Consider the following 57,671-nt stretch of genomic DNA (forward strand, 5'->3'; position numbering starts at 1 on the left):
CCGACGGAGGATCCCCTGGTCAGAGCGCATTCGGGGAGCTGGGCGATACGGTGACGAAGATCCCGTACGGGCATGTCGGGGCGTTCTGGATCATGGCTGATACGTCCGGTCGCCGGTAAGGAGTGTTCTGTTTCCGGCGCATGACTCAGGTCACAGGGCGATCACACATCGTTCTGTCACCTATCCGTGCGCCCGAACGCGCGATTACATTCCCCGCACACCGCACCGTTTGGCGGTGTCCTGCGAGGAAAGGCCAACTTCCTCCGCAGACAAGATCGTTCGGGCGGCTCCAAGGGGTTCGTAGTGCTGAACAAGAACATCGTCAAGCTGGGCATACCGCTGGCAGTGGGCGCGCTCGCGCTCACCGGATGCGCCAACGATTCCGGCAGCAGCGGCGACACCGTCAAGATCGCCTTCCAGGGTCCGCTCTCCGGTGACAACGTCGCGCTCGGTCAGAACATGGAGCGTGGCATCCAGCTGGCCATCGAGCAGGCCAACGCCAAGGGCGACCTCGGCGTCAAGCTCGAGTACTTCCCGGTCGACGACCAGGGTCTGCCGGAGAAGGCCACGGCCGCTGCGCAGAAGGCGATCGACGACACGGACGTTGTCGCGCTGGTGGGTCCGGCGTTCTCCGGCGCCACCAACTCGGCGGCTCCGCTGCTCGGTGACGCGGGCCTGACGGCCATCTCCCCGTCGGCCACCAACCCGGGCCTGACCGAGCAGGGCTTCAAGACCTTCCTGCGCGGTGTGCCCAACGACAACGCGCAGGGCGCCGGTATGGCGGACTACTACGCGAAGAAGCTGAAGGCCAAGAAGGTCTACCTGCTCGACGACAAGTCGGACTACGGCGTGGGCCTGGCGCAGGTCGCCAACGACAAGCTCACGGCTGCCGGTGTCGAGGTCGTCAAGAAGTCGGTTCCGGCGAAGACCCCGGACTACAGCGCCACGGCGAAGGACGTCGTCAACTCCAAGGCCGACGCGCTGATCTACGCGGGCTACTACCAGGACGCGGCGCCGTTCGCGAAGAAGCTGGCGGAGGCCGGTTACAAGGGTGCCGCGATCTCCGGCGACGGCACGAACGACATGAAGTTCGTCGAGCTGGCGGGTGACGCGTCGGAGAACTGGTTCCTCACCTGCCCGTGCACCGACGCCACGGTGGAGGCGAGCACCAAGCAGTTCACCGAGGACTACAAGAAGAAGTTCAACGTCGCCCCGGGCACCTACTCGGCGGAGGCGTACGACCTCACCAACTACGTCATCCAGGAAGTCAAGCGCCTGGGCGACAAGGCGGACCGTGCGAGCATCTACGACGCGCTGGCGAAGGGTTCCTACAAGGGCCTGACGAAGGAGTTCTCCTTCGACGGCAAGGGTGAGCTGAAGATCTCGAACATCTACCTGTACCAGGTCAAGGGCGGCAAGATCGCCTACCAGGGGTCCATCCAGGAGCTGGCCGGTAGCTGATTTCGGCCGCCGGGCCGCGTCCAGTCCCGCCAGGACGCGGCCCGGCGTCGTCCCTGCACACGTGGCGCGGGTCCCACAGTCGTGTGCCGATCGCACCGCAGACCCCGCCCGCTCAGCTCCCACAAGGAAGTACGTTTGATGTCCCTTGTTGAATTCTGGGACTATCTGGTCCTAGGGGTGGTGCTCGGCTCCATCTACGCCGTCATCGCCATCGGTTACACACTCGTCTACGGTGTCCTCCAACTGATCAACTTCGCGCACAGCGAGGTGTTCATGCTGGGTGCCTACGGCGGTCTCATCGCCCTGACCGTGGTCGCGCCGGGGAACGCTCCCTCGGGTCTCGCATCGGTCGGATACGTGGTACTCGGTCTCGCGGCCGGCGCCGCCTTCGGTGCTCTCACCGCGTACGGCCTGGAGAAAGTGGCCTATCGGCCGCTGCGCCGCAGAGGCTCTCCACGGCTCATCTTCCTGATCACCGCGATCGGTGCGTCGTTCTTCCTGTACAACCTCGCGGGCAAGCTCTTCGGCCGTGACCCGCTGCCGATGCCGGAGGCCTACGAGAACAAGAAGGTTCTCACGGTATTCGGCGCCGATCTCAACGTGACGCAGTTGCTGCTGCTCGCATCCGCCGTGGTCATGATGGTCGGCCTCGACATGGTGGTGAACCGCACCAAGCTCGGATCCGGTATCCGGGCGGTGTCCCAGGACGCCGAGGTCGCCGGCCTGATGGGTGTGGACATCGACAAGGTCGTCTCGCGCACCTTCGTCATCGGTGGTCTGCTCGGTGGCGCCGCGGGATTCCTGTACGGCACGTTCACGCAGGTCAAATTCGACATGGGCTTCATCCCCGGCATCACCGCGTTCGCCGCGGCGGTCGTCGGCGGCATCGGCAACATCCGCGGTGCCATGCTCGGCGGACTGATGCTGGGCATCGTGGAGACGCTGACGGTGCCGGCCTTCGGAGGCGAGTGGCGCCACGTCGGCGCGTTCGTCGTACTGATCGCCGTGCTGATGTTCCGTCCGACCGGCATTCTCGGTGAGCGTGTGGGGAGGACGGCATGAGCACGAACACGACCGTGAAGTCGCCGTCCACGGCGGCGAAGCTGCGCAGGACCGCGTGGTACCAGCAGCCCCGGTACACGCGGCTGGGCGCGCTGATCGCGCTGGCCCTGGTGCTCACCCTCATGGTGGGCGAGCAGGGCAACACCCGTGACCTCTTCTACTCCGTGCGCACGAGTCTCACCGGGGTCAACCTGTGGATCTGCCTGGGCGGCGCACTGGTCATCTGGCTCGTGCGGGAGTTCGGCTCGCGGCAGGTCTCCGGCGCGGTCGGCGGCATCAGGTCCGTGCACAACCTGGGCCCGTGGAAGCGGGCGCAGGAGGCGTTCCGTACCCAGCCGAGGGTCAAGTGGACCGTGATGATCGCGCTGCTGCTCGCAGCGCTCTTCATCCCCGGCCAGCTGACCGGGTACTGGCAGACCGTGCTGATCGACCAGATCGCCACGTACGCGCTGCTGGCCATCGGCCTCAACGTGGTGATCGGCTGGGCCGGCCTGCTGGACCTGGGCTTCGTCGCCTTCTTCGCGGTCGGTGCCTACAGCGCGGCGTTCTGGACGGGCAGTCTCCCGGTGGAGCCGCCCATCGTGCTGAACAACTTCCTGATCATTCCGGTGGCCGTGGTCACGTGTCTGATCGCGGGTGTGCTGCTCGGGGCGCCGACACTGCGACTGCGCGGTGACTACCTGGCCATCGTGACGCTGGGCTTCCACGAGATCGTGTACCTGGTGGCGAAGAACGCCGACGGGGTCACGGGTGGTCCCGCCGGTGCGCGCCAGGTGCCGAAGTTCTCGGCCTTCGGATACGAGTGGGGCCTGGAGAAGATGCCGTACTGGTATCTCCTGGTCACTCTGATCGTCGTTCTGATCATCGTCTTCGTGCGGCTGGAGCATTCGCGGGTGGGCCGAGCCTGGACCGCGATCCGTGAGGACGAGGTCGCTGCTGCCGCGAACGGCGTCGACACGGTCCGCTTCAAGCTGATGGCCTTCGCCATCGGTGCGTCGACGTCCGGTGTCGCCGGTGTCGTCTACGCGAGCAAGGTCGGGTACTTCAACCCGGAGAACTTCATCATCCTCAACTCCATCCTGGTGCTGTCGTACGTCATCTTCGGCGGCATGGGATCGATCCCGGGCGTGCTGCTGGGTGCGGCGATCCTGGTGTGGCTGCCGGAGGTGCTCCGCGACTTCGTGGACCCGGCGGACCGGTACATGTATCTGGGCGCACTGCTGGTGGTCATGATGATCTACCGCCCGCAGGGTGTGTGGCCTTCCCGCCGACGGCAACGGGAGCTGAAACTGACGCAGGAAGGCATCGGCGACGCCGATGCGATGACGGAGCCGGCGGGAGGTGCGGTCCGATGACCACGGATGTGACGAAGGGCGTGGCCGCCGGGGCCGACGGCTCGGCGGCCGGTCAGGACAACGTTCTGGAGGCCTCCGGTGTGACGCTGAGGTTCGGCGGTCTGACCTGCCTGAACAGCGTCGAGCTGGGGATGCGCCGCGGCGAGGTCCTCGCCGTGATCGGCCCGAACGGCGCCGGCAAGACGTCGCTGTTCAACTCGCTGACGGGCGTCTACAAGCCGCAGGAGGGACGGATCTCGTTCCGTCCCAAGGACGGTGGCGAGAAGCAGCTGCTCGGCAGCAAGCCGCACCTGGTGAACCGGCTGGGACTGGCGCGTACGTTCCAGAACATCCGGCTGTTCTCCGCGCTGACGGCACTGGAGAACGTGAAGATCGCGGCGGAGACCCGGCAGCGGGTGGGCCCGGTCTCGATCATGCTCGGTCTCCCGAACGCCCGCCGGGCGGAGCGGGAGAGCGACGAGCGGGCCCACCGGCTGCTGAAGTTCGTCGGCCTGGAGAGCAAGCTCAACGAGATCGCCGGCAGCCTGTCCTACGGTGACCAGCGCAGCCTGGAGATCGCGAGGGCACTGGCCACCGATCCGCAGGTGCTGCTCCTCGACGAGCCGGCCGCGGGCACGAACCCGACGGAGAAGCTGGAGCTGGAGCAGCTGATCCGCCGTATCAACGCCGAACTGGGCGTCAGCGTGCTGCTGATCGAGCACGACATGCGCCTGGTGATGTCGGTGGCGGACCGGGTGATGGTCCTCAACTTCGGCAAGAAGATCGCCGAGGGGACACCGAGTGAGGTGCAGCAGCATCCGGCGGTGATCGAGGCCTATCTCGGTGCCGAGGCCGCGGCCGAGGCGGAGCCGGTTCAAGCGGTGATCGCCGAGCAGCGGCGCCCGGTGGACGGGGACGAGAGCACCGCCGCACCCGCGGGCGATGATGCGGAGGGTCCCGGTTCGGAGGGCGGCTCCGATGCGGATGGCGCATCCGGTTCGGACGAGACGCCGTCGGATGAGGGGCCGTCGTCGGACGACACGACGCCGGACGGTTCCGCGTCGGACGACACGACGCCGGACGGTTCCGCGTCGGACGACACGACGCCGGACGGTTCCGCGTCGGACGAGGAGAGCGGCAAGTGACCACGACCGAACTCGAGAAGGACGCCGGCGGAGCCGGCGCCGTGACGGACAACCTCCTCGAACTCAAGGGCGTCCGGGTCTTCTACGGCGCCATCGAGGCCATCAAGGGCATCGACCTGACCGTCCGCAAGGGTGAGATCGTCGCCCTGCTCGGCGGCAACGGCGCGGGGAAGACCACCACGCTGCGCACGATCTCGGGCATGCTCCGGCCGCGCCACGGCGAGGTCCTGCTGCACGACGAGCGCATCGACGGCATCAAGTCCCATGAACTGGTCCGGTTCGGTGTGGGACACGTGCCGGAGGGCCGCAGGGTCTTCGCACGGATGACCGTGCGGGAGAACCTGGAGATGGGCGCCTATCGGTTCAAGTCGGTCGACTCGGCCGAGATGGATCGGGTGTTCACCCTCTTCCCGCGGCTGGCGGAGCGGCGCTCGCAGCTCGCCGGGACCCTGTCGGGTGGTGAGCAGCAGATGCTCGCCATCGGACGGGCCCTGATGGGCAAGCCCGAGCTGCTGCTGCTCGACGAACCGTCGATGGGCCTGGCTCCACTGATCGTGCAGCAGATCTTCGACATCGTCGAGGAGATCAACAAGCAGGGCACGACGGTGCTGCTGGTGGAGCAGAACGCCACCCAGGCGCTCGCCCTGGCCAACCGCGGCTACGTCCTGGAGACGGGTGAGATCGCCATGTCGGGTCCCTCGGCGGACCTGCTGGCGGACTCCCGGATCCGTGAGGCGTACCTCGGTGAGGGCGCGGCCTGACTTCCGCAGAGCCGGCAAGGGCCGGGGAGCGTTCGCTCCCCGGCCCTTGCCGTCGTGCCGGCCGCCGTTCTGCGGGCGGTGTGCCGGGGTGCCGCCGTGCTCAGTCCCGGGGAGCCTCGCGCAGCAGGCAGGTCAGCCGGGCCGTGCAGACCCGCTTGTCCTGCTCGTCGGTGATCACGATCTCGTAGGTGGCGGTGGAGCGGCCCCGGTGCACCGGCGTCGCCACGCCCGTGACCTGCCCGGAGCGCACACCCCGGTGGTGCGTGCAGTTGAGGTCCACACCGACGGCGATCTTCGAGCTGCCGCCGTGCAGCATCGACCCGACCGACCCGAGGGTCTCGGCCAGCACCGCGGACGCCCCACCGTGCAGCAGGCCGTACGGCTGGGTGTTGCCCTCCACCGGCATCGTCCCGACGACGCGCTCCGCGGAGGCTTCGACGATCTGCACACCCATCCGGTTGCCGAGGGACCCCGCCGAGAACAGCGAGGGCAGGTCGACACCGAGCGCGGCGTACTCGTCGATGACCTCCTGCGGGAACTTCACCGTCGTCTGCTCACCCATGGGCCGGCTCCGATCGTCGTGCGTCTGTGGTGTCCTGGGGCTCCGTCGCCTGAGCGAACGCTCAGTCGGTCGGTGATTGTTCCAGACGCACGATCACGGACTTGCTGGCGGGGGTGTTGCTGGTGTCCGCGGTGGCGTCCAGCGGCACCAGGACGTTGGTCTCCGGGTAGTACGCGGCGGCGCAGCCCAGGGCGGTCGGGTAGTGGACCACACGGAAGCCGGGGGCCCGCCGCTCCGCCCCGTCCGTCCACTCGCTGACGAGATCGGCGTACGCGCCGTCCGCGAGTCCCAGCTCCGCCGCGTCCTCCGGGTGGACGAGGACGACACGGCGGCCGTTCCTGACACCGCGGTACCGGTCGTCGAGCCCGTAGATCGTGGTGTTGTACTGGTCGTGGGAGCGCAGGGTCTGCAGCAGCAACCGGCCCTTGGGGACCTCCGGGTACTCCACCGGCGCCGCCGTGAAGTTGGCCCGCCCCGTCGCCGTGGGGAAGCGGCGCTCGTCGCGCGGGGCGTGGGGCAGGGTGAAGCCGCCGGGGCGGGCGATCCTCGCGTTGAAGTCCTCGAAGTCGGGCACCACCCGGGAGATCCGGTCCCGGATCGTGGCGTAGTCCTCCTCGAACTCCTCCCACGGGGTTCTCGACCCCGGGCCGAGTACCGCCCGGGCCAGCCGGGCCACGATCGCCGGCTCGGACAGCAGGTGCTCACTCGCCGGCGGCAGGTTGCCGCGGGACGCGTGCACCATGCCCATGGAGTCCTCGACCGTCACGAACTGGCGGCCGCTCCTCTGCTCGTCCCTGTCGGTCCGTCCGAGCGTGGGCAGGATCAGCGCCCGCGTCCCGGTCACCGCGTGCGAGCGGTTGAGCTTCGTCGACACGTGCACGGTGAGCCGGGCGCGGCGCATCGCCGCCTCGGTGACGTCCGTGTCGGGCGTGGCGGCCACGAAGTTGCCGCCCATGGCGAAGAACACCTTCGCCTCGCCGTCCCGCAGCGCTCTGATGGCCCGGACCGTGTCCAGGCCGTGGTGCCGCGGCGGGGCGAAGCCGAACTCCTTCTCCAGGGCGTCGAGGAAGGCGTCCGAAGGGCGCTCGAAGATGCCCATCGTGCGGTCGCCCTGGACGTTGGAATGCCCGCGCACCGGGCACACGCCCGCGCCGGGACGGCCGACGCAGCCGCGCAGCAGCAGCAGGTTGACGATCTCGCGGATGGTCGCGACGGCGTGCTTGTGCTGGGTCAAGCCCATCGCCCAGCAGACGATCGTCCGCTCCGAGGCGAGGACCATGCTCGCCGCCCGCTCGATGTCCGCGCGGTCGAGGCCGGTCGCGGCCAGCGTCTCGTCCCAGTCGGCGGCGCGCGCCGCGGCGGCGAACTCCTCGTAACCGTGCGTGTGCTCCCGGACGAACGCCTCGTCGACTCCGCCGGGCGCCTGAAGGACCAGCTTGTTCAGGAGCCGGAAGAGGGCCTGGTCGCCGCCGATGCGGATCTGGAGGAAGAGGTCGGTGAGCTGGACGCCCTTGAGCATGCCCCGCGCCGTCTGCGGGTTCCTGAACCGCTCCAGCCCGGCCTCCGGCAGCGGGTTCACCGAGATGATCCTCGCTCCGGACCGCTTGGCCTCCTCCAGCGCGGACAGCATCCGCGGGTGGTTCGTCCCCGGGTTCTGCCCGGCGACGACGATCAGGTCCGCCCGGTGCAGATCCTCCAGGGAGACGCTGCCCTTGCCCACGCCCAGCGTCTCGGTCAGCGCCGAGCCCGAGGACTCGTGGCACATGTTGGAGCAGTCCGGCAGGTTGTTGGTGCCGAACTCGCGGGCGAAGAGCTGCAGCAGGAAGGCGGCCTCGTTGCTGGTGCGGCCCGAGGTGTAGAAGAGGGCCTCGTCGGGGGAGCCGAGCGCACCCAGTTCCTCGGCGACGATGGCGAAGGCCCGCTCCCAGGGCACCGCCTCGTAGCGGTCGGCGCCCTCCGCCAGGTACACGGGCTGGGTGATGCGGCCCTGCTGGCCCAGCCAGTAACCGCTGCGGGAGGCCAGGTCGGACACCGGGTGGGCGGCGAAGAAGTCCGGCGTGACCCGGCGCAGCGTCGCCTCCTCCGCCACCGCCTTCGCGCCGTTCTCGCAGAACTCCGCCACATGGCGGCGCTCGCCCTCGGGCCAGGCGCAGCCGGGGCAGTCGAAGCCGTCCTTCTGGTTCACCCTGAGGAGGGTGCGCGCGGTGCGCGACAGCCCCATCTGCCGCTGCGCGACCCTGAGTGTGTGCCCGATCGCCGGGAGCCCGGCCGCGGCGTGCCGGGGCGCCTCGACCCGGGGTGCGTCCTGCACCGGGTCGTCTTCGGGCGGCTTGGTGGCCATCGTGCTCTCCTTCGAGCGCGGACGGGAGGACGAGCTGAACGCCACTGATCCTGTCACGCGTGCGCGGTGGCCGGACCCCGGCGGCCGTGGGCGGCTTTGTCGGTGGTCCGTGGCAGGATCGTGTCCGTGGCTGAGACAGCATCGAGGAAGACCTCAGAGGAAACCCGTCCCCGCCTGCTCCTCATGGACGGGCACTCGCTGGCATACCGGGCGTTCTTCGCGCTGCCCGCGGAGAACTTCACGACCGCGAGCGGCCAGACGACGAACGCGGTCTACGGCTTCGCGTCGATGCTGGCGAACACGCTCCGCGACGAGGCACCCACGCACTTCGCCGTGGCCTTCGACGTGTCCCGCAAGACCTGGCGCTCCCAGGACTTCCCCGAGTACAAGGCAAACCGCTCCTCGACGCCGGACGAGTTCAAGGGCCAGGTCGAGCTGATCGGCGAGCTGCTCGACACGATGAACGCGGTCCGGTTCGCCGTGGACGGCTTCGAGGCCGACGACATCATCGCGACCCTCGCCACCCGCGCCGAGGCCGCCGGCTTCGAGGTCCTGATCGTCACCGGCGACCGGGACTCCTTCCAGCTCGTCTCCGACCACGTCACCGTGCTGTACCCGACCAAGGGCGTCTCCGAGCTGACCCGCTTCACCCCGGAGAAGGTCCAGGAGAAGTACGGGCTGACCCCCTCCCAGTACCCGGACTTCGCCGCCCTCCGCGGCGACCCGTCCGACAACCTCCCGGGCATCCCCGGCGTCGGCGAGAAGACGGCCACGAAGTGGATCAACCAGTTCGGCTCGTTCGCGGAGCTCGTGGAGCGCGCCGACGAGGTGAAGGGCAAGGTCGGCCAGTCGCTCCGGGACCATCTGGAGGCCGTCAAGCTCAACCGTCACCTGACGGAACTGGTCCGTGACGTGGAGCTGCCGAAGTCCGTCGGCGACCTCGAGCGCGCGCCCTACGACCGGACCGCGCTGAAGGGCTTCCTGGAGGTCCTGGAGATCCGCAACCCGAGCCTGCGCGAGCGGCTGCTCGCCGTCGACCCGGGCGCCGCCGAGGACGAGCCCCCGGCCCCGGCGGCCGGTGTGGAGCTCGACGGCAGCGTGCTCGGCGCGGGCGAACTGGCCCCCTGGCTGGAGCGGCACGGCGCCCAGCCGCTCGGTGTCGCCACGGTCGCCGCCTGGGCGCTGGGCGTGGGCAGCGTCAGCGAGATCGCCCTCGCGGCCGCCGGGGGAGCGGCGGCCTGGTTCGACACGACCCAGCTCGACGAGGCCGACGAGCGTGCCTTCGCCTCCTGGATCTCCGACCCCGATCGCCCCAAGGTCATGCACGGCGCCAAGGAGGCACTTCGGGTCTTCCCCGAGCACGGCTGGGACATCCGGGGCATCACGATGGACACGGCCTTGGCCGCCTACCTGGTGAAGCCCGGGCGCCGGTCCTTCGCGCTGGACGCCCTCTCCGTCGAGTACCTCCACCGCGAGCTGGCACCCGCCGCCGCCGACGGGCAGCTGGCCTTCGGTGCGGAGGACGAGCAGGCCGAGGCCGACGCGCTGATGGCGCAGGCCCGCGCCGTCCTCGACCTGGGCGAGACCTTCGGCGGCAGGCTCGGTGAGGTCGGTGCCGGCGAGCTGCTGCACGACATGGAACTGCCCACGTCACTGCTGCTGGCCAGGATGGAGAGGCACGGCATCTCCGCCGACCGGGCCCATCTCGAGGCCATGGAGCAGCAGTTCGCGGGAGCCGTGCAGCAGGCGGTGAAGGAGGCCCATGCCTCCGTGGGCCACGAGTTCAACCTCGGCTCGCCCAAGCAGCTCCAGGAGGTCTTCTTCGGGGAGCTCAACCTCCCCAAGACCAAGAAGACCAAGACCGGTTACACGACCGACGCCGACGCGCTGGCCTGGCTCGCGAACCAGACCGACCACGAGCTGCCCGTCATCATGCTCCGCCACCGCGAGCAGGCCCGGCTGCGCTCCACCGTCGAGGGCCTGATCAAGACCATCGCCGCGGACGGCCGGATCCACACCACCTTCAGCCAGACCGTCGCCGCGACCGGACGGCTCTCCTCCACCGACCCGAACCTGCAGAACGTGCCGGTGCGCACGGACGAGGGCCGGGCGATCCGCCGCGGCTTCGTCGTCGGCGAGGGCTTCGAGTCCCTGATGACCGCCGACTACAGTCAGATCGAACTGCGCGTCATGGCCCATCTCTCGGAGGACGAGGGCCTGATCGAGGCGTTCACCTCGGGCGAGGACCTGCACACGACCGTGGCCTCCCAGGTCTTCGGCGTCGAAGGGTCCGCGGTCGACGCGGAGATGCGCCGCAAGATCAAGGCGATGTCGTACGGACTGGCCTACGGCCTGTCCGCCTTCGGCCTCAGCCAGCAGCTGAACATCGAGGCGGCCGAGGCGCGGGCCCTGATGGACACCTACTTCGAGCGGTTCGGCGGCGTCCGCGACTATCTGCGCCGTGTCGTGGACGAGGCACGCGCCACGGGCTACACGGCGACGATGTTCGGCCGCCGTCGCTACCTCCCGGACCTCAACAGCGACAACCGCCAGCGCCGTGAGGCGGCCGAGCGCATGGCGCTGAACGCGCCGATCCAGGGCACGGCGGCGGACATCGTCAAGATGGCGATGCTGCGGGTGGACGCGGCGCTGCGGGAGGCGGGTCTCGCCTCGCGGATGCTGCTCCAGGTCCACGACGAAATCGTTCTGGAGATCGCCCCGGGCGAGCGCGAGCGGGTCGAGGAACTCGTCCGCCGCGAGATGTCCGCGGCAGCGGAACTGCGCGCACCCCTCGACGTCTCCGTGGGCGTGGGCCCGGACTGGGAGTCCGCCGCGCACTGACGCCGCCGGGAGCGGGCGTCCCGGGCCGGTACGGGCGTGATGGGGCCCGCCGGACGGTGCACGTCCGTTCGGCGGCCGCCGCGCCCGCGTGCGTCCGTGAGGCGGTTCGCGTCCGCGGGGCGGTCCGACGGTCGTTTGGCGGGACCCGTTCATCCCCGCGCCCGCACGCCCGCGCGGGCGCGACGCCCGCGTTCGTCCGTGAGGGGGTGGGTGCCCGCTGGGTGGTCCGACGGTCGTTCGGTGGGGTCGATGGGCGATGGCGTGAGGGACACGGCGGCCGCCGCGCCCGCGTGCGTCCGTGAGGCGGTTCGCGTCCGCGGGGCGGTCCGACGGTCGCCCGGCGGGATCCGTCATCCCCGCGCCCGCACGCCCGCGCGGGTGCGAGGCCCGCGTTCGTCCGTGAGGGGGTGGGTGCCCGCTGGGTGGTCCGACGGTCGTTCGGTGGGGTCGATGGGCGATGGCGTGAGGGACACGGCGTGTGCCCGGCCCGGATGTCCGCGGCGGTGGGCGCCCGCACGCCCCTGCGGGGTGCGAGGCCCGCGTGCGTCCGTGAGGCGGTTCGCGTCCGCGGGGCGGTCCGACGGTCGTTCGGGGCCGGCGTCCGTTCGGCGACCGCGCGCCGGCCGCTGCCCGTACCGGCCGGCGCGCCCCGTGGCCGGCGTCTCCGCGTTCGGGCCTCCCGGCTCCGACGCGGGATCCCGAAGGGCGGCACCCGTCAGGACACGCCCGCGGGCTCCCGGGAGGGCGCCGCGTCCTGGCTCGCGCCGCGGCGTGACCGCAGCCGGACCGCCGCGCCGTACAGCACGACCCCCGCGGCGAGCCCCGCCCCCGCCCCGAAGCACGCGGTCGGGATGATGTCGAGCGGCGTGTCGACCCGGCCCCAGTACGCGTACCAGCGCACGCAGCGGTGCACGGTTCCCGCGAGGACGCACAGCGTCAGCAGCGCCACGGCGGCCCATCGTCCGCGCCGGCCCAGCGACGGCACGGGTACCGGCCCGGTGCTCCCCGAGGTGCGCTTCCACGCGGACCCCGCGAACCAGCCCATCGCCACCAGCGCCACGATCGAACTCCCGTACTGGATGTACGTGTAGAGGGGGAATCCCGCGACGGATTCGGCCAGCACCGGCAGCGCCCGCGTGCCCCAGCGGTCGAAGTGCGTGAACGCGTCCCAGACGACGTGCGTCGCAGCGCCGATCGCCGCCGAGACCCAGAACCACAGCGCCAGCGACGCCCGCGTCCGGTCTTGCGGGGCGTGGCCGCGCACCACGGCATGGGCGCGTGCCTGCAGGTGCTGCGGTAGCAGGGCCAGCAGCGGTTCACGCACCATCAGCCAAAGACCCACCAGCCCCGCCGCGATGACGACGTCGACCGTGAGCACCCCCAGCGGGCCGTGCGTCACTTCGCCGAACCGCATCGCATCCGGCAGGGCGCTCGCTGCGAAGTAGGTCATGTCGGGCGCGAACGAGCCCGCGACCAGTGCCGACGCGACCAGCGGTCCCCGGGCCGCACCGTTCCGGCGGATGCCGGGCAGGACCGCCGCGGCGTGGCTGAGTGTGAATGGCATGGTGCCGTCCCCCGTGAGACCGTGTCCGAGCGATGCGGCCCAGTATGCGGGAACCCGGCCGGGCGCCGTGCGTGCCGGATGCCCGCATGCCGTCCGTGGACGCGGGGTCAGCACCGGGCGCCGACGGCCGGGGTGACTGTTACGCGGCGCCGGGAGTTGCCGTAATGTCGCACCGGACGTTGCGCGGGGAGCGCGAACGGCCGCTCATGGGGAGGGATCAGGGGTATGGCAGCGCAATTCGGCCGTCGGCTGCGCAAGGGGGCCACCACGACAGCGGTGGCGGCGGTCGCGGTGGCCGCACTCTCCGCGTCGCAGGCGCCGGGTGTCGCGCCCACCGCCACAGGCGGCGACGCGCAGGCCTCCGGGTCCACCCCGTCGTCGGGCTCCTCGGCGACCGGGAACTCCCCCTACTTCACGGACCTGCCACCGCTGAACAGCCCCAACAAGCCGGGCGCGTCGCCCCATCTTCCGGTCGTCGGCCCGGCGGAGGCCGGTATCCCGGCCACGGTGCTGGCCGCGTACAAGCAGGCCGAGCAGGCCGTCGCCGCCAGCGACCCCGGCTGCAGGATCCCCTGGCAGCTGCTGGCCGCGATCGGCAAGGTCGAGTCCGGGCAGGCGCGCGGCGGCCGGGTCGACGCCAACGGCACGACCTTCTCCCCGATACTCGGCCCGGTGCTGAACGGTGTCGGGTTCGCCAACATCTCCGACACCGACAACGGCGCCTACGACGGCGACCGCACCCACGACCGTGCCGTCGGCCCCATGCAGTTCATCCCGTCCACCTGGGCCACCTGGGGCCAGGACGCCAACAGCGACGGCCGCAAGGATCCGAACAACATCTACGACGCGGCCCTCGCCGCCGCGAAGTACCTCTGCGCCGGCGGCCGAGACCTGTCCGTCAAGGAGGACCTCGACAAGGCGATCCTGAGCTACAACCGCTCCCGGGAGTACCTCCGGACGGTTCTGTCCTGGTTCGAGTACTACAAGCGCGGCACGCACGAGGTCCCCGACGGCTCGGGAGTGCTGCCGGTCGGTCGCAGCAAGAGCGGCTCCACCGGGACGGTCGCCACGTCGCCCGCGCCGGGTGCCACCCCCGGAACCTCGCCGTCCCCCTCGAACCCCGGCGGTTCGACCGGGAGCCCCAAGCCGTCCCCGGACCCGTCGAAGCCGGACACCGGCACGCCGTCCCCGGGTCCGTCGACGCCGAGCACCCCGAGCCCGAGCCCGACGCCCACCCCGATTCCGACCCCGATTCCGACGCCTCCGCCCGCCGTGACGGTGTTCGCCATCGAGAACGCGGGCGACGGTCGTCCCACGGCCGTCGCCGGCGAGGACTTCGCCGTCCTGCCCAAGGTCCGGGCGAAGAGCCGCTCGGGCCAGTCGGTCGTCGGAGCCGACCTAGTCTTCGAGATCGTCGGCGCGACCGACGCCCGGTTCTCCGGCAACCGCACCACCGCGGTCGTGCGCACCGGCGAGGGCGGCGTCGCCGTCGCACCCGCGCTGAAAGCCGGTGAGGAGGCCGGCGACTTCACCATCCGCGTCACCGTCGCCGGACGAGCCGTGCCCCGGCTCGACTGCACCGCGACCGTTACCGCCCGCCAGGCCGACGCGCTCGTCCGCACCGGCGACAAGGAGCCGACCGCCGCGCCGTCCTCGGAGTTCGCCGACGCGGTCGAGGTCAAGGCCACGTTCAAGGGCGAGGCGGCCGCGGGTGTGGCGGTCACGGCCACGATGGTCACCTCGGCCGACGACCCGGCCGAGAACACCGGGGGACCGTACTTCAAGGACGCCGAGGAGAAGCCCGTCCGCACCCTCACCGGGCTGAAGACCGGCGCCGACGGTCTGCTGGTGCTGCCGCAGATCTTCTCGGACGAGCAGTCCGGCACGTTCCTGCTGCGTCTGACGACCGAGGGCGGCGCCACGCTGACCGTCGAACTGAAGGTCGCCGCCCCCGAGGCCCCGCCCGTCTGACCTGCCCCGCCCCGGACCACCGCCCCTTTCGCGCGTATCCCGCGCGGAGGGGCGGTGCCGTGTGCGGTGCGACGTGTTCTCATCTCGACGCCCCGTTGCTACGGTGCCACCGCCCGCTGTTCTGACGCATCATCAGATCGCGTACCCGGGAGGCCGACCATGCGCGCCCTCGTCGCCGCCGCCGTCGGGCTGGCCCCGGTGCTGCTCGTCGTGCTGCTCATCGCCGTGCTCGACGTATCGCCCGGGGAGACCTCGCCCAGACCGCTCCTCACCACCGTCCCCGGCCCCAAGAAGTAGCGGGAGGAGCAGCGCCGTGCGCCGCCGAGCCAGTCTCGTGCTCCTGTCCTTCGCCGTCTTCTTCGCGGCGCTGGCGCCGGTGCTGCGCTGGTACGCCTTCCCCCGGCTCGCGAAGATCCCGCCGAGCCAGTACCAGGAGATGGTGCTCGAGGCGAGGCCCGCGACCCTGCTGCAGTACGACACCATGCAGCCGGAGCAGGTGGAGAAGGTCACCATCGTGCAGACCCTCAAGGGCAACGTGGAGGAGTCGGAGCGGATCGAGCGCGACGCGGGCCGGGACGTGGTCGTCTGGGACTCGCTCTCCTACGTCCAGGGGCCGGACGGGAAAGCGGTCTCCCAGATCCCCGAGCGGTACATCTTCGACGCCCACACCCAGGCCCCCGTGCACGCCACGGGGGAGAGCGTCGACGGGGACCCGGTCCGCCGCGAGGGCATCGAGTTCAAGTGGCCCTTCCTCACCGAGAAGCGGGACTACGCGTACTTCGACGCCCAGACCAGGACCTCGGCCCCCATCCACTACCGGGGGACCCGCACCTTCCGCGGCCTGGAGGTCTACTACTTCGAGCAGACGGTCCCGTGGACCAAGGTGCCGTACCCGAAAATGATGCCGATACCCGGAATCGACGCGACGACGCTGGAGAAGCAGACCGGCACCACGCGCTGGTACACCACCAAGCGCATGTTCTGGGTCGAACCCGTCACGGGGGCGCCCGTCAACGGCGAGGAGATCCACACCGAGGAACTGCGCGGGGGATCGCTCCTCGGCGGCCGCGACAAGGTGACCGCCTTCTCCGGCCACGTCAAGATGCGCGAGGACTACGTGGACCACACCGTCGCCCTGGTGTCGTCCAACCGCGGCCTCGTGCTCCTCCTGGTCTCCCGCCTGCCGTGGACGTTCCTGACCCTCGGCACAGGCCTCCTCGCGCTCTCCCTCCTGCTTGAAGCGCGTTCGCGCCGGCCGGACGGCGGCTCCGCGTCCGCACCCGGGCCCGAACCGGCCCGGGCGTGACAGGCCCGGGCCCCACCCCGTGGCCGCGTCCGCCGGTCAGCGTCGGCGCTTCACACCGCGCGTGGGCTCCGCCGTCCCCGGATCCTCCGGCCAGGGATGCTTCGGATAGCGCCCGCGCAGCTCCGCGCGCACCGCCCGGTACCCGTCGCGCCAGAACGACGCCAGGTCCGCGGTCACCGCCGCGGGGCGGCCCGCCGGGGAGAGGAGATGGACGAGTACGGGCACCCCGGCGAGGCGAGGCGTCTCCTGGAGCCCGAACAGCTCCTGGAGCTTCACGGCCAGCACGGGCTGCTCGCCCGAGTAGTCCACCCGGATCCGCGAGCCGCTCGGCACCTCGATCCGCTCCGGGGCCAGTTCGTCGAGGCGTGCGGCCTCGCCCGCCGCCCACGGGAGCAGCCGCCGCAGGCACTCCCCGGCGTCGATCCTCGCCAGATCGGCCCGGCGCCGGGCCCGGGACAGCTCCGGTTCCAGCCACTCGCCGGCGCGATCCAGCAGGGACGTGTCCGACACGTCGGGCCAGGGCGTACCCAGCACCCGGTGGAGGAAACCGAGCCGCTGCCGCAGCGCCGCGGCGTCCCGCGACCAGGAAAGCAGCCCCGGACCCTCGCGCCGGAGCCCCTCCAGAAGCGCGTCCCGCACCAGACCGGGCCCCGGCTCCGGAAGCGGGCGCACCGACAGTTCCACCGCGCCCAGCCGGTCCACCCGCCGGGCCACGACGTCGCCGTCCTCCCAGCGCACCTCCTCGCCCAGGGCGGCCAGATGCCCGGCGGCGGTGCGCGCGGTCGCCTCGTCCACGACGGCGGCGAGCCGCACCCGTGCGGACGCCGCCTGCGCCTGCCGGTCGGCCACCGCCACCGCCAGCCAGGGAGCACTCCGCAGCGGTGACCCCTCGCCGAGCTCCGCGCCGGTGCCGGAGACCATCAGGTACGACGTGCCGCCGCGCGCCCGCGCCAGCCGCTCGGGGAACGCCAGCGCGGTCACGAACCCCGCGACCGCGTCGTCGGAGGCGGCCGCCGGACGGCCCGGGGCGCTCCCGGTGCCGCCGAGCGAGCGGGCCAGCCGGTCCGCCTCCGCACGCCAGCGCGCACCGTACGCGTCACCGCCCCGCCTGGCCGTGCGCCAGGCGGCCGCCAGGTCGTCCCCGTACTCACGCGGGGGCTCCTCGCTCAGCAGCGCGACGACCTCCGCGGCACGGCGGGAACCCACCTCGGGCGCGCCGTCGACCAGGGCCCGCGCGAGACGCGGGTGGAGGCCGAGACGTGCCATGCGCCGTCCCCGGTCCGTCGCCCGGCCCGACGGGCCGACCGCACCCACGGCGCCGAGGACCGAGCGGGCCGCGGCCATCGCACCCGCGGGCGGCGGATCCAGCAGGGCGAGCCCGGAGGCGTCCGGATCACCCCAGCACGCCGCCTGCAGGGCGAACGCCGTCAGGTCCGCCACCTTGATCTCCGGCGCGGGGAAGCGGGGCAGCCCGGCGTCCTCCGCCTCGGCCCAGCAGCGGTAGACCGTGCCGGGCGCCTCCCGCCCCGCCCGGCCCGCCCGTTGCCGGGCCGCAGCCCGGGAGGCACGTACGGTCGTCAGCGAGCCGAGGCCGCGCGCGTGGTCGGTGCGCGGCTCCCGCGCCAGTCCCGAGTCCACGACGACCCGCACGCCCGGGACGGTCAGCGACGACTCGGCGACCGACGTCGCCAGCACGACCCTGCGGCGCCGCCCGGGGGAGAGCACCGCGTCCTGCACGGCCGCCGGCGCCCGCCCGTGCACCTGCAGCACCTCGGCCCCCGCGCCGTCTCCGAGCAGCCCGGCGACCCGCGCGATCTCCCCCACCCCCGGCAGGAAGCAGAGCACGTCCCCGCCCCGCTCGGCGAGGGCCCTGCGGACCACCGACGCCACGTGCGCGAGCAGTGCCGGATCGACCCGCATGCCGTGCGGCGGACGCACCGGCCGCCCCGGCGGCGCCCACACCACGTCGACGGGATGGGCGACGCCCTCGGCCTCGACCACCGGCGCGCCGCCGAGGAGCCGGGCCCAGCCCTCCGCGTCCGTCGTGGCCGACGCAGCCAGCAGCCGCAGTTCCGGCCGCAGCGTCTCGCGTACGTCCAGCAGGAACGCGGCCACCGTGTCCGCGTCCAGATGCCGCTCGTGGCACTCGTCGAGGACGACGGTGCCGACCCCGGCGAGCTCCTGGTCGCGCTGGAGCCGCTGGAGCAGCACACCCGTGGTGACGACCTCGATCGCGGTGTCCGGCCCCACGACCCGCTCCCCGCGCACCGTGAAGCCGACCCGGCCGCCCACCCTCTCGCCCAGCAGCCACGCCATCCGCCGGGCGGCCGCGCGTGCCGCGATCCGCCGCGGCTCGGCGACCACGACCCGGCCGCGGGTGCCCGTGCCGCCGCTCTCCAGGAGCCCGGCGAGCGCGATCGGCACCAGCGTCGTCTTGCCCGTGCCGGGCGGGGCGCACAGCACCGCGGCGCCGTGCGCGTCGAGGGCGCGCTCCAGCACGGGCAGGGCGCCGCGCACGGGAAGCCCGGCCAGGGCGTCCTCGCGGATCACGTCACCCGTCCTCCGCCCGGGGACCCGTCCCGCTCCGCTCGCAGACGAAGACCGCCGTCCCCGGGATCAGGTTCCCGCGCAACGGGGACCAGCCGGCCCACTCCTGGCCGTTCCACGCGGGCCACTCCGGCTCGACCAGGTCGACCAGCCGGAAGCCGCCCGCCACCACGTCGCGGACCCGGTCCCCGATCGTCCGGTGGTGCTCCACGTAGACGGCCCTTCCCTCCTCGTCCTGCTCCACGTACGGGGTGCGGTCGAAGTACGAGGCGGCGACGCTCAGCCCCTCGGGGCCGGGCTCGTCGGGGAACGCCCAGCGGATCGGGTGCGTGACCGAGAAGACCCACCGCCCGCCCGGCCGCAGCACCCGGCGCACCTCCCGGAACACGCCCACCGGGTCGGCCACGAACGGCACGGCCCCGTACGCGGAGCACGCCAGGTCGAAGGAGCCGTCGGCGAAGGGCAGCGCGCCTGCGTCCGCCTCGACGAGCGGGAAGCCGGTGCCGAGCCGGAGGGCGTGCTGGAGCTGGCGGTGCGAGAGGTCCAGTGCCACCGGCCGCGCACCCTGGGCCAGCAGCCAGCGGGAGCACTGCGCCGCGCCGGCGCCGATCTCCAGCACGTCGGCGCCCCGCAGGGCCTCCGCCGGGCCGAGCAGCCGGGCCTGCTCCTCGTCCAGCCCCTCGGGCCCCCAGACGAAGCGGTCGTCCCCGAGGAAGGAGCCGTGTTCGGACTGGTACTCGTCGGCGTTGCGGTCCCACCAGCCGCGGTTCGCCCGGCTGCTCTCCGCGCCGCAGGCGTCACGCCTGGTCGCCTCCGGTTCGTACTCTTGGATCATCTCGCCCGTCGTTGTACGTTGCTGGTACCTCGCCCGGAAGGGCCGGGACGGGCCTGCGGCCGTGTCGCGGGGGAGCGAGGCGCGGCCATCATGGCCTCGGCAAACCTTAGTTGTGCCGGGTATGCGGTGTTCCGCCCCGGGTGGGGGCCTTCGCGCATTGACCGTGCCCTGCCGCCCCCGTATGCTAAAGGTTGCGCTGCGGGCTTGCGCGCCTCAGACGGAGCAGGCCGCGCTTGCATCTGTTGTATGTCCCCTCGGTTCTCGAGGCGCCATTCCCCTCGGGTTGGCGCTTCCTTGGCTGTCCGGCTTCTTCAGCTGCGATACGGGCTCACGGCGTAGCAGTACCTACGACTTCAATGTCCGTACCGGAGCCCTTTCCCACATGACGAGCAGCACCGAGACCACCGCCACCACCCCGCAGGTTGCGGTCAACGACATCGGTAACGAGGAAGCCTTCCTCGCCGCGATCGACGAGACGATCAAGTACTTCAACGACGGCGACATCGTCGACGGCGTCATCGTGAAGGTCGACCGGGACGAGGTCCTGCTCGACATCGGTTACAAGACCGAAGGTGTCATCCCGAGCCGCGAGCTCTCGATCAAGCACGACGTCGACCCGAACGAGGTCGTCGCCGTCGGTGACGAGATCGAGGCCCTGGTCCTCCAGAAGGAGGACAAGGAAGGCCGCCTGATCCTCTCGAAGAAGCGCGCCCAGTACGAGCGTGCCTGGGGCACCATCGAGAAGATCAAGGAAGAGGACGGCATCGTCACCGGTACCGTCATCGAGGTCGTCAAGGGTGGTCTCATCCTCGACATCGGCCTCCGTGGCTTCCTCCCGGCCTCCCTGGTCGAGATGCGCCGCGTCCGCGACCTCCAGCCGTACGTCGGCAAGGAGCTCGAGGCCAAGATCATCGAGCTGGACAAGAACCGCAACAACGTGGTCCTGTCCCGCCGTGCCTGGCTGGAGCAGACCCAGTCCGAGGTCCGCCAGACGTTCCTCACCACCCTGCAGAAGGGCCAGGTCCGCTCCGGCGTCGTCTCCTCGATCGTCAACTTCGGTGCCTTCGTGGACCTGGGCGGCGTCGACGGTCTGGTGCACGTCTCCGAGCTGTCCTGGAAGCACATCGACCACCCGTCCGAGGTCGTCGAGGTCGGCCAGGAGGTCACCGTCGAGGTTCTCGACGTCGACATGGACCGCGAGCGTGTCTCCCTGTCGCTGAAGGCGACGCAGGAGGACCCGTGGCAGCAGTTCGCCCGCACCCACCAGATCGGCCAGGTCGTCCCGGGCAAGGTCACGAAGCTGGTGCCGTTCGGTGCGTTCGTCCGCGTGGACGAGGGCATCGAGGGCCTGGTCCACATCTCCGAGCTGGCCGAGCGCCACGTGGAGATTCCGGAGCAGGTCGTCCAGGTCAACGACGAGATCTTCGTCAAGGTCATCGACATCGACCTCGAGCGTCGCCGGATCTCGCTGTCCCTGAAGCAGGCCAACGAGTCCTTCGGTGCCGACCCGGCGTCGGTCGAGTTCGACCCGACCCTGTACGGCATGGCCGCGTCCTACGACGACCAGGGCAACTACATCTACCCCGAGGGCTTCGACCCCGAGACCAACGACTGGCTCGAGGGCTACGAGAAGCAGCGCGAGGAGTGGGAGCACCAGTACGCCGAGGCGCAGCAGCGCTTCGAGCAGCACCAGGCGCAGGTCATCAAGTCCCGCGAGGCCGACGAGGCCGCCGCTGCCGAGGGCGGCCAGGCCGCTCCGGCCGCCGCGCCGCAGGGCGGTTCGTACTCCTCGGAGTCGGACGACAACTCCGGCGCCCTGGCGTCGGACGAGGCCCTCGCCGCGCTCCGCGAGAAGCTGGCCGGCGGCCAGAGCTGAGAAGCTCCCTGTCAGCCACCAGGCGACCGGCACGGAGGCCCGCCCCTTTTCGGGGGGCGGGCCTCCGTCGTTGCCCCGAACGCGCCGCGGCCCGCCCCTCCTGGAACTCCGAAGCGGACCGACACCGGGCGGGAATGATCGCGCCGACCGCGAGGTTGACACCGGAGACACGGAGAAGGGGCGGTAACGGTGCGAGATCCGCAGAGTCTGTACGAGTGGGAGCCGAAGGGCCTGGCGGTCGTCGACGTGGCACTGGCGCAGGAGTCGGCCGGACTCGTCATGCTGTACCACTTCGACGGGTACATCGACGCGGGCGAGACGGGCGAGCAGATCGTCGACACCCTGCTCGGGTCACTGCCCCACCAGGTGGTGGCCCGCTTCGACCACGACCGGCTCGTCGACTACCGCGCCCGCCGTCCGTTGCTGACCTTCCGCCGCGACCGCTGGACCGGTTTCGAGACCCCGTCCTTGGAGGTCCGCCTGGTCCAGGACGCCACCGGCGCCCCGTTCCTGCTGCTGTCCGGTCCCGAGCCGGACGTCGAGTGGGAACGGTTCGCCGCGGCCGTGCGGCAGATCGTCGAGCGGCTCGGCGTACGTCTCTCCGTCAACTTCCACGGCATCCCCATGGGCGTACCCCACACCCGTCCCGTCGGCATCACCCCGCACGGCAACCGCACGGACCTCATGCCCGGTCACCGCAGCCCCTTCGACGAGGCCCAGGTGCCCGGAAGCGCGGAGTCCCTCGTCGAGTACCGGCTGGCGCAGTGGGGCCACGACGTCCTCGGCGTCGCCGCCCACGTTCCGCACTATGTGGCCCGCTCCGCGTACCCGGACGCCGCGCTGACCGCCCTCGAGGCGATCACCGCCGCGACCGGTCTGGTCCTCCCCGCCGCCGCGCACACCCTGCGCACCCAGGCCCAGCGCATCCAGACCGAGATCGAACGCCAGATCGGCGAGGGTGACGAGGAGTTGACGTCCCTGGTGCGGGGGCTCGAGCACCAGTACGACGCGATCGCCGGCGCCGACACGCGTGGCAGCCTGGTCGCCGAGCCGGTGGAGTTGCCGTCCGCGGACGAGATCGGCAGGCAGTTCGAACGGTTCCTCGCCGAACGCGAAGGCGACTCCTAGTGCCGCGTCGGGCGGGGTTCGCCCGTGGCGACGGGGCAGAGCTCGGCTGACGGCACCGGGCCCCGGCCGATCGTCCCGCCCGGTACCCGCGTACGGGCTCTCCCGCAGCCCCTGGCGGACCGGCGCGCCGCGTCGGACGCGGTGCATCGCAAGGCCGAGAGCCGCCCTCATACCGGGTGTACTCGGGTGATTCGACAACACGTCGAGGCGCCGTGGCTGCCGTCGTCCGCCTGCCGGGGATCGCGGGACAGCCCTTAAGCTTCGGCCCATGCTGAAGGTGGGTCTGACCGGCGGAATCGGCGCCGGCAAAAGCGAAGTGTCCCGGCTCCTCGCGTCGTACGGCGCGGTACTGATCGACGCGGACGAGATCGCCCGGGAGGTCGTCGAACCCGGCACGCCCGGACTGGCGGCCGTCGTCGGGGCGTTCGGCCCCGGCGTCCTCACACCCGAGGGCACCCTCGACCGGCCACGGCTCGGCGCGATCGTCTTCGCGGACGCCGAACGGCTCGCTCGGCTCAACGCCATCGTGCACCCGCTCGTCGGGGCGCGGTCGGCCGAGCTGGAGGCCGCGGCCGGCCCCGACGCGGTCGTCGTCCACGACGTCCCGCTGCTCACGGAGAACGGCCTCGCCCCCCTGTACGACCTGGTCGTCGTCGTGGACGCCGCCCCCGAGACCCAGCTGGACCGGCTCGTACGGCAGCGCGGTATGACCGAGTCGGACGCGCGCGCCCGGATGGCCGCGCAGGCGACGCGCGAGCAGCGCAGGGCCGTCGCCGATGTGGTCATCGACAACGACGGGCCGCTGGAGGCGCTGGAGCCCCAGGTCCGCCGGGTGTGGGCGGAGCTGAGCGAGCGGGCGCGGCGCTAGGGCGTGTGTCAAGAGTCCCGTCTGGGCGGGGCCTCTGGCACGCACCCTCGCGGCGTTGTCGGTCGTCGGCGCAGCCCGCTGCGCTCTCCTCCCTCCGCCTTGCGATCTTCCCCTCGGCCCGGTGGGCCTGGGGAGGCCCCACCCCCTCGGCCCGGAGGGCCTGGGGAGACCCCACCCCCTCGACCGGAGGGCCTGGGGAGACCCCACCCCCTCGGCCGGGAGGGCCAGGGGAGACACCATGCACCAGAGGCCCCCGCCCCCGCCCTGCGGGCGGACGGCGCTGCTTTCGACACACGCCCCGGACGTATTCGGTCAATGACCGTGGCCGACGGTTCGGCCCGGCCCCAGGACGGGGCCGTCGGAGCGGGCCGTCGGGGCCGTGGCGTGGGTGACGGGACGGGGCCGCCCGGCACCCGCACCGCTTTGTGCCCGGCCACGGGAATCCCCCGCGGCCGGGAATGTTGAACACATGAGGGGGAGGGAAGGATGCGAGCGTGCCCGAGACCAACCCGGAGACCCACGTCATCGACTTCCGCGCGGCCGAGCAACTGCTCGCCTCGCGGGACCCGCGCGGGGCGATCAAGCTCCTCGACTCGGTCATCGCCGCCCACCCGGAGAGCAGGGCGGCCCGTCTGCTGCGGGCACGCGCCTACTTCGCGTCCGCCCAACTGCGCGCGGCCGAGCGCGAGTTCCAGCACATAGTCGACCACGAACCCGACAACGCCTTCGCCCACTTCGCGCTGGCCCGCACCTTCCAGCGCGCCGGCCGCCCGGACCAGGCACAACGGCACTTCCGCCTCGCCGCCGCACTCGATCCCAAGCCCGAGTATCTGGAAGCCGCACGCTTCGACACCTGAGACCGAGGAGGCGGACACGGCGCACGGCGAGAACCCGGAGGGAGCGCCGACACCTGGGGCGGAGCACCGGGACCCGGGACGGCGCGCCGACACCTGGGGCGGAGCACGGCACCCGGGGCCGGAGCACCGGGATCTGCGACCGAGCTCCTGGACGCCGGGCGCCGCGCCGCCCGAGCCCGGAAGGCCCTCACCCGTTCGAGATCCCTCAGCCGAGACCTGCGTCACCCGTCCACAACCTTCCGGGACAGAACACCTAACGCCGCCGCCGGTTGTCCCCGTGGTCCGGCTCGTAGGGCGGGATGCCGCGACCGGGCTGGTAGTGCGGCCCCTGGTGCAGCCGGTGCACCACGATCATCAGGTCGGTCATGACGACCAGGGTCAGCACCGCGCAGGCGATCGCCCACCCCGGGCGTTCGGCGAGCGCGAAGAGCGCCGTCCCCGCGACCGCCCACAGCAGTCCCCAGACACCCAGCCAGAAGCGCATCCGCAGCGGACTGCGCGCCGTGGCCGGCTCGTTTCCTGTACGCATCGGCATCGCCTCTTCCCCTCCAGGATCCACCCGGACCGCGCGGGACGGGCCGGGCGGGCGCCGGATTCCTCCGGGGCCGCCCCCGCGGGGCCCCGGGAGAACGGCCGGGGACCGGTCACGGGCCGGCGATGAGTTCGCGGGGTGTTCCCGGTCTGAACTCCGTGCGGGCGCCACGAGGTGCCCGCACGGACCGCCTGCACGGCACACCCCGCAGAGGAGAACTCCATGTCCGCTCCCGCCCCGCGCACCCCCGCTCCCGTCGGTCCGGCCGGCGCGCCCGCCACGGACCACGGCTCCGGAACCGGCCGCCGGGCGCATCTGACGGCCCTGACGCTGCAGGTGCTGCTCGCCCTGTTCCTCGGCGGTGCCGGCGCCCTCCCCAAACTGATCGGGCACTCCTCGGCCGCGGAGTCCTTCGACAGGATCGGATTCGGGGACTGGTTCATGTACGCCGTGGGCGCGCTCGAACTGGCCGGCGCGGTGGCGCTGCTGATCCCCGTCCTCTCCGGGGCCGCGGCGCTGGCGCTGATCGGCCTGATGGCCGGGGCCTTCGTCACCCAGGTGACCGTCTTCGACGGGCAGTACGCCTTCACGCCCGTGCTGGTGGCGCTGCCGCTCGCGGTCGTCGCCCGAGTCCGCCGGCACCGCAACGCCGAACTCGTCGCGCTCCTCCTCCGGCGCCGGTGAGGCGGGCCCGCGCCCGGCGGCCCGGCGCCTGCTCAGTGGACCCAGCGGTAGCTGAGCCAGGGCTGGGTGCCGGGGGCGATGTTGTTGAACAGCGTCGTCGCGATGTACGTCGTGCCGCCGCCCGTGCAGTCCGGTGTCCGGTATGCGATGAGATCGATCAGCGTCGCGTTCTCGATACGCACCGCGCCGGCCGGCAGGAGCTTGTGGCAGCCGGTGACCACGGGATTGGACACCGTGACGACGCGGTCCTCACCGGCCTCGTAGTTCACGGTGCCCACGGCCGTCCGGCCCAGGCCGGAACAGCCCGCGAGGGCGGTGGTCAGAAGCACTGCCCCGGCGACGATGCCGGGGCGCCGGTGATCGGCCATGACTGGTCCCCGTCTGTGATTGCGGACTCCTGCTCAGACCCTGCCGGACGTCCTCGGGGGTCCGCACGCCGGATGCGCCCGCTCAGGGGACATCCCACCCCGCACGGCGCTCGACCACCGCACCGGACAGGAATACCGTTGAAGCACAGACCGAACCTCCCGGACGTGTGAGACTGCAGGGGGTGCCGTGATGGTTGAGGATCTCGTGGCGGTCGGTGTCACAGCGGGTGTCGCGTGCGCCGCCTACGTCATGGCCGCGGCCAAGGTCGTCAAACAGTACGAGCGGGGCGTGGTCTTCCGCCTGGGCCGCCTGCGCGACCGGGTCCGCGGCCCCGGATTCACCATGATCATCCCGATCGTGGACCGGCTGCACAAGGTCAACATGCAGATCGTGACGATGCCCGTACCCGCGCAGGAGGGCATCACCAGGGACAACGTCACGGTCAGGGTCGACGCCGTCGTCTACTTCAAGGTGGTCGACGCGCCCGACGCACTCGTGAAGGTCGAGGACTACCGCTTCGCCGTCTCCCAGATGGCACAGACGTCGCTGCGCTCGATCATCGGCAAGAGCGAACTGGACGACCTCCTCTCCAACCGCGAGAAACTCAACCAGGGCCTCGAACTCATGATCGACAGTCCGGCGCTCGGCTGGGGCGTGAGCGTCGACCGCGTCGAGATCAAGGACGTGTCGCTGCCGGAGACGATGAAGCGCTCCATGGCGCGCCAGGCGGAGGCCGACCGCGAGCGCCGGGCACGCGTCATCAACGCGGACGCGGAACTCCAGGCCTCGAAGAAACTGGCCGAAGCGGCCCACCAGATGTCCGAGACCCCGGCGGCACTGCAGCTGCGCCTGCTCCAGACCGTGATGGCGGTCGCCGCCGAGAAGAACTCCACCCTGGTCCTCCCCATCCCCGTCGAACTGCTGCGCTTCCTGGAACGCGGTCCCGGCCCCGACCGGGACGCCGAGCACCACCACGAGGCACACGCGGTGAAGCCCCCGCTGAACGCGCCGGCGACCAACTCGACGGCGCTGCCCGCCATGCCGGACCTCCCGCTACCGGTCGTCCCGGAGAGCCCGGCCGCCCTCAGCGACCAGGCACACGGCGGCCACGAGTCCCTGGACGACGGAAGGAGATGAGACGGAAGGAGACGGGACACCGCCGGCCCGGCGGCAGCGGGCCCACCCCGCGCACCCGCCCCGCGGACCCCGAACGGCACCCGGCCGCCCGCACGCCCGGGTCCGCTGTCAGACCCGCCCCGTAAGGTCGTTCACCCATGGCGCGGTCCACGTCGCGCCGCCCGTACGACCGAGCGGAACGGAGGCGACCGGGCATGCTGCACACCCTTGCCGCCGTCTTCCGTCCGGCGGCCCTGCCCCGCGACGGACGGGTCGCCTTCTGGAGCCCCGACGGGGAGCCGCTGCCCGACGGCGCCACCGCGGGAGACACCCCCGCCGTCCCCGGCGAGATCACCGTCGTCCGCAGACACGGCGCCGGGATCCGCCGCCGCACCGTCCCCGCACTGCTGCTGCCCGTCGCCGACGCCGTGCCGCTCCTCGCCGGCACCCGGCACGACACCGCCGCCCACCCCGCCACGGCCTGCTGGGGCGCCGCCGCCCTGCACGCCCTGCACCTCGTCGCCCGCGGCAGACTGCTTCCCGGCCTCACACCCACCGACCACGACGCCTGGCGCGCCGGGCCACTGGACGCCGACGACATCGCCCAGCTCCGGGCCATCGCCGCCGCCATGCCGCCCGAGGCGCACGCCACCCCCCTCCCCGGGCTGCGGCCACTCCGGCTGACCGAGCCCGAAGCCCTGGTCAGAGCATTCCTCGACGCGGTCGCGGACAGCCTGCCCCGCACCCCCGCCGCCGAGCACGCCGCCGGCGGGCCGTTCGCCGCCACGGCACCGCAGCATCTGCCGCACGCACGCGAGTGGGCGGCACAGGCCGCGGCCGGCATGGACGCCGGTGTCCGGATCTCCCTCCGCCTCGACCTGACCGCCTACGAACTCTTCGACACGTCCGAGGAGAGCCGGGACGGCCGGCAGGCCGCGGCAGCCCTCGTCCAGGTGCACAGCCTCGCCGACCCGACACTCGTCGTCGACGCCGCACGGCTGTGGGCGGGGGAGGGCGACGATCACTTCGGCCCCCGCGCCCGCGTCGACGCCGTGCTGGCCCTGCGCCGCGCAGCCCGCGTCTGGCCCCCACTCGGCCGGCTCCTGGAGCGCGACGTGCCCGACGTCCTGCCCGTCACCGAGGACGAGCTGTACGAGCTGCTGGGCCCGGCGGCCCCCCGACTCGCCGACGCCGGGATCGCCGTGCACTGGCCCAGGGAACTCGCCAGGACCCTCAGTGCCACCGCGGTCGTCCGCGCGACCGCACCCGGCTCCGCCACCGACGGCACGCCGTTCTTCGACAGCGGGCGGCTCCTGCGGTTCGACTGGCGGCTCGCGCTCGACGGCGACCCCCTCACCGAGCAGGAGATGGACACCCTCGCCGAATCCCACCGGCCCATCGTCCGGCTGCGCGACCAGTGGGTGGTCGTCGACCCCGACCTCGTACGCAAGGCCCGCAAACGGGAACTCGGCCTGATGGAACCGGTCGACGCCCTGGCCGCCGCCCTCACCGGCACCGCCGAGGTCGACGGCGAGAGGGTCGAGGCCGTCCCCGAGGGCGCGCTGGCCGCCCTGAGGGACCGGCTCACCCACGGGCCCGCCCCCCTGGCCCAGCCCACCGCCCTCGCCGCCACCCTGCGGGAGTACCAACTGCGCGGACTCGCCTGGCTCGATCTGATGACCTCACTGGGCCTCGGCGGCTGCCTCGCCGACGACATGGGCCTCGGCAAGACCGTCACCGTCATCGCGCTCCACCTCCACCGCGCCGAGCACCGGGCCCGCACGGCCCCCACACTCGTCGTCTGCCCCGCCTCCCTGCTCGGCAACTGGCAGCGGGAGATCACCCGCTTCGCACCCGGAGTGCCCGTCCGCCGCTTCCACGGCCAGCAACGCAGTCTCGACACCGGCCCCGGCGGCTTCGTCCTCACCACCTACGGCACGATGCGCGCCAGCGCCTCGGACATCGCCGCCCGGGACTGGGACATGGTCGTCGCCGACGAGGCCCAGCACGTCAAGAACCCCTTCTCCGCGACCGCCAAGGCCCTGCGCACCATTCCCGCCCCGGCCCGCGTCGCCCTCACCGGCACCCCCGTCGAGAACAACCTCTCCGAGCTGTGGTCCCTCCTCGACTGGACCACACCGGGACTGCTCGGGCCACTGAAGGCCTTCCGCGCCCGCCACGCCCGCGCCGTCGAGAACAACGAGCACAACGCCAACGAGGAGGCGGTCGAACGTCTCACCCGGCTCGTCCGCCCCTTCCTGCTGCGGCGGAAGAAGAGCGACCCCGGGATCGTGCCCGAACTCCCTCCGAAGACCGAGTCCGACCACCCCGTCCCCCTCACCCGGGAACAGGCGTCGCTCTACGAGGCGGTCGTCCGGGAGACCATGGCCCGGATCGAGACCGCCGAAGGCATCGCCCGCCGCGGCCTCGTCATGAAACTGCTCACTTCGCTCAAGCAGATCTGCAACCACCCGGCGCAGTTCCTGAAGGAGGACCGGCCCCGCCTCACGGCCCGGTCCGGAAAACTCGCACTGCTGGACGAACTGCTCGACACGATCCTGGCCGAGGACGGGTCCGTGCTGGTCTTCACCCAGTACGTGGCCATGGCCCGGCTCATCACGGACCATCTGGCCTCCCGGGCGATCCCGTCCCAGCTGCTGCACGGCGCCACCCCCGTACCGGAGCGGGAGCGAATGGTGGACCGCTTCCAGTCCGGCGAGATCCCCGTCTTCGTCCTCTCCCTCAAGGCGGCGGGCACCGGACTCAACCTCACCCGGGCCGGCCACGTCGTCCACTACGACCGCTGGTGGAACCCGGCGGTGGAGGACCAGGCCACCGACCGCGCCCACCGCATCGGACAGACCCAGCCCGTCCAGGTCCACCGGCTGATCACCGAAGGCACGGTCGAGGACCGCATCGCCGAACTCCTCCAGTCCAAGCGGGCGCTGGCGGACGCCGTCCTCGGCTCCGGCGAGGCCGCCCTGACCGAACTCACCGACCGCGAACTGGCCGACCTCGTCTCCCTCAGGAGGCCGTCATGACCCCGGCCCCGTCCCGCCGCACGCAGGCGCGCCCGCACCGCACCGGCGGGCCCGCCCGGGAGACCCCGCACCACCCGGACGACCGGCGGCGCACGTTCCCCGCCCTCGCCGCCCGGCCCGGGAAGGACGGCATCGCCGCCTCCTGGTGGGGCAACGCCTGGGTGGACGCCCTGGAGGAAACCGCCCTCGACCCGGCCCGTCTCACCCGCGGCCGGGCATACGCCGGACGCGGCCACGTCGACGCGATCACCGTGACCCCCGGACGAGTCGTCGCCTACGTCCATGGCTCCCGGCCGCGCCCCTACCGCGCCGAGATCCGGCTGCGCACCCTCGGCGACGACGACTGGGAGCGGCTGCTGGACACCGCGGCGGCCCGCCCGGACCACATCGCGGCCCTCCTCGACAAGGACGTCCCGCACGCCCTCGCGTCCGCCGCCGACCTGCTGCCCGCGCCCGGCGACCTCATCCCCGACTGCTCCTGCCCCGACGACGGATTCCCCTGCAAACACGCCGCGGCACTCTGCTACCAGACCGCCGGGATCCTCGACGAGGACCCCTTCGTGCTCTTCCTCATGCGCGGCCGCGGCGAGCAGGAGATCCTCGCCGAGCTCACCCGGCGCAACGCCGCCCGCTCGGCGGCCGAACACGGCGGCGCCCGGCGCCGCGCCGCCCCCACCGGACACCCCGCCGACGAAGGCGACGGCACCGCCCCGGCCCTCGCCACGGTGCGCGCCCGCGACGCCCTCGCGCCGCGCACCCGCCCCCCGCTCCCGCCCCCGCTGCCCGCACCACCGCGGCCCGGCCGCCCGCCCGTGTACCCCCAGGCCGCCGGTGCACCCGACCCCCTCGCCCTCGACCTCCTCGCCGGCGAGGCCGCGGCCCGCGCCCACACCACCCTGCGCACCGGCAGGGACCCGGTCGGCGGACTCAGCCTCTGGCAGGACGCGGTCCGGCTCGCCGCCGCCCACCCCGGATCGGGGCTCACCGCGTCCACCCGCGCGCTGTACACCGCGCTGGCCCGCGCCGACGGCCGCACCCCCACCGACCTGGCGCGCGCCGTGGCCGCCTGGCGCCAGGGCGGGCTCGCGGGACTCGCGGTCCTGGACGAGGAATGGGATCCGCCCGCCGGCCCCTTCGACCGGGCCCGCCCCGCCCTCGCCGCCGCGGACTTCCCGCACTTCCGTCCCCGGCGCAATCGCCTCTCCACCCCCTCGCTCCAACTTCGCCTCGGCCGCGACGGATTGTGGTACGGATACGAGTCGGACCCGGGCCGCGACGACTGGTGGCCCCGGGGCACACCGGACGAGGACCCGGTGGGCGCCCTCACGACCCTGCTGGGCCGTTGACCACCGGCCGCACCGGGCCCGGCCGCACCGGGCCCGGCCGCGCCGATCGGCCCACCGAGCGCCCACACCGGCGCCGAGTCCAGGACCGCGACGCCGGGAGCCGAACACATCGACGGTGCCGGACAGTTCTGCCCCACCCCACCCGAAGGGGTGAAACGCGTCGCGGCCATAACCCGGTCGGCTCCATGGCGTTATCTCCGGTGCGGGTGAGCACCCGTGTTCATCCACCGGAAGGCAGAAATCCATGAGGCACATTCGCCGAACAGGTCTGGTCGCAGCGATGGTCACCGGCGGCGCGCTGGCCGCCGCCGGGGCCGCCCACGCCGACTCGGGCGCGCAGGGGAGCGCGGCCGGATCACCGGGCCTGATCTCCGGCAACACGGTGCAGATCCCGGTCCATGTGCCGGTGAACGTGTGCGGCAACACCGTGAACGTGATCGGTCTGCTGAACCCGGCGGTCGGCAACAGCTGCGAGAACGCAGGAAACGACGGCGGAGACGACGGCGCGGCAGACGGTGGAGCGGTCGCCGGGACGACCGCGAACGACTCCCCCGGAGTCCTCTCCGGAAACGCGCTCCAGCTGCCCGTAGACGTCCCCGTGAACGTCACCGGCAACTCCGTGAACGTCGTCGGCATCGGCAACGCCGCGGTCGGCAACTCCTCCTCGAACTCCGCCAACCCGCCGGCCCCGCCCCGGCAGGTGACGCCGCCGAAGACGGTCACACCGTCGGAGGTCCGCCCCGCCACGCGCGACCTGGAGCCCCAGCAGGGCCCGGTCCACCTGGCCGAGACCGGCACACCGGCGTCTCTGGGCCTCACCCTCCCGGCAGGCGCCGCCCTGGTCGTGGGCGGAGCCGTGCTGTTCCGCCGGTCCCGCGCCAGGGCGTAGACACGCAGGCGCCCGCGTCGTACACGGGGCCTGTGCTGCTTCTGCCGCCCGGTCCGGAGCCGTCCGGGCCCGGCCCCGCGGCGCCACCCTTCCCCCCGGCCACGTTCCGCCCCTGCGGTACCCCGTGACCATCGCTCCGGACGTCACGCCGTCACGCCGGAGGCGTGCGCCAGGCCGTGAGCGCCGTGTCGACGGCCGCAGCGACCCGTCGGCGTGCCTCGCGGCGAGGGACACCACGCATCAGCAGCCCGTCGTACGGCGTGTCCCGGTGGCGTACCGAAGCCCGCACCGCCGCCGTGACCGCGCCCTCGTCCAGGGCGCGGCCGGCCGCGGTACGCCCCACCCGCCCGCTGCCCCGCACCGAGGTGTGCGCCGCCACGTCCAGCGCGCGGTCCAGCGGGCAGGACGGAAAGAGCCGCAGGATCTCCGCGGTGAGTCGGGCGGTGAATCGGACGTCCTCCGCCGCCCGCCGGGCCGCGTCCCGCTCCCGTCGGCGTGCCCGCGCCTCCGCGTCGGCCAGGCACGCCGCCTCCGCACGCGCCAGTGCCGCCTCCTCCACCAGCAGGCCCTGCCGTTCGTACCGGGTGCGCTGTCTGTTGTGCCGTACGACGACGGCCCACAGGGAACTCGCCTCGCGAGCCCGCCGGGTCAGCGCCGCGTCACCGCGCGCCAGGAAGACCAGATGGCCCAGGTCCGCGCAGTCGAGACAGCGCGGGGCGTTGAACTCCAGCACCAGCCGCTCCAGCGGACCCCGCCGGCATTCAGCGCAATGCCGCCGCTTCAGCGGCTCGACGACGACGAGCGGATCCACCGGTCCCTCGCCCCCTCCCCGCGGAACGCCTCACGAACGGGAAATGACGGCTGACAGAAGACGGTCGTCCAATAATCGTTCGGGAAAAGGACATTGGTCTTGCTAGATTCCCGCACGTGGCGAAACTCAATCAGATCATCGCAGTGGAGAAGGGCGTCAAGTCCAAGGCGCACCAGGACCTGACGACGGCTCACCACGGCCTCCAGAAGCCGGCCCTGCTCGCCGGAATCGCCCGCACCTACCAGCCCAAGGACGAGGAGGGCGAGCAGCTTCCGCCCGAGTCGACGCTGGTGCAGGTCAAGGCCGAGGACGTGCTGCGCGACACCGCGAGGACGCTGACCCGGTTGTTCGACGTGACCGCCACCAAGGACTGGGCGAACTGCGCGGCCCGCGCGGACGTCACCGTCGACGGGCGGGTCCTGGTCGCCGGCGTACCCGTCGCGTACCTCCTCTTCCTGGAGAAGCAGCTCACGGACATCAACACCTTCGTGCGCAGGCTCCCGGTGCTGGACGCGGCGGAGTCCTGGACCCAGGACCCGTCCACCGACTCCTGGAAGACCGAGCCGGTCAAGACGGTCCGTACGAAGAAGGTGCCCCGCAACCATGTGAAGGCGGAGGCGACCGAGAAGCACCCCGCGCAGGTCGAGGTGTACTACGAGGACATCCCGGTGGGGTACTGGACCACCGTGAAGTTCTCCGGTGCCCTGCCCGCCCGCCGGGTCAACGAGCTGCTGGACCGGGTGGAGAAGCTCCAGCAGGCGGTGAAGTTCGCCCGTGAGGAGGCGAACGGCGCGGAGGTCACCGACCAGCGGGTCGGCGACGCCGTGTTCGGCTACCTCTTCGGGTAGCCCAGGTACTCCCCGGCCACCACGCACCACGGCCGGGGTGCGCGAGGAGCGCAAAGCTGAAGCTGAAGCTGGTCGTGAACCGCGCGGCCGGCAGGAGACCGGCCGCGATGAATCTCAGACTCTCGCTCCAGACTCAGCATTCGCCGCTCATCGCCGGATCGACCGGGCCCGGGCCCTGGTGCGTCGAGATGCCGGTTCAAGTCCGGCCCGCGGAGCTCGGTCCGCGGTGGTCCAAAGGAAGGACGCGGCGCAATGACGACTGACCCGGGCCCTCAAGCGTGCCGGCGTGTGAATGTGAGCGGCATCAACAGGGCCCGGAGGCCGGCTACGCCTCCGGGCCCGCTCCCGTTCACCAGCGCCTTCCGCCCGTGCCGGGCGGCACGGTCCGGCTCGCCCGGCGCGCTGTGAGCCACCCCGGCTGTGTGGGCGCTCCGGCGCGCGCCGCGTCGCCCGGCTCACACGCCCCGGCGGCCGGCGGCCTCTCGCCTACTGGCGGTATCCGCTCAGGAAGCGCCCGATCCGGCTGATGGCGGCATCCAGGTCGTCCGCGTGCGGCAGGGTCAGGATGCGGAAGTGGTCCGGGCGCGGCCAGTTGAAGCCGGTGCCCTGCACCACCTGGATCTTCTCCCGTAGCAGCAGGTCCAGCACGAACCTCTCGTCGTCGTGGATGGGGTGCACCTCGGGGTCGATGCGGGGGAAGGCGTACAGCGCCCCCCTGGGCTTCACGCACGAGATGCCGGGGATCTCGTTCAGCCGTTCCCACGCACGGTCGCGCTGCTCGCGCAGCCGTCCGCCCGGCGCGGTGAGCTCGTGGATCGACTGGCGTCCGCCGAGCGCGGCCTGGATGGCGTACTGTGCGGGCGCGTTGGGGCACAGCCGCATCGACGCGAGCATCGTGAGCCCCTCCAGATAGCTGCGCGCGTGCTGCTTGGGGCCGGTGACGACCAGCCAGCCGGAGCGGAAGCCCGCCACCCGGTAGGTCTTGGACAGTCCGCTGAAGGTGAGGACGACCAGGTCCGGGGCGAGTGCGGCCGCGGTGTGGTGGACGGCGCCGTCGTAGACGATCTGGTCGTAGATCTCGTCGGCGAAGACCATCAGCTGATGGCGGCGCGCCAGGTCCAGGATGCCCTCGACGATCTCGCGCGGATACACCGCTCCGGTGGGGTTGTTGGGGTTGATGATCACGACGGCCCGGGTCCGGTCGGTGATCTTCGACGCCATGTCGTCCAGGTCCGGGTACCAGTCGGACCCCTCGTCGCAGAGGTAGTGCACGGGCTTCCCGCCGGAGAGGGTCGTGACGGCGGTCCACAGCGGGAAGTCGGGTGCGGGGACGAGCACTTCGTCGCCGTCCTCCAGCAGCGCCTGCACCGCCATGGACACGAGTTCCGAGACGCCGTTGCCGAGGAACACGTCGTCGACGGAGACGTCCGTGAGCCCGAGCGCCTGGTAGCGCTGGGCGACGGCGCGCCGGGCGGAGAGTATGCCGCGCGAGTCCGTGTAGCCGTGGGCCTTCGGCAGCATCCGGATCATGTCCTGGACGATCTCCTCCGGCGCCTCGAAGCCGAAGAGCGCGGGGTTGCCGGTGTTGAGCCGCAGCACACTGTGGCCGGCCTCCTCCAGCGCGTTGGCGTGCTCGATCACCGGGCCGCGGATCTCGTAGCAGACCTCGCTGAGCTTGCTCGACTGCCGGAACTCCATGCGGAGGCCTCCCCAGGACTGACGCGGACGGTGGTACCCGCTGTCACTTGGTTTTACCAAGTGACAGCTTGGAAAGTCCAACAACGGGTCTAGACTGCCCTGCATGCCCCGTCCTCCGCGCCGCCGAAGCTACGACCAGTACTGCGCCGTCGCCCGCGCCCTCGACTCCGTCGGCGACCGCTGGACACTGCTGATCGTGAGGGAACTGCTGGCGGGCCCCCGCCGGTACACCGATCTCCATGCCGATCTGCCCGGAGTCAGCACGGACGTCCTCGCCTCCCGGCTCAAGGACATGGAGCGCGACGGGCTGACGACCCGCCGCCGGCTGCCCGCCCCCGTCTCCGCGTACGTGTACGAACTGACCGAACGCGGAAGGTTGTTGCTCCCCCTGGTCGGAGCCCTGGCCGAATGGGGTGCGCCCGCACTCGACGGCCCCCGCCCGACGGACGCGGTACGGGCCCACTGGTTCGCCGTCCCGCTGCTGCGCCGGCTGGAGGTGGCGGGAATGACCGGCACCGTCGAAGTCCACCTCCCGGAGGGGGAGTTCCATCTGAGGCTCGCTCCGGACGGATCCGGGGAGTCCGGTTACGGGGACGGTCCGGCCCCCGCCGGGGTCCCGGCCACCCGGCTGGAGCTGGACGGCGGCACCTGCCTCGCCGTCAGCCGGGGCGACCTCGGCGTCGCGGAGGGCGTACGGGACGGACGCATCCGCGTCTCCGGCGGCGGGGCCGCGGCGGCCGCGCTCGCTGAAGGGCTCGACGGGGAGCCGCCGGGCACCGGCCGGGACACGGGCATACTCGTCGACGCGTCCTGCGGCCGGTCGCGGGGTGCCGCGGAGCAGGGCGACGGCCGGGAGCGATGACGGACGGGTGCGACTGGAACCGATCACCTGGGAGCGGCTGACCGAGGCCGTCGCCGACCGGATCGCCGAGAGGCGGGCCGAGGACGGCAGCCCGTGGCTGCGCGTCGCCGTCGACGGCGCCCCCGCCGCCGGCACGGCGGGTGCGGCCGAGGCCCTCGCCGAGGCTCTGCGGCTGCGCGGACGTGCGGTGCGGGTGGTGGGCACGGGCGGGTTCCTGCGGCCCGCCTCGCTGCGGTTCGAGCTCGGGCGCGAGGATCCCGACAGCTTCTACGACGGCTGGTTCGACGTCGGGGCGCTCTGGCGCGAGGTGTTCGGGCCGCTGGAGCCGGGCGGTTCGGGACGGGTGCTCCCGGACCTCCGGGACCCGCTCACCGACCGTGCGACACGCAGCCCCCGCGCCGAACTGCCGCCGGGCGGCGTGCTGGTGCTCCACGGCCCGCTGCTCCTCGGGCACTGGTTCCCCTTCGACCTGACCGTCCACCTGCGTCTCTCGCCCGGAGCCCTGCGCCGCCGCACCGACGCCGGCGAGCTGTGGACGCTGCCCGCCTTCGAGCGCTACGAGCACGACGTCTCGCCGTCGGTGTCCGCCGAGGTGGTGGTCCGTGCCGACGACCCGCGCCACCCCGCGTGGAACGCGCCGTGGGAAGGCCGCGACGAGAACGAACGGTGAGTGCGACTGGTGCACTCGCGGTGCGCGCTCCGGGTGACGGGCACGGCCGGCCCGGCGGCGCGCGGGCGGTCCGGGAGTCTCCGGCCGGCGCGGTGAGGTGTCCGGGGAGGTGCTCGGGGACGTGGACTACGGCCGCGTACCCGTGCTCCCCGGCGGCCGGCCCCCGCACACCGTGACCGCGTGGGCCCCGGCGCGGCACCCCGCCGACGCCGCGGCGACCGGGGACGCGCCTGAGAGCAGGGCGGCCAGGAAGGCGCCCGTGAAGGCGTCGCCCGCGCCCGTGGAGTCGACCGCAGTCGCCGGAACAGGGGCGACCCGGGCCGTCACCGCGCCCGACTCCGCGACGAGCGCGCCGCCCGCGCCGAGCGTGACGACGGCCAGCGGGACGCGGCGGCTCAGTTCGGCCGCGGCGTCGGCGGGATCGGAGAGGCCGGTGAGGAGCCTGGCCTCGTCCGCGTTGGGGAGCAGCACCGCGGCGCCCGCCGCCGTCGCGAGGAAGCGGTCCACGCCCAGAGTGGCGATGAACCCGGCGGAGGCCGGGTCGACGCTCACCGGAACGCCCCGTTCGAGCGCGTCCGCGAGAGCCAGTCGGGCCAGCTCCCGGCTGGGTTCGGAGAAGAAGAGGTACCCGGAGAGGTGGAGTCCGGCCACTCCGTCCAGCAGCCCCGCCGACCAGTCGGCGGGGCACAGCCGCAGCGCCGCTCCACTGTCGGTGAGGAAGGTCCGCTCGGCCTTCGCGTCGACCAGCGCGACGATCGTGGCCGTCGGTGCCTCCTCGTCGGGGATCAGCGTCGGGCGGACTCCGGAGTCCCGCAGCAGTGTGCCGTGCCACTCCGCGCCTCCTGCGCCGACCCGCCCGAGCAGCCGTACGTCCGCGCAGCCCGAGTAGGCCGCCCAGCAGGCGGCGTTGGCGCCGGCACCGCCCGGCAGCGTCCGTATCTCCGCCGCGGTGTCTGTCCCGTACGTGAGCGGCTCGGTGTGGCGGGCCACCACGTCCGTGGCCACGTCTCCGACGACCAGCAGCGCTCCTCCGGCCGCACCGGGCCACGCCGTCTCCTCTCGGCCCGCTGCCGCTTTCACAGCGCGGCCGCGATCCGTGCCGCCAGCCGTACGTTGCCGCGTACCGCCGCCAGATTTGCCTCCAGCGAGGCGCCGCCCGTCCGCTTCATCAGGAAGTCCAGCAGGAACGGCGTGACCGCCTGGCCGCCGATGCCCCGCTCCCGGCATTCGTCGAGCGCCTCCGCGAGCACACGGTCGTGCAGCGCCGGGTCCAGCTGCTCGTCCTCCGGCACCGGCCGCGCCACGATCAGTGCCGTGTCCGGCCCGCCGAGCGCTTCCTGTGCGCGCATCACGTCCGCCACCTCCTCCGGGGTACGGACCGTCCAGTCGACCGGCAGGCCGGAGGAGGACAGATAGAACCCGGGGAAGTGCCCGGTGCCGTAGCCGATCACGCCGACCCCGAGGGTCTCCAGGCGCTGCAGCGTCGCCGGGACGTCGAGGATCGACTTGACCCCGGCGCAGACGACCGTGATCCCGGTCCTGGCGAGCAGCCGCAGGTCCGCCGACTCGTCCTGGGTGACCGACCACTCCCGGTGCACCCCGCCGAGCCCGCCGGTCGCGAAGACCCGGATCCCGGCGCGTGCCGCGAGGAACGCCGTGGCGGACACGGTCGTCGCCCCGCTGGCCCCGGCGGCGAGGGCGGGGGCCAGATCGCGGTGCCCGAACTTGCGCACCCCCCTGTCCGTGGCGATGCGCTCCAACTCGTCCTTGCCCAGGCCGACATGGGCCCTGCCGTCCAGTACGGCGATCGTTGCCGGCACCGCGCCGGCGCCTCTGACCAGTGTCTCCAGCTCCTCGGCGACGGCCAGATTGCGCGGCCGCGGCAGTCCGTGGGCGATGATCGTGGATTCCAGGGCGACGACGGGCCGGCGCGCGTCGAGCGCCTCCCGTACTTCTTCGGACAGCATCAGTGTGGTCTCGGGCATGTCCACATCCCTGGCACGGCAGCGGTGTGCCCAAACGTTTCGGCAGTCGCGCCGTCACGGCCCGGCCGACATGGTGCGCGTGCTCGTGCCTCGCCCCGTCCGGCGTGCCCGTTCCGTTCCTCGCCGCCGCCCCACCGGGACCCTCCGGCTCGGCAGCCGTCCGCCGCCGGACCACCAGCCTCGGCCCACCCCTCCCGGACCACCGGCCCCGCCCCTTCCCGGCCACCACCGGTGCCGCGGTCACTGGTCCCGAGGGTCCGCGACCACTGGTGCCGCGGTCACCGCTGCCGACGCCCGCGCACCGCGCCCGGGCACGGGGCTCGTGCACCGCCTGGGGCAGTGGCCCGTCCACCGCCTGGAACGGCGGCTCGTGCACTGTCTGGGTCGGCGGCTCGTGCACTGCCTGGAACGGCGGCCCGTGCACCGCCCCGAACGGCGGCTCGTGCACTGCCCGGGCACGGGGCTCGTGCACTGTCTGGGTCGGCGGCCCGCACACCGCCCCGAACAGCGGCCCGTGCACCGCCCCGAACGGCGACTCGTGCACCGCCCGGGCACGGGGGGCCCGAGCGGTGCTCCGCGTCTCAGCCGCAGTCGCGCGGCTTCGGCAGCCTTGGCAGCCGGTCCGCACGCACGACCTGGATCACCGACCGCGCACCCGGCCCCTTCGTCTGGTCCTTGTTGTAGGCGACGGCCAGCGCGCCCGCTCTGGCCTGGGCGTAGCCGTACTGCGGGGTGATCCGCGTGTACGCGGAGGTCCGCAGGTCCAGGGCGTAGGCGGCCTCGGGCGTACGCCACGTGATCAGTTCACCGCTGATGCGCAGCTGGTCGAGCCCCTCGGCAGCGGGGGCACCGGAGAGCCGCGCCACCGGTGACGACTGCCCCTGCCGCCAGACCACCAGCCTCGGCTCACCCCCGTCCTTCCCCTCCTCGATCCAGGCCCAGGTGGCGCCGTCCGAGGCCGGAGACCTCAGATCGCGCAGTGCGGCGAGGGGCCCCGGCAGTCCGGCGGGGCGCAGGGTGGCGAACGACAGCGCGGACAACTGCGTCGACCGGCCGTCCGCGCTCGCCTCCCGCCAGGCCAGCAGCCCGCCCGCGGCGAACGGGGCGTCCAGCACACCGGAGTGCAGGGCGCGCGGCGAGGGCGCCCGGTTCCCGGAGCCGGGCCTGCGGACCGGACTGCTGAAGATCGTGGCCCGGCCCTTGCCCGTGCCCTGCGCCCAGAAGACCGAACCGTTCCGGACGACGGGCTGGGGGAGTGGGCCGGGGAGGGTTGACCGCGCGAGCCTGCGCATCCCGCCCTGGGCGTCCTGCACGTATAGCGACCACGGACTGTCGAGCGTGCGGCCCTCCAGGACCGCGAACGCCGTCCACCGCCCGTCCGCCGAGACGTCGGCCGCGAGGAGCTGGTGTTCGACGGGATCGGTGAACGTCAGCAGGGTGCGCGGTGCCTCGGCGTCCTCGACGACGGCCGCCCGGCGGCTCCGCCCGTCGGAAAGCTGGACGACGGTCCACCTGGCCCGGGGCCCGACCTCGGTGAGGACCGCACGCTGGCCCGCCGGCGCACGGAACTCGCCTGCAGCGAGCGCGGACCGCCAGCTCTCGGGCAGGGGCGCCTCGCATGCCGCCCGGACGACGGTGGCCGGCGGGGAAGCCGTCCGAGCGGAGCCGGACGGGAGCGCGTGCGCCGGTTCCGACGAGGAGGGAGCCGAGGGAACCCGAGAGGCGGTGTCCGTCGGGGCCGACTCGTGGGCCGGCGAGCACCCCAGGCCCGCGAGCACGAGCAGGGCCGAGCCGAGCAGCGCCGGGACCCGTGGTGCGCCGGAGCGGTGCCATCGTTCCGGTGGTGCCGGTGGTGCGCCGGCGCGGCCCCACCGGCCGCACCGCCGGTCCGGACGGTCCGGCGCCCCGCCCGCCGGACGGGGCCGGCCGGCCGGGAAGTCCCGGCCGGAGGGCTTACCAGACGTAGCCACGGCCACCCATGATCGTCGTGATGGTGTCCGCGGAGATCCGGGCGGACTTCGGGACTCCGCCGGCCCACGAGATCACGCTGGTGCTCACCCCGCCGACCGGGTCCAGGTAGCGGACCTGCCGCGCGTCCGTGTCGCTGTTGTAGCCGTCGATGGCGACCCAGTGGAAGATCTCGATGTTCGGGTGCCCGGCCAGGTGCGGACCGCCCGGTACCTCCCAGGCGTTGCCTGCGATCGCGTAGTCGTAGTCCGTGTTGTGGACGATGTGCTCCCGGAAGTCCGCCACATCGGCCGACGTCGGGCTGTACGGCAGCGACCTCGGCACGTAGTTGGCGCCGGGGAGACGGTGGTTGAGGGCGTCGGCCATCGGATAGCCGGTCGGCTCCTCGACGTCGATGCCGACCCCGTACCAGGCCGTGCCGCTGGTGTCGGTCTCCAGGAGGTCCGCCGCGCTCTGCTGGGAGCGCCCGCCGACCTCGTCGTGCGCGGACTGGGCGATGACGAGGGCGGCCGGGCCGCACCAGTACGACCTTCGCTGGGACTGGTGCAGCCCGCCGGAGACGATGTAGCCGGCTCGCTTGGCGCGGGGGGCGGGCCGCCCGAACCACGCGGCGGCCTCCGCCTCCTTCCGGGCGGTGACGCGGCGCTGCTCGGCGGTGAGTCGCTGCGGCCCGAGGGTGTCCAGGGCCTGCTTGTAGAAGGCGCCTGGCGCCCTCCGGGACCCGGATCCGGGCAGGAGGCCCGGGAACGGGTCGGTGTCGTGCCCCGCCGTCGCGCGGGCGTCGGCCGGCTCCGCGGCGGCGGCCGGCCCGGTCGCGGTGAGGGCGGAGAGGAGGCACACGGCCGTGAGGAGGGCGAGGCAACGCCCTGTGCGCACTGCTGACATCGGTGGTCGCTTCCTGTACGAGGGGGGACTCGGGCAAGCGCTGCCGTGGGTGTCGCACGACTCTTGCGCGTGGGCAGCTGGGGGCGTACCTCGACGGTGCCCCGTGCCCCTGTGCCTCTCGGGGCGGCTCGCCGCGTGCCGCGGATCTTTCGCCCGCTAAGGTGAGCCGCCATGACGACCTTTGATCACTCAGTTGCCGGGCCCTCTTCTCCTTCGTTCGTCGTGCACATCCCGGACGCGGAGCTGGAGCCCGAGCCCCTCGACCCGGCGCAGATCGTCTCGGGGAACCCGGTGGTGACGGGCAAGGTGCTGTGGGAGTCCGAGGACGGGAAGCAGGTGCGAGGCCTCTGGCAGATCACGCCCGGCGTGGTCACCGACACGGAGGCGAACGAACTGTTCGTCGTCGTGAGCGGGCGCGCCACGGTCGAGGTCGAGGGCGGTGCCACGCTGGAGATCGGGCCGGGCGACGCCTGTGTGCTGCGCGAGGGCGACCGTACGACGTGGACCGTCCACGAGACGCTGCGCAAGGCCTACCACATCAGCCAGTGACGGCGTCGGCGGGCGGTCAGTCCCCGGCCGCCGCGCCGTTGCGGGTGACGGCGCGGCGGACGGCGAGGGCCGCGAGTGGCAGTAGCAGACACGCGCCGACGAGGTTGAGCAGGCCGTAGCCTCCCTGCGCCACGATCAGCCCCGCCATGACACCGCCGATGCCCGCTGCCGCGTTCATGGTCAGGTCCGACAGGCCCTGGACCGCCGCCCGGGCGGGGCCCGGCACGGAGTCGGTGAGCAGAGCGGAGCCGGAGACCAGGCCCGCCGACCAGCCGAGGCCGAGCAGGAACAGACCCGCCGCGGTACGGCCGTGGCTCGCTCCCGCCGTGCCCGCGAGCAGTGCGGCGCACGACAGCAGGCCCACGGCGAGTCCGATCACCGACAGCCTGCCGAAGCGGTCGGACAGTACGCCCATCACCGGCGAGAAGGCGTACATACCGGCGATGTGGCCGCTGATGACCAGGCCGATCAGCTGGATACCCGCGCCGTGGTGGCTCAGCGCGACGGGGGTCATCGACATGATCGACACCATCGCGGTGTGCGAGACGGCGACCGTGACGAGCGCCAGCCTGGCTCCGGCGGACTCCCGTACGGCACGGACTCCCGCACGCAGCGACCGCTCCTCCTTGTCCCCTTCCTCCGACGGCGCGAGCGCACGGGCCGTCAGCAGCGGATCGGGCCGCAGCAGCACGGCGACGACCACCGCCGCGATCAGGAAGACCCCGGCCGCCCAGACGAACGGCCCGGCGGTCTCCGGTATCCCCGACCCGGAGACACTCCGGCCCGCCGGTGCGGCGATGTTCGGTCCCAGGACCGCCCCGATGGTGGTCGCCCACACCACCAGGGAGATGGCGCGGGCGCGTCGAGCCGGCTCCGCCAGGTCCGCTGCGGCGAAGCGCGCCTGGAGGTTCGCCGAGGAGGCGGCCCCGAAGGCGGCCATGCCCAGCAGGAGGAGCGGGAAGTTGCCGAGCACCGACGCGAGTACCACCACACCGGCGCCCACGGCCCCGATCACATAGGCCAGTACCAGCCCGGGACGCCGCCCACGGGCGGTCATCAGCGAGGCGAGCGGAACGGACAGCAGCGCCGTGCCGGCAACCGTCGCGGTGGGGGCGAGGCCCGACAGCGCCTCCGACCCGCTGACCTGCTGGGCCAGTACGGCGGCCAGCGCGATGCCGGTCGCGACCCCGAGACCGCCGAGGATCTGGCTCGCGATCAGCACGGGAGTGATCCGGCGGCGCAGGGCGGGCAGGTCCGGGGAGCCGGCGGCTATGGGCACGTCGTGAGAGGTACTGGTCACTGCCGCAGTGTGCCAGTGACATCGGCTCCACGGCACCCCGGCCGTCGCGCCGCGGTGGGCCGCCGCACGCCGTCCGCGCGGTCCGGTCCGGTCAGAAGAGCGGCTGCGGCAGCACTCCCTCCAGTGCCAGCAGCTTCCGCTTGGTCTCGAGGCCGCCGCCGAAACCGCCCAGGCCACCGTCGCTCTCCACCACGCGGTGGCACGGCACCACCAGGGGCAGGGGATTGGACCCCATCGCAGCGCCCACCGCCTGGGCGGCACCGGGCCGGCCCGCCCGCTCGGCCAGCTCCCCATACCCCACGACCGTGCCGTACGGCACGGTCTCCGCGAGCTCGTGCAGCACCCGGCGGTTGAAGCCGGACGTCAGCGACCAGTCCAGCGGCAGCCCGAACTCCGAGCGCCGCCCCGTGAAGTACTCCGCGAGCCGGCGTATCGGCTCGGCCAGCAGCCCCGAGCCCCGGACGTCCTCGACCCCCCGGCGGCCCAGGCGCTCCGCGAGCCGGCCGACCGCTCCGGCCCGCACCGGCTCCCGGGCGTGGAAGGCGATGCTCACCAGTCCGTCCTCGGTCGCGGCGAGCAGCAGCGGCCCGATGCCCGAGTCCACGACGGTCCACTCGAAGCTCTTCATGCGGACCACCGTACGGCCGGGCACCGACAGCCGACCCGGCCCGTGGGAACGCCGGACCGGGCTCCCGGGCCGGTATCGGATCGCCGACGGGCCGGGTGTGCGCACCGGTCCGCCACGGGCGGGCGCCCGGCGCGCGTGTCGGTGCTCCGACGAGGACGTCTCCGCCGAGTCCGAGTCCGAGTCCGCCCAGGCCACCGGGGCCGGCTGAGTCGGGCCGGGCTGAGCCGGGCTGAGCCGGGCTGAGCCGGTCAACGTTTCAACGGGCTCCCGGACCGATCACTTACGGTCGCAGGATGGCCACAAGATGAACGGAACCCTCGCGCTGCGACTCCCGGCCCACGCTTTCGTCGCGGATAAATCTCCGTCCCGAGGTTTGCTTGCCGGGGCGCTCGCCATACGCTCGCCCAGGACGGCCTTCTCGACGGGACGCACGAGGACACCTGGCGACACATGGGGCGAAGGGCATAACGCGATGCAGGGCACAGTGGACGGTTTCAGCCATGGGCTCGTCACGCCCGTGGCCGCGTACCTCATGGCGTGCCTGGGGGGTGTGCTCGGGCTGCGCTGCACGACCAGGGCACTGCGGAGCGGGGGCGCCGTGCGGCCGGGCTGGCTGGCGCTCGGTGCCGTCTCCATCGGTTCCGGGATCTGGACGATGCACTTCGTCGCCATGACGGGCTTCGCCGTGGACGGGGTTCCGATCGGCTACGACCCCGTGATCACCTTCGCCAGCCTCGGCGTCGCCGTCGTGATGACCGCGATCGGGACGTTCGTCGTCGGCCATCGCGGCGCGAACACGATGGCCCTGGTCACCGGCGGCATGATCACGGGCCTCGGTATCGCGACCGTGCACTACCTGGGCATGGCGGGCATGCAGCTCAGTGGCCGGTTCGAGTACGACACCCCGACCGTGGCGCTGTCGGTGGTGATCGCCGTCGTGGCGGCGACGGCCGCGCTGTGGGCGGCGGTTTCGGTCCGCGGTCTCCTGCCGAGCCTCGGCGCCGGACTGGTGATGGGGGTGGCGGTCAGCGGGATGCACTACACCGGTATGGCCGCCGTCACCGTCCATGTGGACGGCGCCGCCTCGCCGTCGGTCGAGGGCGACAGTCCGCTCACGCTTCTCGCCCCGATGCTGGTGGGGCCCGTGGTGTTCCTGGTCCTGGCGGCGGTGATCGTCATGTCCGACCCCGCGCTCCTCACGGGCGACCCGGACGTACGGCACGCTCCTGTCCTGGGGCGTGCCGCCGCCGTGGGCGTGCCCGCGCAGCGCCGCCCCCCTCACGCCGAGCCGGCGAACTGGGCGGCGCCGTCCCGAGAGGCCCGTCCCGGCTTCCAGCGCGCCCGCCGGCCCTGACGGGCCCGCCCGCGCCGCGGTGGCACCTGCCGGGCAGGACGGGCCGCCGCGTCCGCCGCGCGGCCGTCACGAGCGGTCCGGGCCGGTTGTCGGTGGGGGGCCGTACGGTTGATGGCATGCGGCCCGTTACCGAGATCGAACGCACGATGGCGCCCTTCGAGGTCGTCAGTCCCTACCAGCCCAGCGGCGACCAGCCCGCGGCCATCGCCGAGCTCGACCGGCGCGTCCGCGCGGGTGAGAAGGACGTGGTGCTGCTCGGTGCGACCGGCACCGGCAAGTCGGCCACCACGGCCTGGATGATCGAGAAGCTCCAGCGCCCGACCCTCGTGATGGCGCCGAACAAGACCCTGGCCGCCCAGCTGGCGAACGAGTTCCGCGAGCTCCTGCCGAACAACGCGGTCGAGTACTTCGTCTCGTACTACGACTACTACCAGCCCGAGGCGTACGTCCCGCAGTCCGACACCTACATCGAGAAGGACTCCTCGATCAACGAGGAGGTGGAGCGGCTGCGCCACTCCGCGACGAACTCCCTGCTCACCCGCAGGGACGTCGTGGTGGTCGCCTCCGTCTCGTGCATCTACGGCCTCGGCACCCCGCAGGAGTACGTGGACCGCATGGTGCCGCTGCGGGTCGGCGACGAGATCGACCGCGACCAGCTGCTGCGCCGCTTCGTGGACATCCAGTACGCGCGCAACGACCTCGCCTTCACCCGTGGCACCTTCCGGGTCCGCGGCGACACCATCGAGATCTTCCCGGTGTACGAGGAGCTCGCCGTCCGGATCGAGATGTTCGGCGACGAGATCGAGGCGCTCTCCACGCTCCACCCGATCACGGGCGAGGTGATCAGCGACGACCGCGAGCTGTACGTCTTCCCGGCCAGCCACTACGTCGCCGGCCCGGAGCGCATGGAGAAGGCGATCACCGGCATCGAGCGGGAGCTCGAGGAGCGCCTCGCGGAGCTTGAGAAGCAGGGCAAGCTCCTGGAGGCCCAGCGGCTGCGCATGCGCACCACGTACGACATCGAGATGCTGCGCCAGATCGGCACCTGCTCCGGTGTGGAGAACTACTCGATGCACTTCGACGGCCGCCTCCCGGGCAGTGCGCCGAACACCCTTCTCGACTACTTTCCGGAGGACTTCCTCCTGGTCATCGACGAGTCCCACGTCACGGTCCCGCAGATCGGCGCCATGTACGAAGGCGACGCCTCCCGCAAGCGCACCCTCGTGGACCACGGCTTCCGGCTGCCCTCCGCGCTCGACAACCGGCCGCTGAAGTGGGAGGAGTTCCAGGAGCGGATCGGGCAGACCGTCTATCTGTCGGCGACCCCGGGCGCGTACGAACTCTCCCGCGCCGACGGCTCGGTCGAGCAGATCATCCGCCCCACCGGCCTCGTCGACCCGGAGATCGTCGTCAAGCCCACCGAGGGCCAGATCGACGACCTCGTGCACGAGATCCGCACGCGCACCGAGAAGGACGAGCGCGTCCTCGTCACCACACTCACCAAGAAGATGGCCGAGGACCTGACGGACTACTTCCTGGAGCTCGGCGTCCGGGTCCGCTACCTGCACAGCGACGTGGACACGCTCCGCCGGATCGAGCTGCTGCGCGAACTGCGCGCCGGTGAGTACGACGTCCTGGTCGGCATCAACCTCCTCCGGGAGGGCCTCGACCTCCCCGAGGTGTCGCTGGTGGCGATCCTCGACGCCGACAAGGAGGGTTTCCTGCGCTCCGGCACCTCGTTGATCCAGACCATCGGCCGCGCGGCGCGCAACGTGTCCGGACAGGTCCACATGTACGCCGACAAGATCACTCCGGCGATGGAGAAGGCGATCGAGGAGACCAACCGGCGCCGGGCCAAGCAGATCGCGTACAACGAGGCGAACGGCATCGACCCGCAGCCGCTCCGCAAGAAGATCAACGACATCGTCGCCACCATCGCCCGCGAGGAGGTCGACACCGAGCAGCTCCTCGGCACCGGCTATCGGCAGGGCAAGGACGGCAAGGGAGCCAAGGCCCCTGTTCCGTCCCTGGCCGCGCACGCCGTCAAAGGCGCCGACGCAAAGGGCGCCAAGGCGGGCAAGGGCGCGGTCACGAGCGACCGGCCGGCCGCCGAACTGGCGGGGATCATCGAGGAGATGACGGACCGGATGCGAGCCGCGGCGGCGGAGCTCCAGTTCGAGGTGGCCGCGCGGTTGCGGGACGAGGTGGGCGAACTGAAGAAGGAGCTGCGGCAGATGAAGGAGGCCGGTATCGCCTGAGCCGGGCCGGTGTCGTCCGGGACGCGGCCAGTGTCTCAACACCGCCACAAAAACACACCAAGTCTGCTGCACGGTCGGAGCGACTGCGTAGGGTGCAGGCAACCGCACACACGGACGGTTGCGGGGGAACCATGGAGAGGGGACAGCGCGTGGTGGACGTATCCAAGGGCAATGCGCCCGGGGGTCCCGGAGTCAATCTGACCAAGGGACAGGCCATCAGCCTGGAGAAGAAGGGCGGCGGCACCCTCACCGCGGTGCGGATGGGCCTCGGCTGGCAGGCGGCCCCCCGCCGGGGACTGTTCGGGTCGCGCACCCGGGAGATCGACCTGGACGCCTCGGCGGTGCTCTTCGCCGACAAGCAGCCGGTGGACGTGGTCTTCTTCCGGCACCTCGTGAGCGACGACGGCTCGGTCCGCCACACCGGCGACAACCTGGTCGGCGGCGCCGGCCAGGGCGGCGACGACGAGGCGATCCTCGTCGACCTGCAGCGGGTGCCGGTGCACATCGACCAGATCGTGTTCACCGTCAACTCCTTCACGGGCCAGACCTTCCAGGAAGTGCAGAACGCGTTCTGCCGCATCGTGGACGAGACCAACGGCCAGGAGCTCGCCCGCTACACGCTGGACGGCGGCGGTCAGTACACCGCCCAGATCATGGCCAAGGTGCACCGCGCCGGCTCGGGCTGGCAGATGACCGCCCTGGGCAACCCGGCCAACGGCCGTACGTTCCAGGACCTGATGCCGTCGATCGTGCCGCACCTGTAGGCACGCGGGCAGGTCCGTCCGCACCAGAGGTCACGGCGGCGCCCCGCCGTGACCCGCGCAGCTCCCGGAGGCGAGCAGGTCACCGGGAGCTGCTCCGCACACCACCGAGGGGGACAGAGGCGATGACGGCCGAGCTGGTCAGGGGACAGAACCATCCCTTGCCCCACACCCGACTGGAGATCCGGGTGTCGGCCGGCAAGCCGGTCGTGGCCGCCGCCGCGTTGAGCGACGAGGACGGCCGGGTTCCGGGGACCGAGTGGGTCGCCCACCCCTCACAGCCGGCCCTGCCCGGCGTCGAGGTCTCCCGCCAGGCCACCGCGGACCATCTGCTGGCCGTCGATCTGAACGCCGTACCCGCCTCCGCCCACCGGGTGACGGTGCTGCTGGCGCTGCCCATGGGGCCGGGGCGCCCCGTACGCTTCGGGGCCGTCGCCGCCCCGTTCGTCTCCGTCGGCTCCCCGGGCGGCGACGAGATCGCGAGCTACACCGTCACCGGCCTGGACACCGAGTCCGCCGTCGTAGCCCTGGAGCTGTACCGCCGCCAGGGGGCCTGGAAGGTCCGCGCCGTCGGCCAGGGTTATGCGGGCGGTCTTGCCGCATGTCTCACCGACCAGGGCCTCGACCGCGCCGGCGAACTCGCCGCGGTCGTCCACGAGGCCGTCGCCCCCGGCCTCTCGCGCACCCTCGGCACGCCGCCGCCCCGGACGACGGAGGTGCGGCACAGCGCGGCTGCGGCCGCCGCTGCGGGCGACACCGGCCCCTCTCCCGACCCCGGCCCGCCATCGGGCGCGGGTGCGGGTACACAGCCCTCGGGCCGGGCGACTCCGCAGCCGCCGGCCCAGACGCACGGCGGTCCCGTCAACTACTCGCACCCGCGCAGGCAGTCCGCCGCGCCGCCGTCTCCGCCCCCGGCGGTGCCGCACGCCGAGCCCGGGCGGCCGCCGGTTCCCGTCGCGGGTGACGCCACCGGCTGGTCCATGGAGGAGCGGCTGTACAACCAGGTCTGGGGCATGTTCGAGGACCTGGCCCGGGCGACGGCCGCCTACCGCGGCGCGGTGGACTTCGCCGACTCACGGCTCGACCAGGAGCTCGACCGCGCCCTGTCCGATCCGCGCAGCCGGATAGCCGGCGGCGACAGCGCACGTGGGACGGCCCGTGCCAAGCACGACGAGCTGACGGGGCGCGCCCGCGAGGCCCTCGACCGCGACCTGGCCCAGCTGGCCGCGGAGTCCGAAGCCGTCGAGCCCGCCCTGCCGCCGGCGTTCGCCCGCTGGGACAGCCCGGTCTGGCACGGCTACCGCGTCCCGATGGAGATCCCCATGGCCCTCCGCCTCGGCGAACTCCACCTGCCCGAGCGGCCCGAGCTCAGGATCCCGATGCTGGTCCGGCTGCCGCTGGAGCGCGGACTGTGGGTGGACAGCGGCCGGGCCACGTCGGAGGCCGCCGTGACGCTGGACGAAGTGCGGTTGCGCGCGCTCGCCGTGGACACCGCGGTCGCCCACGCGGCCCGGCTGCTCGCGGTCTATCCGGCCGGGGAGTTCACCGTGCACGTCATCGACCCCGCGGGTTCGGCGGCGCGTTCGCTGGCCCCGCTGGTGCGGTCGGGCGTGCTGGACGGGCCGCCGGCGGCCGGGGCCGAGGGCGTCTCCACGGTGCTGGCGAAGCTCACGCAGCGTGTGGACCTGGTGCAGATGGCCGTGCGCGGGGGCGCGGCCGACGCACTGCCGCCGGACCTGGACACCGCCCAGCAACTGCTGATCGTCAACGACTTCCCGCACGGTTTCGACGACCGCGCCGTCACACAGCTTCGCTACCTCGCCGACGAGGGGCCCGCGGTCGGCGTCCATCTGCTGATGGTCGCCGACCGGGAGGACGCCTCCGCGTACGGGCCGGTGCTCGACCCGCTGTGGCGCTCGCTGCTGCGGATCACCCCGGTCCCGGACGACCACCTGGCCGATCCATGGGTCCAGCACGCCTGGACGTACGAGCCTCCGTCGGTGCCCGAGGGCAGCGATGTGCTCGGGCTGGTGCTGGCGAAGGTCGCGGAGGCTCGGCGCACCTGGCGGCGCTGACCCGCGTACGCCGGCGCGCTCCGGACCTCGCGCGCCACCGGCCGGCTCAGGCGGCACCGGTCCGCCCCCGAGCTTCCCCGTGCCCGGAGCCGCCCGCCCTGTCCGCCCCTCGGGACGATTCCGGGCTCAGCTCACTGAGCTGAGACTTTGACCCTTCATTACCCTCGTCTTTACCGTCCTTTGGTCTTTCGGGTAGTGTTTCCTGCGCGGAGGGGAGTACTCCCACCTGCGGCGTGCCCGTCAGTACGGATCGACAGACCCAGAGCGGTCCCGGGGCGCCGGCCCGCGGTTCGGCGACCAGCCACCCGGGTGGAAGAGACCTCCGGCAGCGACGACGCTGATGAGTAGCCGTACGACGCCGGAGGCGCAATGGACGTTTCGTTGACCATGTGGCTGGTGACCATCCTTGGTCTCTCCGCCCTGATCGCGGTCGACTTCTTCATCGGGCGAAAGCCCCATGACGTGTCGATCAAGGAAGCGGGAATCTGGACGATCGTCTGGATCGTCCTGGCAGTGATCTTCGGTGTCGGACTGCTGATGGCCGGTGAGAGCCAGGCCTCGGGTGAGTTCTTCGCCGGCTACATCACGGAGAAGTCGCTCAGCGTCGACAACCTCTTCGTCTTCGTGCTGATCATGGCGAAGTTCGCGGTGCCGTCGCAGCTCCAGCAGCGCGTCCTGATGTTCGGTGTGCTCATCGCGCTGGTGCTGCGGGCCATCTTCATCGCCGCGGGTGCCGCGATCATCGCCAGCTTCTCCTGGGTCTTCTACATCTTCGGCGCGTTCCTGATCTACACCGCCTGGAAGCTCATCCAGGAGGCGCGGTCCGACGAGGACGAGGACGAGTTCGAGGAGAACAGGCTCCTCAAGTCCGTCGAGCGGAAGTTCGGCGTCGCCGACAGGTACCACGGCACCAAGCTCTTCATCCGCGTCAACGGCAAGCGGGTGCTGACGCCGCTGATGGTCGTCATGCTCGCCATCGGCACCACCGACGTGCTGTTCGCCCTGGACTCGATCCCCGCGATCTTCGGTCTGACCCAGGACCCGTACATCGTCTTCACCGCGAACGCCTTCGCGCTGATGGGTCTGCGGCAGCTGTACTTCCTCATCGGCGGACTGCTCAAGAAGCTGGTCCACCTCAGCTACGGCCTATCGGTGATCCTCGGCTTCATCGGCGTCAAACTGGTGCTGCACGCACTGCACGAATCCGGAGTCCATGTCCCCGAGATCTCCATCCCGTTCTCGCTGACGGTCATCTGCGGCGTTCTGATCATCACCACGATCACGAGCCTCATCGCCGCCAGAAAGCTGGAGAAGCGGGAGGCGGAGGCCAAGGCCGCGGACTCCTCCGAGAAGGACAGCGTCGAGGCCTGAGTCACCGCGGATGTCCGGATCGGCGAGGGCCGCGCGGATGTCGTCGGCGCGTTGGCGGGGTGTGGACCCCATCGTGCGGGTGGCCGGGTACTCGACCGGAACCAGCCCGAACTCCTTCTCCAGTCGTTCGTGTTCCGGCTCGTACGGCAGGGGCAGCAGACCGGGCAGGCCCGAGGAGGGGGAGATCACGGCGATACGGCCCCGGGCCGGGGCTTGGGCGGGTAGACGGGTACGGGGACCGTGGAGGCGGTGCCGGGCGGTGCCATGGGCTGCAGGCTGGTGCCGCTCAGGCGACGCCGCTCGGCCCGTCGCGAAACGCCCGGCACGGCGACTCGCGGCGTTGCCGAGTCAACCGAGCAGGCCCACCGCGAGGTCGATCCGGCGCCCTGCGATCCTTTCCCCCGGCCCGGGAGGGCCGGGGGAGACCCCGTGCACCGGACGCCGCTCCCCGACGGGCACCCCGCCTCACACGGCACTGGCCGGATGCCCGGGTGCCGGCTCCGGGATCACCCGTGCCACGCGCCCCTTTCGGACACCCTCCTCCGGCCCGTCGTCACCAGCCGCGCCGGTGCCACTCGGAGAGGTGCGGCCGCTCGTCGCCGAGCGTGGTGTCGTTGCCGTGGCCGGGGTAGACCCAGGTCTCGTCCGGCAGCACGTCGAAGAGCTTCGTCTCCACATCGCGGATCAGCGAGGCGAAGGCCTGCGGGTCCTTCCACGTGTTGCCCACGCCGCCGGGGAAGAGGCAGTCGCCCGTGAACACGTGCGGGTGGCCGTGCGGGTCGTCGTAGACGAGCGCGATCGAGCCGGGCGTGTGGCCGACCAGGTGGCGGGCGGTGAGCTCGACGTGGCCCACCCTGATCGTGTCGCCGTCGTCGAGCAGCACGTCGGTCGGCACCGGGATGCCGGCGGCGTCGTGGCGGCCCGCGTACGTGCGCGCGCCGGTCGCGCCCACCACGTCCGCCAGCGCGCCCCAGTGGTCGCCGTGCCGGTGTGTGGTGACGACGGACGTGATCCCGTCGTCACCGATCAGCCGGAGCAGTGTCTCGGGCTCGTCGGCCGCGTCGATCAGCAACTGCTCGTCGGTGGTCCGGCAGCGCAGCAGATAGGAGTTGTTGTCCATGGGGCCGACGGCGACCTTGGAGATCATCAGGGCCGCCAGCTCGTGGACGTCCGCCGGGCCGCCGACCGTCACCGCTCCGCTGTAAGTCATGGGGCCAGCGTACTCAGCCGGTCACAGCGGCGGCAGCACCGGCAGCGGGCCGCCGGTGACCTCGAGCGCCGAGCCGTCACGGCGGCCCGCGAGCCAGCCGAGCAGGTCCGCGGCGGCGCCCCGGACGGTGACCGGTCCGCCCGCGGCCCCGCCGCCCGTCGTCCAGGTCCGTCCGCAGTCGTCGGCGACGGTCGTGGGCGGCACGTCCTTGTGCCCGTCGAACCGTTCCGCGAGGAACTCGGTCTCGCGCTCGGTGAAGCCGGCCGGCAGGTCCTCCAGCTCGTAGCCGATACCGAGGTCCACGTGGTGCAGCTCGACCTCGATCAGCCGCCGGAAGGGGATGCGGGACGCGGCGTCCCTCACGCCGTTGCGGAGCTCCAGGGTCCGCGACCAGTCGGCGTCCGCCGTCGCCGCCGCCAGGAAGCGCTCCCCGGACTCGCGCACGTCGTCGAGCTGGTCGGGGAGCGGGCGGGGCGCGTCGCGCTCGATGTCGGTCTCGCGCGTCTCCGCGTTCGCGTACATGGGGCGGCCCTCGAAGACGTTCACGAGGGCGTCGGCATTGCGGGCGAGGTGGGCGAGGACGTGGCCGCGGCTCCAGCCGGGGAGCCGTGACGACCCGGCAACCGCCGCGTTGTCCAGGGCGGCGGCTGCGTTCAGCAGTCGCTCGGTCGCTTCACGCACGGAATCCAGGTCGGCTACGGGATCGATCATGGGGAAGACAATAGCCACGCCACACGTTCGAGTGAAGGTGGCCGGAGACCGGCGTTAATCGAATGCGCGTGCTATAGGCTCGGGGCAGAGCATTATGGAGGGCCGGGCTTCCGTCCGGCAGCCGTCGATCTCGTGGTCGCCCTAACCTGGAGCAGTCCGGGCCGGGGGCTGTGCCCCCGATGCTTCTCACGACCTGTCTCAAGAAAGGTGCGGACCCGGCGTGGCCGACCGTCTCATCGTCCGTGGCGCTCGCGAGCACAACCTGAAGAACGTCTCGCTCGACCTCCCGCGTGACTCACTCATCGTCTTCACCGGGCTCTCGGGGTCGGGCAAGTCGTCGCTCGCGTTCGACACGATCTTCGCCGAGGGGCAGCGCCGCTACGTCGAGTCGCTGTCCTCCTACGCCCGGCAGTTCCTGGGTCAGATGGACAAGCCGGACGTGGACTTCATCGAGGGCCTCTCCCCGGCCGTCTCGATCGACCAGAAGTCCACGTCGCGCAACCCCCGCTCCACGGTTGGCACGATCACCGAGGTCTACGACTACCTCCGGCTGCTCTTCGCGCGCATCGGCAAGCCGCACTGCCCCGAGTGCGGCCGCCCCATCACGCGCCAGTCCCCGCAGGCCATCGTCGACAAGGTGCTGGAGTTGCCCGAGGGCAGCCGCTTCCAGGTGCTGTCGCCGCTGGTGCGGGAGCGCAAGGGCGAGTTCGTCGACCTCTTCGCCGACCTGCAGTCCAAGGGGTACTCGCGGGCGCGGGTCGACGGGCGGACGATCCAGCTCACCGAGCCGCCGAAGCTCAAGAAGCAGGAGAAGCACACGATCGAGGTGGTCGTCGACCGCCTGACCGTCAAGGAGAGCGCCAAGCGCCGTCTCACGGACTCCGTGGAGACCGCGCTGGGACTGTCCGGCGGCATGGTCGTGCTGGACTTCGTCGACCTTCCCGAGGGCGACCCCGAGCGCGAGCGGATGTACTCGGAGCACCTCTACTGCCCGTACGACGACCTCTCGTTCGAGGAGCTCGAGCCCCGTTCGTTCTCCTTCAACTCGCCGTTCGGTGCCTGTCCCGACTGCACCGGCATCGGCACCCGGATGGAGGTCGACCCCGACCTGATCGTCCCGGACGAGGACCGCTCCCTGGACGACGGCGCGATCCACCCCTGGTCGCACGGTCATACCAAGGAGTACTTCGGGCGCCTGATCGGCGGGCTCTCCGACGCCCTCGGCTTCCGCACGGACATCCCATGGGCCGGGCTGCCGCAGCGCGCCAGGAAGGCCCTGCTGTACGGCCACAAGACCCAGGTCGAGGTCCGCTACCGGAACCGGTACGGGCGGGAACGCGCGTACACCACCCCGGCGTTCGAGGGCGCGGTGTCCTTCGTCAAGCGGCGCCACAGCGAGGCGGAGAGCGACTCCAGCCGGGAGCGCTTCGAGGGCTATATGCGCGAGGTGCCCTGCCCCACCTGCGACGGCACCCGGCTGAAGCCGATCGTCCTGGCCGTGACGGTCATGGACAGGTCGATCGCCGAGGTCTCGGCCATGTCGATCAGCGAGTGCGCCGACTTCCTGGGCAGGCTGACGCTCACCGCGCGCGACAAGAAGATCGCCGAGCGGGTGCTCAAGGAGGTCAACGAGCGGCTGAGGTTCCTGGTCGACGTCGGCCTGGACTACCTCTCCCTCAACCGGGCCGCGGGCACGCTGTCCGGCGGCGAGGCCCAGCGCATCCGCCTCGCCACCCAGATCGGCTCCGGCCTCGTGGGCGTGCTGTACGTCCTGGACGAGCCGTCGATCGGACTGCACCAGCGCGACAACCACCGGCTCATCGAGACCCTGGTGCGGCTGCGCGACATGGGCAACACCCTGATCGTCGTCGAGCACGACGAGGACACGATCAAGGTCGCCGACTGGGTCGTGGACATCGGCCCGGGAGCCGGCGAGCACGGCGGCAAGGTGGTCCACTCCGGACCGTTGAGGCAACTGCTGGCCAACCAGGACTCGATGACCGGGCTCTATCTGTCCGGGAAGAAGTCCATCGCGACGCCGGAGATCCGGCGGCCGCTGGACCCGGCGCGGCAGCTCACCGTGCACGGCGCCAGGGAGAACAACCTCCGGGACATCGACGTCTCGTTCCCGCTCGGTGTGCTCACGGCCGTCACCGGTGTCTCCGGCTCCGGGAAGTCCACGCTGGTCAACGACATCCTGTACACGCATCTGGCGCGCGAGCTGAACGGCGCCAAGTCGGTGCCGGGCCGGCACACCCGCGTGGACGGCGACGACCTCGTCGACAAGGTCGTCCACGTCGACCAGTCGCCCATCGGCCGTACACCCCGGTCCAACCCGGCGACGTACACCGGCGTCTTCGACCATGTGCGCAAGCTCTTCGCGGAGACGATGGAAGCGAAGGTGCGCGGCTATCTGCCGGGCCGCTTCTCCTTCAACGTCAAGGGCGGGCGCTGTGAGAACTGCTCCGGCGACGGCACGATCAAGATCGAGATGAACTTCCTGCCGGACGTGTACGTCCCGTGCGAGGTCTGCCACGGTGCGCGCTACAACCGGGAGACCCTGGAGGTCCACTACAAGGGCAAGTCCATCGCCGAGGTGCTGGACCTGCCGATCGAGGAGGCGCTGCACTTCTTCGAGGCCGTGCCGACCATCTCCCGTCACCTCAGGACGCTGACGGAGGTGGGCCTCGGGTACGTCAGGCTGGGTCAGCCGGCGCCGACGCTCTCCGGTGGCGAGGCGCAGCGGGTGAAGCTGGCGAGCGAGCTGCAGAAGCGGTCGACCGGCCGGACGGTCTACGTGCTGGACGAGCCGACCACGGGTCTGCACTTCGAGGACATCTCCAAGCTGATCAACGTACTGTCCGGACTGGTCGACAAGGGCAACACGGTGATCGTGATCGAGCACAACCTCGATGTGATCAAGACGGCCGACTGGGTCGTCGACATGGGCCCGGAGGGCGGCAGCGGCGGTGGCCTCGTCATCGCCGAGGGCACGCCCGAACAGGTCGCCGCGGTCCCGGCGAGCCACACCGGCAAGTTCCTGCGGGACATCCTGGGCCCTGAGCGCATCAGCGACTCGGTGCCACCGCAGTCCCGGAAGACGGCGGCGAAGAAGGCCTCGTCCCGGAAGCCGGTCTCGGCCAACTCCACCGCCGTGAAGAAGAGCACGGTCACGGCCAACGCGACCCCGGTGACGAAGAAGGCGGCAGTGTCGCGGACCCGCGCCCGCAAGGCCTGATCCGGGCCCTGGCCCCGGGCCCGCCGGCCGGCCCTGAACGCCCGTCGCCCCGG

General features: G+C 72.1%; 44 protein-coding genes and 2 pseudogenes. 28 read left to right on the top strand and 18 right to left on the bottom strand.

What is annotated here, in order from left to right; translation table 11 throughout:
* Positions 1-303 precede the first annotated feature (303 nt).
* The 5 genes from FEF34_RS29795 to FEF34_RS29815 all read left to right on the top strand — a co-directional run bounded on the left by FEF34_RS29795 (position 304) and on the right by FEF34_RS29815 (position 5,763).
* Positions 304-1,461 carry a branched-chain amino acid ABC transporter substrate-binding protein gene (locus FEF34_RS29795; protein WP_138055918.1) on the top strand — a complete coding sequence of 386 codons (1,158 nt, stop codon included), beginning with the start codon at positions 304-306 and terminating at the stop codon, positions 1,459-1,461.
* Positions 1,462-1,599: 138 nt separating this feature from the next.
* A complete protein-coding gene (locus tag FEF34_RS29800; protein ID WP_138055919.1) occupies positions 1,600-2,523 on the top strand; it encodes a branched-chain amino acid ABC transporter permease in 924 nt (307 codons plus the stop codon).
* Positions 2,520-3,878 (top strand): branched-chain amino acid ABC transporter permease, encoded by a 1,359-nt coding sequence (locus FEF34_RS29805; RefSeq protein ID WP_171053144.1) that lies wholly within the window; start codon positions 2,520-2,522, stop codon positions 3,876-3,878. Before FEF34_RS29800 ends, FEF34_RS29805 begins: the two co-directional genes overlap by 4 nt.
* Complete coding sequence (locus FEF34_RS29810; RefSeq protein WP_138055920.1) at positions 3,875-5,002, top strand: ABC transporter ATP-binding protein; 1,128 nt, start codon at positions 3,875-3,877, stop codon at positions 5,000-5,002. Before FEF34_RS29805 ends, FEF34_RS29810 begins: the two co-directional genes overlap by 4 nt.
* Positions 4,999-5,763, top strand: a complete 765-nt coding sequence (locus FEF34_RS29815) for an ABC transporter ATP-binding protein (RefSeq protein ID WP_138055921.1) — start codon at positions 4,999-5,001, stop codon at positions 5,761-5,763. The genes FEF34_RS29810 and FEF34_RS29815 overlap by 4 nt, the downstream gene beginning before the upstream one ends.
* A gap of 100 nt (positions 5,764-5,863) precedes the next feature.
* On the opposite strand, the gene FEF34_RS29820 is transcribed toward FEF34_RS29815, so the two are convergent.
* Entirely contained in the window at positions 5,864-6,325 is a 462-nt protein-coding gene (locus tag FEF34_RS29820) for a PaaI family thioesterase (RefSeq protein WP_138055922.1), read from the bottom strand.
* A 61-nt stretch (positions 6,326-6,386) separates the two neighbouring features.
* Positions 6,387-8,666: an FdhF/YdeP family oxidoreductase gene (locus FEF34_RS29825; RefSeq protein ID WP_138055923.1), complete on the bottom strand. Its 2,280-nt coding sequence runs from the start codon at positions 8,664-8,666 to the stop codon at positions 6,387-6,389.
* Positions 8,667-8,849: 183 nt separating this feature from the next.
* On the opposite strand from FEF34_RS29825, the gene polA reads away from it, so the two are divergent.
* Positions 8,850-11,507 (top strand): DNA polymerase I, encoded by a 2,658-nt coding sequence (polA, locus tag FEF34_RS29830; RefSeq protein WP_138057806.1) that lies wholly within the window; start codon positions 8,850-8,852, stop codon positions 11,505-11,507.
* A gap of 715 nt (positions 11,508-12,222) precedes the next feature.
* Here the strand turns inward: polA and FEF34_RS29835 are convergent.
* Entirely contained in the window at positions 12,223-13,071 is an 849-nt protein-coding gene (locus FEF34_RS29835; protein WP_138055924.1) for a DUF4184 family protein, read from the bottom strand.
* A gap of 225 nt (positions 13,072-13,296) precedes the next feature.
* Here FEF34_RS29835 and FEF34_RS29840 point away from each other — a divergent pair, with 225 nt between their 5' ends.
* The 3 genes from FEF34_RS29840 to FEF34_RS29850 all read left to right on the top strand — a co-directional run bounded on the left by FEF34_RS29840 (position 13,297) and on the right by FEF34_RS29850 (position 16,348).
* The gene (locus FEF34_RS29840) at positions 13,297-15,042 is read left to right on the top strand and encodes a lytic transglycosylase domain-containing protein (protein ID WP_138055925.1); all 1,746 of its coding nucleotides are present in this window, start codon (positions 13,297-13,299) and stop codon (positions 15,040-15,042) included.
* 159 nt (positions 15,043-15,201) lie between these two features.
* Positions 15,202-15,339 carry an SPW_0924 family protein gene (locus tag FEF34_RS29845; RefSeq protein ID WP_138055926.1) on the top strand — a complete coding sequence of 46 codons (138 nt, stop codon included), beginning with the start codon at positions 15,202-15,204 and terminating at the stop codon, positions 15,337-15,339.
* 16 nt (positions 15,340-15,355) lie between these two features.
* Positions 15,356-16,348, top strand: a complete 993-nt coding sequence (locus FEF34_RS29850; protein ID WP_138055927.1) for a DUF3068 domain-containing protein — start codon at positions 15,356-15,358, stop codon at positions 16,346-16,348.
* A gap of 36 nt (positions 16,349-16,384) precedes the next feature.
* Here the strand turns inward: FEF34_RS29850 and hrpB are convergent, their stop codons facing one another.
* Both hrpB and FEF34_RS29860 read right to left on the bottom strand, forming a co-directional pair.
* Complete coding sequence (hrpB, locus tag FEF34_RS29855; protein ID WP_138055928.1) at positions 16,385-18,898, bottom strand: ATP-dependent helicase HrpB; 2,514 nt, start codon at positions 18,896-18,898, stop codon at positions 16,385-16,387.
* 1 nt (position 18,899) lies between these two features.
* Entirely contained in the window at positions 18,900-19,730 is an 831-nt protein-coding gene (locus tag FEF34_RS29860) for a class I SAM-dependent methyltransferase (protein WP_138055929.1), read from the bottom strand.
* Positions 19,731-20,112: 382 nt separating this feature from the next.
* On the opposite strand from FEF34_RS29860, the gene rpsA reads away from it, so the two are divergent.
* The 4 genes from rpsA to FEF34_RS29885 all read left to right on the top strand — a co-directional run bounded on the left by rpsA (position 20,113) and on the right by FEF34_RS29885 (position 24,459).
* On the top strand, positions 20,113-21,606 hold the full coding sequence (rpsA, locus tag FEF34_RS29865) for a 30S ribosomal protein S1 (protein WP_123187371.1): 1,494 nt from the start codon (positions 20,113-20,115) through the stop codon (positions 21,604-21,606).
* Between the two features lie 189 nt (positions 21,607-21,795).
* Positions 21,796-22,734, top strand: a complete 939-nt coding sequence (locus FEF34_RS29870; RefSeq protein ID WP_138055930.1) for a PAC2 family protein — start codon at positions 21,796-21,798, stop codon at positions 22,732-22,734.
* A 268-nt stretch (positions 22,735-23,002) separates the two neighbouring features.
* On the top strand, positions 23,003-23,602 hold the full coding sequence (coaE, locus tag FEF34_RS29875; protein ID WP_138055931.1) for a dephospho-CoA kinase: 600 nt from the start codon (positions 23,003-23,005) through the stop codon (positions 23,600-23,602).
* Positions 23,603-24,096: 494 nt separating this feature from the next.
* Entirely contained in the window at positions 24,097-24,459 is a 363-nt protein-coding gene (locus FEF34_RS29885) for a tetratricopeptide repeat protein (RefSeq protein ID WP_138055932.1), read from the top strand.
* A 253-nt stretch (positions 24,460-24,712) separates the two neighbouring features.
* Here the strand turns inward: FEF34_RS29885 and FEF34_RS29890 are convergent, their stop codons facing one another.
* Entirely contained in the window at positions 24,713-24,988 is a 276-nt protein-coding gene (locus FEF34_RS29890) for a DUF6343 family protein (protein ID WP_138057807.1), read from the bottom strand.
* A gap of 225 nt (positions 24,989-25,213) precedes the next feature.
* Here FEF34_RS29890 and FEF34_RS29895 point away from each other — a divergent pair, with 225 nt between their 5' ends.
* Entirely contained in the window at positions 25,214-25,675 is a 462-nt protein-coding gene (locus FEF34_RS29895; protein ID WP_138055933.1) for a DoxX family protein, read from the top strand.
* A 32-nt stretch (positions 25,676-25,707) separates the two neighbouring features.
* Here FEF34_RS29895 and FEF34_RS29900 read toward each other — a convergent pair whose 3' ends face one another.
* On the bottom strand, positions 25,708-26,043 hold the full coding sequence (locus FEF34_RS29900; protein ID WP_138055934.1) for a hypothetical protein: 336 nt from the start codon (positions 26,041-26,043) through the stop codon (positions 25,708-25,710).
* Positions 26,044-26,233: 190 nt separating this feature from the next.
* Here FEF34_RS29900 and FEF34_RS29905 point away from each other — a divergent pair, with 190 nt between their 5' ends.
* The 4 genes from FEF34_RS29905 to FEF34_RS43995 all read left to right on the top strand — a co-directional run bounded on the left by FEF34_RS29905 (position 26,234) and on the right by FEF34_RS43995 (position 32,436).
* Positions 26,234-27,181: a slipin family protein gene (locus FEF34_RS29905; protein ID WP_138055935.1), complete on the top strand. Its 948-nt coding sequence runs from the start codon at positions 26,234-26,236 to the stop codon at positions 27,179-27,181.
* Between the two features lie 194 nt (positions 27,182-27,375).
* Positions 27,376-30,201 (top strand): DEAD/DEAH box helicase, encoded by a 2,826-nt coding sequence (locus tag FEF34_RS29910; protein WP_138055936.1) that lies wholly within the window; start codon positions 27,376-27,378, stop codon positions 30,199-30,201.
* Positions 30,198-31,547 carry an SWIM zinc finger family protein gene (locus tag FEF34_RS29915; protein ID WP_138055937.1) on the top strand — a complete coding sequence of 450 codons (1,350 nt, stop codon included), beginning with the start codon at positions 30,198-30,200 and terminating at the stop codon, positions 31,545-31,547. Before FEF34_RS29910 ends, FEF34_RS29915 begins: the two co-directional genes overlap by 4 nt.
* Before the next feature lie 244 nt (positions 31,548-31,791).
* The gene (locus tag FEF34_RS43995) at positions 31,792-32,436 is read left to right on the top strand and encodes a chaplin (RefSeq protein ID WP_234042613.1); all 645 of its coding nucleotides are present in this window, start codon (positions 31,792-31,794) and stop codon (positions 32,434-32,436) included.
* Between the two features lie 151 nt (positions 32,437-32,587).
* On the opposite strand, the gene FEF34_RS29925 is transcribed toward FEF34_RS43995, so the two are convergent.
* On the bottom strand, positions 32,588-33,247 hold the full coding sequence (locus FEF34_RS29925) for a DUF2293 domain-containing protein (protein WP_138055938.1): 660 nt from the start codon (positions 33,245-33,247) through the stop codon (positions 32,588-32,590).
* A gap of 116 nt (positions 33,248-33,363) precedes the next feature.
* On the opposite strand from FEF34_RS29925, the gene FEF34_RS29930 reads away from it, so the two are divergent.
* Positions 33,364-34,095, top strand: a complete 732-nt coding sequence (locus FEF34_RS29930; RefSeq protein WP_138055939.1) for a DUF7873 family protein — start codon at positions 33,364-33,366, stop codon at positions 34,093-34,095.
* A gap of 486 nt (positions 34,096-34,581) precedes the next feature.
* Here FEF34_RS29930 and FEF34_RS29935 read toward each other — a convergent pair whose 3' ends face one another.
* Positions 34,582-35,793 carry a pyridoxal phosphate-dependent aminotransferase gene (locus FEF34_RS29935; RefSeq protein ID WP_138055940.1) on the bottom strand — a complete coding sequence of 404 codons (1,212 nt, stop codon included), beginning with the start codon at positions 35,791-35,793 and terminating at the stop codon, positions 34,582-34,584.
* Positions 35,794-35,896: 103 nt separating this feature from the next.
* Here FEF34_RS29935 and FEF34_RS29940 point away from each other — a divergent pair.
* Both FEF34_RS29940 and FEF34_RS29945 read left to right on the top strand, forming a co-directional pair.
* Positions 35,897-36,547: pseudogene (locus FEF34_RS29940) on the top strand (winged helix-turn-helix transcriptional regulator); the annotation flags it as partial.
* Positions 36,548-36,662: 115 nt separating this feature from the next.
* Positions 36,663-37,325 carry a nucleoside/nucleotide kinase family protein gene (locus FEF34_RS29945; RefSeq protein WP_138055942.1) on the top strand — a complete coding sequence of 221 codons (663 nt, stop codon included), beginning with the start codon at positions 36,663-36,665 and terminating at the stop codon, positions 37,323-37,325.
* A gap of 126 nt (positions 37,326-37,451) precedes the next feature.
* Here FEF34_RS29945 and FEF34_RS29950 read toward each other — a convergent pair whose 3' ends face one another.
* From FEF34_RS29950 to FEF34_RS29965, 4 genes are all read right to left on the bottom strand, one after another.
* A complete protein-coding gene (locus FEF34_RS29950) occupies positions 37,452-38,405 on the bottom strand; it encodes a carbohydrate kinase family protein (RefSeq protein WP_138055943.1) in 954 nt (317 codons plus the stop codon).
* The gene (locus tag FEF34_RS29955; protein ID WP_138055944.1) at positions 38,402-39,310 is read right to left on the bottom strand and encodes a pseudouridine-5'-phosphate glycosidase; all 909 of its coding nucleotides are present in this window, start codon (positions 39,308-39,310) and stop codon (positions 38,402-38,404) included. Before FEF34_RS29955 ends, FEF34_RS29950 begins: the two co-directional genes overlap by 4 nt.
* Before the next feature lie 581 nt (positions 39,311-39,891).
* Positions 39,892-41,280 carry a hypothetical protein gene (locus FEF34_RS29960; RefSeq protein ID WP_234042614.1) on the bottom strand — a complete coding sequence of 463 codons (1,389 nt, stop codon included), beginning with the start codon at positions 41,278-41,280 and terminating at the stop codon, positions 39,892-39,894.
* Positions 41,264-42,163 (bottom strand): cysteine peptidase family C39 domain-containing protein, encoded by a 900-nt coding sequence (locus FEF34_RS29965; protein ID WP_138055945.1) that lies wholly within the window; start codon positions 42,161-42,163, stop codon positions 41,264-41,266. The genes FEF34_RS29960 and FEF34_RS29965 overlap by 17 nt, the downstream gene beginning before the upstream one ends.
* Before the next feature lie 171 nt (positions 42,164-42,334).
* On the opposite strand from FEF34_RS29965, the gene FEF34_RS29970 reads away from it, so the two are divergent.
* Entirely contained in the window at positions 42,335-42,712 is a 378-nt protein-coding gene (locus tag FEF34_RS29970; RefSeq protein ID WP_138055946.1) for a cupin domain-containing protein, read from the top strand.
* 16 nt (positions 42,713-42,728) lie between these two features.
* Here the strand turns inward: FEF34_RS29970 and FEF34_RS29975 are convergent, their stop codons facing one another.
* Both FEF34_RS29975 and FEF34_RS29980 read right to left on the bottom strand, forming a co-directional pair.
* Positions 42,729-44,012: an MFS transporter gene (locus tag FEF34_RS29975; RefSeq protein WP_138055947.1), complete on the bottom strand. Its 1,284-nt coding sequence runs from the start codon at positions 44,010-44,012 to the stop codon at positions 42,729-42,731.
* Between the two features lie 91 nt (positions 44,013-44,103).
* Positions 44,104-44,640, bottom strand: a complete 537-nt coding sequence (locus FEF34_RS29980; protein ID WP_138055948.1) for a methylated-DNA--[protein]-cysteine S-methyltransferase — start codon at positions 44,638-44,640, stop codon at positions 44,104-44,106.
* A gap of 472 nt (positions 44,641-45,112) precedes the next feature.
* Between FEF34_RS29980 and FEF34_RS29985 the strand changes: the two genes are divergently transcribed.
* The 5 genes from FEF34_RS29985 to FEF34_RS30005 all read left to right on the top strand — a co-directional run bounded on the left by FEF34_RS29985 (position 45,113) and on the right by FEF34_RS30005 (position 52,459).
* Positions 45,113-45,994 (top strand): MHYT domain-containing protein, encoded by an 882-nt coding sequence (locus FEF34_RS29985; RefSeq protein WP_171053146.1) that lies wholly within the window; start codon positions 45,113-45,115, stop codon positions 45,992-45,994.
* 116 nt (positions 45,995-46,110) lie between these two features.
* Entirely contained in the window at positions 46,111-48,252 is a 2,142-nt protein-coding gene (gene uvrB / locus FEF34_RS29990; RefSeq protein ID WP_138055949.1) for an excinuclease ABC subunit UvrB, read from the top strand.
* Positions 48,253-48,383: 131 nt separating this feature from the next.
* Positions 48,384-49,016, top strand: coding sequence for a TerD family protein (locus FEF34_RS29995; protein ID WP_138055950.1), 633 nt, complete (start codon positions 48,384-48,386; stop codon positions 49,014-49,016).
* A gap of 122 nt (positions 49,017-49,138) precedes the next feature.
* A complete protein-coding gene (locus FEF34_RS30000) occupies positions 49,139-51,088 on the top strand; it encodes a TerD family protein (protein ID WP_138055951.1) in 1,950 nt (649 codons plus the stop codon).
* Between the two features lie 369 nt (positions 51,089-51,457).
* A complete protein-coding gene (locus FEF34_RS30005) occupies positions 51,458-52,459 on the top strand; it encodes a TerC family protein (protein WP_138055952.1) in 1,002 nt (333 codons plus the stop codon).
* Positions 52,460-52,465: 6 nt separating this feature from the next.
* Here FEF34_RS30005 and FEF34_RS43305 read toward each other — a convergent pair.
* The 3 genes and pseudogenes from FEF34_RS43305 to FEF34_RS30020 form a co-directional block, all read right to left on the bottom strand.
* A pseudogene (locus tag FEF34_RS43305) lies at positions 52,466-52,725 on the bottom strand (LD-carboxypeptidase); the annotation flags it as partial.
* A 287-nt stretch (positions 52,726-53,012) separates the two neighbouring features.
* Complete coding sequence (locus FEF34_RS30015; RefSeq protein ID WP_138055953.1) at positions 53,013-53,669, bottom strand: MBL fold metallo-hydrolase; 657 nt, start codon at positions 53,667-53,669, stop codon at positions 53,013-53,015.
* A gap of 21 nt (positions 53,670-53,690) precedes the next feature.
* On the bottom strand, positions 53,691-54,380 hold the full coding sequence (locus tag FEF34_RS30020) for a maleylpyruvate isomerase family mycothiol-dependent enzyme (RefSeq protein ID WP_138055954.1): 690 nt from the start codon (positions 54,378-54,380) through the stop codon (positions 53,691-53,693).
* Positions 54,381-54,600: 220 nt separating this feature from the next.
* Between FEF34_RS30020 and uvrA the strand changes: the two genes are divergently transcribed.
* Positions 54,601-57,618 (top strand): excinuclease ABC subunit UvrA, encoded by a 3,018-nt coding sequence (gene uvrA, locus FEF34_RS30025; RefSeq protein ID WP_138055955.1) that lies wholly within the window; start codon positions 54,601-54,603, stop codon positions 57,616-57,618.
* Positions 57,619-57,671 lie beyond the last annotated feature (53 nt).

The sequence above is a fragment of the Streptomyces marianii genome (assembly GCF_005795905.1).
In the GTDB taxonomy this organism is placed as follows: Bacteria; Actinomycetota; Actinomycetes; order Streptomycetales; family Streptomycetaceae; genus Streptomyces; species Streptomyces marianii.

What these genes read in the sequence shown, in the direction of transcription:
- polA (WP_138057806.1), top strand. Translation starts at nt 8,850, where the DNA reads ATGGACGGGCACTCGCTGGCATACCGGGCGTTCTTCGCGCTGCCCGCG.
- FEF34_RS29890 (WP_138057807.1), bottom strand. Translation starts at nt 24,988, where the DNA reads ATGCGTACAGGAAACGAGCCGGCCACGGCGCGCAGTCCGCTGCGGATG.
- FEF34_RS29910 (WP_138055936.1), top strand. Translation starts at nt 27,376, where the DNA reads ATGCTGCACACCCTTGCCGCCGTCTTCCGTCCGGCGGCCCTGCCCCGC.
- FEF34_RS29995 (WP_138055950.1), top strand. Translation starts at nt 48,384, where the DNA reads ATGGAGAGGGGACAGCGCGTGGTGGACGTATCCAAGGGCAATGCGCCC.
- FEF34_RS43995 (WP_234042613.1), top strand. Translation starts at nt 31,792, where the DNA reads ATGAGGCACATTCGCCGAACAGGTCTGGTCGCAGCGATGGTCACCGGC.
- FEF34_RS29905 (WP_138055935.1), top strand. Translation starts at nt 26,234, where the DNA reads ATGGTTGAGGATCTCGTGGCGGTCGGTGTCACAGCGGGTGTCGCGTGC.
- FEF34_RS30015 (WP_138055953.1), bottom strand. Translation starts at nt 53,669, where the DNA reads ATGACTTACAGCGGAGCGGTGACGGTCGGCGGCCCGGCGGACGTCCAC.
- FEF34_RS29935 (WP_138055940.1), bottom strand. Translation starts at nt 35,793, where the DNA reads ATGGAGTTCCGGCAGTCGAGCAAGCTCAGCGAGGTCTGCTACGAGATC.
- FEF34_RS29970 (WP_138055946.1), top strand. Translation starts at nt 42,335, where the DNA reads ATGACGACCTTTGATCACTCAGTTGCCGGGCCCTCTTCTCCTTCGTTC.
- FEF34_RS29840 (WP_138055925.1), top strand. Translation starts at nt 13,297, where the DNA reads ATGGCAGCGCAATTCGGCCGTCGGCTGCGCAAGGGGGCCACCACGACA.
- FEF34_RS29860 (WP_138055929.1), bottom strand. Translation starts at nt 19,730, where the DNA reads ATGATCCAAGAGTACGAACCGGAGGCGACCAGGCGTGACGCCTGCGGC.
- uvrB (WP_138055949.1), top strand. Translation starts at nt 46,111, where the DNA reads ATGCGGCCCGTTACCGAGATCGAACGCACGATGGCGCCCTTCGAGGTC.
- FEF34_RS29825 (WP_138055923.1), bottom strand. Translation starts at nt 8,666, where the DNA reads ATGGCCACCAAGCCGCCCGAAGACGACCCGGTGCAGGACGCACCCCGG.
- FEF34_RS29900 (WP_138055934.1), bottom strand. Translation starts at nt 26,043, where the DNA reads ATGGCCGATCACCGGCGCCCCGGCATCGTCGCCGGGGCAGTGCTTCTG.
- FEF34_RS29820 (WP_138055922.1), bottom strand. Translation starts at nt 6,325, where the DNA reads ATGGGTGAGCAGACGACGGTGAAGTTCCCGCAGGAGGTCATCGACGAG.
- FEF34_RS30005 (WP_138055952.1), top strand. Translation starts at nt 51,458, where the DNA reads ATGGACGTTTCGTTGACCATGTGGCTGGTGACCATCCTTGGTCTCTCC.
- FEF34_RS29800 (WP_138055919.1), top strand. Translation starts at nt 1,600, where the DNA reads ATGTCCCTTGTTGAATTCTGGGACTATCTGGTCCTAGGGGTGGTGCTC.
- FEF34_RS29895 (WP_138055933.1), top strand. Translation starts at nt 25,214, where the DNA reads ATGTCCGCTCCCGCCCCGCGCACCCCCGCTCCCGTCGGTCCGGCCGGC.
- FEF34_RS29805 (WP_171053144.1), top strand. Translation starts at nt 2,520, where the DNA reads ATGAGCACGAACACGACCGTGAAGTCGCCGTCCACGGCGGCGAAGCTG.
- coaE (WP_138055931.1), top strand. Translation starts at nt 23,003, where the DNA reads ATGCTGAAGGTGGGTCTGACCGGCGGAATCGGCGCCGGCAAAAGCGAA.
- FEF34_RS29955 (WP_138055944.1), bottom strand. Translation starts at nt 39,310, where the DNA reads ATGCCCGAGACCACACTGATGCTGTCCGAAGAAGTACGGGAGGCGCTC.
- FEF34_RS30020 (WP_138055954.1), bottom strand. Translation starts at nt 54,380, where the DNA reads ATGATCGATCCCGTAGCCGACCTGGATTCCGTGCGTGAAGCGACCGAG.
- FEF34_RS29835 (WP_138055924.1), bottom strand. Translation starts at nt 13,071, where the DNA reads ATGCCATTCACACTCAGCCACGCCGCGGCGGTCCTGCCCGGCATCCGC.
- FEF34_RS29845 (WP_138055926.1), top strand. Translation starts at nt 15,202, where the DNA reads ATGCGCGCCCTCGTCGCCGCCGCCGTCGGGCTGGCCCCGGTGCTGCTC.
- FEF34_RS29915 (WP_138055937.1), top strand. Translation starts at nt 30,198, where the DNA reads ATGACCCCGGCCCCGTCCCGCCGCACGCAGGCGCGCCCGCACCGCACC.
- FEF34_RS29810 (WP_138055920.1), top strand. Translation starts at nt 3,875, where the DNA reads ATGACCACGGATGTGACGAAGGGCGTGGCCGCCGGGGCCGACGGCTCG.
- FEF34_RS30000 (WP_138055951.1), top strand. Translation starts at nt 49,139, where the DNA reads ATGACGGCCGAGCTGGTCAGGGGACAGAACCATCCCTTGCCCCACACC.
- FEF34_RS29985 (WP_171053146.1), top strand. Translation starts at nt 45,113, where the DNA reads ATGCAGGGCACAGTGGACGGTTTCAGCCATGGGCTCGTCACGCCCGTG.
- FEF34_RS29980 (WP_138055948.1), bottom strand. Translation starts at nt 44,640, where the DNA reads ATGAAGAGCTTCGAGTGGACCGTCGTGGACTCGGGCATCGGGCCGCTG.
- FEF34_RS29965 (WP_138055945.1), bottom strand. Translation starts at nt 42,163, where the DNA reads ATGTCAGCAGTGCGCACAGGGCGTTGCCTCGCCCTCCTCACGGCCGTG.
- rpsA (WP_123187371.1), top strand. Translation starts at nt 20,113, where the DNA reads ATGACGAGCAGCACCGAGACCACCGCCACCACCCCGCAGGTTGCGGTC.